Consider the following 53,347-nt stretch of genomic DNA (forward strand, 5'->3'; position numbering starts at 1 on the left):
GAGGGCGTCGATCCAGGCGTCGAGCAGCAGCCGCTGGCGGATGGCCCCGTAGGCGATCTCGGTGGCCAGGGCGCGGTCGGCGGGCGAAAGGCCACCGCCGGCGCGGGCCAGGGAGGCCAGCTCCCGCTCCAGGGCGGCATCGGCGTAGGCCCCTGCCGCGACGGCCTGCAGCACCTGCCAGGCCAGCTGCCGGGAGGCCAGGCCGGGGACGACGTCGCTGGCGTGAATCGGCGGACTCCCGGGACGGATCAGTCCTTTGTACAGGACCGCTGGGCTGGGCCTGGGGGCTCAGGGGTCCAGGCGTCGCCGGCCTCCGGCAGGAGCGCGGCCGGCGGATGCCAGCGGTGCCGGGCCAGGGGCAGGCGCCCGTCGGGGGCCACGGCGATCCCCTCGGCCAGCAGCAGCTCCCGCTGCATCCAGTCGCTGCCCTCCCGGCCGGGACTCATGGCGATGCGCCCCTGGGCATTCACCACCCGGTGCCAGGGCACCTCGGAGGGCAGGGGCAGGCGCCGCAGGGCCCAGCCCACCTGGCGGGCGCAGCCCCAGGCCCCGATCAGCTCGGCGACCTGGCCGTAGGTGGCCAGCTGGCCAGGGGGGATGTGGGCCACCATCGCATAGACGCGACGGTCGAAGGGGCGTCCGGAGTCGGCGGCAACCGGGCTGGCCATGGCGGACGCGGCGCGGGGGACAGGGAGGGCAACGCCGATGATGGCGTTTTGCCACGCCGATGCCGCTGCTGCCCCGCCGCTTCGAGCGCCTGCGCGCGGTGCTCGATCGCCGCATGGGGGATCTGACGCTGCTGCTGGAGCAGGTGGACAAGCCCCACAACCTCTCGGCGATCCTGCGCAGCTGCGATGCGGTGGGGGTGCTCGAAGCCCATTCCGTCAGCCTTCCGGGGCGCACGCCCACCTTCAACAGCACGGCCCTGGGCAGCCAGAAGTGGGTGGCGCTGCACCGGCACCGGAGCAGCAGCGACGCCATCGCCCAGCTCAAGGCCGGCGGCTTCCGGCTCTACGGCACCCATCTGGGGGCGCAGGCGGTCGACTACCGCGACTGTGACTTCACCGGCCCCACGGCCTTCGTGCTGGGGGCGGAGAAGTGGGGCCTGAGCGAGGAGACGGCCGCGGCGATCGACCAGGCGATCGTGATTCCGATGGTGGGCATGGTGCAGTCGCTCAACGTGTCGGTGGCGACCGCGATCCTGCTGTTCGAGGCGCTGCGGCAGCGGCAGGCGAAGGGCGGCCTGCCGACCCGGGGCGAAGGGCTGGCGCCGGAGCAGTACTCCCGGCTGCTGTTCGAGTGGGCCTATCCGCAGGTGGCGGACTGGTGCCGCCGCGAGGGGCGCCCCTATCCGGCCCTCAGCCCGGAAGGCGCCATCCTCGAGGAGCTTCCCCGGACCGTGCGGCTTCGCTGTTGAGGGGGCCGCCGTCGAAGCGGGCGGCGCTCGGCAGCCAGAAGGTGAGACCCAGGGCCAGGATCTCGAGCAGCAGCTGGCGGCCGCCGAGCAGCACCACCAGCACGGCCACGAAGGCCAGGAACTTCTGGAAGACGCTCCAGACGTCATCGGGCGTGTTGCCCGCCTTCTGCCAGAGGGCCACGGCCAGGGCCAGCAGGGCCAGATCCAACCACCAGGGCATCGCCGCAGCCGCCGTTCACTGGAACGCTACCCCAGGCATTTGGGGGCGGCCCGGAGACATTCAGCCGCGCTCACCGGCCGGAACGCCGCTCAGCCAGTTCTCCAGGCCCTCGCCCAGGAAGGACAGGCCGAGCACCAGGACGAACATGGCCAGCCCCGGAAACAGGGCTGTCCACCAGATGCCGGTGGGCAACGCCGTCAACGCCTGCTGCAGATCGCTGCCCCACTCCGGGATCGTCTCCGGCAGGCCGAGACCAAGAAAACCCAGCCCCCCCAGCACCAGCACCGCATCGGCCGCATTGAGGGTGAGCAGCACCGGCACGGAGGTGATCACATTGCGGAACAGGTAGCGGCGCATGATCCAGGCGGGGCCGGCCCCCAGGGAGCGGGCCGCCTCGATGAACAGCTCCGCCTTCACCTGGGCCGACTGGTTGCGCACCACCCGGAAGTACTGGGGCACGTAGACCACGCAGAGGGCGGCGGCGGCGTTGGGCAGGCCCCGGCCCAGCAGGAAGGCGAGCACAACAGAGAGGAGCAGCACCGGCAGGGTGTAGAGGGTGTCCATCACCAGCACCAGCAGACGATCGACCCCGCCGCCGAGGTAGCCGCTCACCATGCCGAGGGGAACGCCGATGGCGAGGGCGAGCACCAGGGCGGTCAGCACCACCTGCAGGGCGACGCTGCTGCCGGAGAGCGTGCGTACGCAGACGTCGCGGCCGAGGCGATCGGTGCCGCACCAATGGCCGAAGGAGGGCGGTGCGTAGATGGGGTTCTCCAGGCCCGCGTTGGGATCGCTCAGCAGGCCCCCGTGCACCAGCAGCGGGGTGGCCAGGGCGATCAGCCCGTAGACGACCACGATCGCCAGGCCCCAGCGCGCCATCCGTTCCGCGAGGGTGGAGCCTGCGACCCGGGGGGCCTCCATCTCGGCATCACCAGTGGACTTTGGTATCACGAGTTGACGGTCATGGCCCGGAGTCGTGCGCATCTGCGCTCAAACGGGCGCAGATCAGGAACGCCGGAAGCTGTGGAGGATCGCCAGAAGAGTAACCTTGCCCATTGCCACTGTGGCGGCCGGCCGATCAGCGGAGTCACGGATAACTCCGGCAGCCGTGAAGTGCGGCGGAATTTATGCCTCTGACGGCGCCGACGTCAAGCCAGGCCATGGGGATCGACACCGGGCCGTACTCACCGGGCCTACAGGAAGGTGGCAGCGATGCAATGGGATTTCTACCGCGTTGCAAGAGTGCCTGCAGGTGAGCTTGCAGGTGAATTCTCACGCTGGTATAATGTGCATCATATGCGTCACTCAACTCCAGAGTGCTGATTTCCATCGTGGCCGAGCGTCGTTCAGCCTTCCCGATCAGATGACCAGCGCCCGCCTCCTGATCGTCGACGACGACCCTGAAATGCGCGGCTTCCTCACCTCCGAACTGGCGGTCGAGGGCTACGAGTGTGAAGAAGCCTCCTGCGGCCAGCAGGCCCTGGGCCGGATCCGCAGCCAGACCTGGGATCTGGTGCTCCTCGACTGGAACCTGCCCGATTTCAGCGGCGTCGAGGTGTGCCGGCGCATGCGCAAAGGGGGCATCTCCACTCCTGTGCTGATGCTCACCGCCCGGGATGAGGTGCAGCAAAGGGTGGAGGCGCTCGATTCCGGCGCCGACGACTATCTGATCAAGCCGTTCTCGATCGAGGAACTGCTGGCCCGGGTGCGGGCCCGCCTGCGTCGCAGCGGCATCGATGAACAGGAAGGCGGCCTGCTGCGGATGGCCGATCTGGAGGTGAATCCCGCCAGCCGGGAAGTGGCGCGGGGCGGAGAGTCGATTCACCTCACGGCCAAGGAGTTCGATCTGCTGATGCATCTGCTGCGGCACCCCAATCAGGTGCAGGAGCGGCGGGCGATCCTCGATGCGCTCTGGGGTGAGAACTGGCTGGGCGACGACAATCTCCTCGATGTCTACGTCCGCTACCTGCGCCGCAAGCTTGAGCCGGCCGGCCAGCCCACCCTGATCCAGACGGTGCGCGGCGTCGGCTTCATGCTGAAGGAAGGGCCGCCCCGCTGAGGATGGCGGAGGCCACCTCCCAGTCGCGTCTGCTGATCGTCGAAGACGACCAGCGGATGCGCTCGTTCCTGGCCGGGGAACTCAACTGCGAGGGCTACGACGTCACCGAAGCCGAAGACGGCCAAGGGGCACTGATGCACCTGAGGGATGCCAGCACCGATCTGGTGCTGCTCGACTGGACGCTGCCCGATTTCAGCGGCGTCGAGATCTGTCGGCGACTGCGCTCCAGCGGTGACATCACCCCCGTGCTGATGCTCACCTGCCACGACGACATCCGCGACCGCGTCGAAGCGCTCGATTCCGGGGCCGACGATTACATCCTCAAACCCTTCTCCATCGAGGAGCTGCTGGCCCGCATCCGCGCCCAGCTGCGGCGCACCGCCTACTGGCGCGGGGTGGCCGAATCCGATCTGCTGCGTTGCGCCGACCTCACGGTGAACACCGCCACCCGGGAGGTGATCCGGGCGGGCCAGGCGATTTCCCTCTCCGTGCGCGAATACGACCTGCTCCTCTGCCTGCTGCGCGGCACCGGACGGGTGGTGGAGCGGGAGGAGATCCTGCGCGAGGTGTGGGGTGAAAACCACTTCGGCGACGAGAACCTGCTGGGCGTCTACATCCGTTACCTGCGCCGCAAGATCGAGCCGGAAGGGCTGCCCACCCTGATCCAGACGGTGCGCGGCGTGGGCTTCATGCTGCGTGAAGGGGAGCCGCGCCCTTGAGGCGCAGCTGGAAATCGGCGCCCCCCTCCGGCAAATCCGCCACCGAGACGCTCCCCCCCATCGCCTCCATCAGCGCCTTGACCACCGCCAGGCCCACCCCACTGCCGGGGATGGCAGCGGTGTTGCGCCCCCGGCCGAAACGCTCGAAGATCAGCGTCTTCTCGCGGTCGGGAACGCCCGGGCCGGCATCGATCACATGCACCACCACCCGATCAAGGCTGGCATCGAGCCGTAGCTGAATCGGGCCGCCACTGGGATCGTATTTCTGGGCGTTTTCGATCAGATTCGCCAGGCACTGCTCGAAGCGGTCGGCATCCCCGAGCGCGAAGGTGCGTGAGCCCTGGGTGGCGCCGGGGCAGATCCGCAGGCGGCCGTGGCAGCGGGAACGCAGCCGCTCCGCCACCCGCTCAATCGCCTGGGCCACATCGAACGGCTCGAAGGGCATCAAGGTGCGGTTGGCATCGATGCGGGTGAGGGCGAGCAGATCCGTCACCAGCTTCCCCATCCGGCCCGCCTCCTCCTCGATCAGCCCCAGCTGGGCGGCATCCTCCTCCGAGAGCCCATGGGAGCGACGCCTGAGGCGGCCGGCGTAGTTGCGGATCAGGCTGATCGGGGTGCGCAGCTCGTGGCTGACGCCGTTGGCGAAACCCCTCTGGCGCTCCCAGGAGGCCGAGAGACGATCGAGCAGGTCATTAAAGGCCTCGGCGATGGGGGCCAGCTCCCGGGGCTGGGCCGCCACCGACACCCGCTGGCTGTCGAGGGTGTCGGAACTGATCGCCTGCATGCGCAGCCCCAGATCATGCAGGGGAGCCAGGCCCCGCACCAGCACCGGCCGCAGCAGCAGACCCGTGAATAAGGTGGCCAGGCCGGCGGCCACCATCAGAACGGTGAGCAGCAGCCGCTGCTGGGCGATCTTCTGGGTGATGTCCTCGAGGAAGCGGAGGCGCACCGTGCTTGCCCCAAGGTAGATCTGCTCCGAGCTGGTGAGATAGGTGAGCTCCCCGAAGTGCAGCACGGCCACCTGGCCGGGGCGGTTCCCCTGGGCCGGCAGTCGCGTCAGCGGCACGCCGGTGGGGATGGAGAACAGGCGGATCTGGTCGGCCGCCCCATAGGGGACCCCCTGGTCGGTCTCGACCCAGCCGAGGAAGTTGGGGCTGATCAGCCGGGCCAGGGCGTCACTGATCTCGTCGAGGGTGCGTGGCACGGGCCGCCGCGAGAGGAGCACCTGCCGCACACTCGCAGCGGTGGCACGGTGCTGGTCGCGTCGCTCATGCCTGGCCAGCAGGGCGGTGGCGCCGATCAGGAGGGCATAGCCCCCCAGAACGGCCAACAGACTGAGCCCCAGCAGACGCCGGCGCATCGAAAACGCTTTGGAAGGCCAGCGGAACAAACCCGGCAACCGAGAAAAGCCCATCAGTTTCATTAGAAGGACATTAGACCTCGGCGAGATCCGGCTCCAATTGGATCGTAGTGGACAATGAAAAGGCCGCCACTCCGCCACAGAAGAACGGGGTAGAAGACCGGCAGAACCCCGTCCCTTAAAGGGTTCCAAAGCTTAGGGAATACAACAATGCCCCTCAGCCCACTGCAAGGGGTGCCGCATGGACGGAAGTGCCTTCGGTGCATAAAGTGGGCTGTGCTAGGAGCTTCGCAGCTTTTCCAATGAACATCTCCCCCAAGACCAAACTGGCGCTGATGCGCAGCCTGCGCGAAAAGAAGTCGAAGGTGGCCCAAGGCTTCACCCTCATCGAGCTGATGATCGTGGTGGCTATCGTGGGCATCCTTTCCGCCGTGGCGCTTCCGAACTTCCTTGGTGCCCGTAACGCCGCTGCTGCAGGTGCTGCCATCGGCGAAATCGTTGGCATTGCCAAGGAATGCGCCACCTTCAAAGCATCTGGTGGAGTCGGAGTTGCTCCTACCACCGGTGGTGTCACCTGTAACACCACTGCTTCGCAGACTTACTCGGCCACTTGGGGCGGAACCGTCTCCGGCCTCAGGTGCCTCGCCGCGACTTCCGCTGGAGCATCCAAAGCCGTCATCACTGTGGCTACCGATGGTGGCCTCAGCTGTGCCCTGTCCTGATACTCAGTTTTCGAGGCAAGGTCTTTAGCCCCTAACTGGGGCTTTTTTATTTTTTTCCTGTCATCAGACTCGCCTTGGGGCTCCATATATCATTACGATAGTCTGCATCCGACTCAATTACCGTCTCGAGTCATTTACATATCCACTTAGAGTCAATAAGCCTAGGTCATTTCCAATGAACATCTCCGCCAAGACCAAACTGGCCTTGATGAGCAGCCTGCGTGAGAGGAATTTGAAGGTGCCCCAAGGCTTCACTCTTATCGAGCTGATGATCGTAGTGGCTATCGTAGGCATTCTCTCCGCCGTGGCCCTGCCCAATTTCCTAGGTGCGCGTAATGCCGCTGCTGCAGGCGCTGCGATCGGTGAGATAATTGGCCTCGCTAAGGAATGCTCTGCCTTCAAGGGATCCGGTGGGGTTGGGATTGCACCTACTGGTGGTGGTTTCACCTGTAACGCCACTGCGTCGCAGACCTATTCAGGTACCTGGGGTGGAACCGTCTCAGGACTTCGATGCCTTGCCGCGACATCGGCTGGAGCTTCAAAAGCGGTCATCACTGTGGCGACCAATGGGAACCTCAGTTGCGCCCTGTCATAAACAGCATCAATTCTCATTCCATAGACTTTAGCCTATTGAACGGAATTGGCAGCACGAGAGCGAGTGGGCGGACCCGATTTTCCTTCAGGCTCGAAAGGCAATGAATGAGGGCGGATCGCTTGCAGATCAGGCTTGCCATGGAGATGGCTACTCTGACGTTGCTGTGATCGAAGTCCGAATTTCGAGTGAAAGATCTCCAGTAGATTGACCCTACCTCCGGAATCGAACTGAACAACTAGACCCCTACAGCAGAAGCCGAGCGGAAGAAGCAAGGATCAAACAGCTGTAGGGGCAAATCTGGCGAAGCAACTCCGCTCGGCTAATTGTTGCTAGCACCGTTCAGCATCCAACATAGAGCCAGACTGTCTAGATTACTCCATTTGTCTGACATCTTTGCTCTCCACAGGCTCATGATGACGAAGAGAAAACAAATTCAACGACGACATTTTGGGCCCTCATGCGGCCTTAGCCTCCATTCCGTGACCTAGTCCTTCATCAACGCGTGACGCGGGAGCCTGCCCAGCGAGAGCAGCAACCAATCGGGGAAGCGCATGCACTTCAGGAAGTGGCGATGAAATCGTATCAGCAGTGCCTGAGCGTCTGCTCATCCATCCGAGGGAGGAGAAAGCAGCTAAATCTCTGTCAGGAAGGTCTTTGCTAAGATTAGATTAGATTAGATTTTCTTCTTGCTCATGAATGCCAGCAGCCCAGGCAGCCAAGAGGAACAGATGCAGGAGGAAGAGAAGAGAGCATGCCTTTTCTGCAGAGTTGGAGAGTATCGCAAGGCGGCACTACTTGCCTTATGCCATCGAAAGGCAATCGGAAGACAGACAAGAGAGTTTGATCTGGTTCTCCCAACCGCGTTGGGAAAGAGTGGCCATTACCGTGCCTCCATCTTATCAGCACTAAAGCTGCTACACAGTAGTGGCTCGTTTCGTGGCGACTTGATCGTCGTCATATCCAATTCGGTGAAGAGCCTATCCCTAAAGTCGTCAGACATCGTCAGTGCCTTGGATTACATCGACAATATTCGGCTGACTCCCACTGAAGCTGCAGTCATTGCCTCTGAATTTGAAGACGAAGCGATGCAGTCATTTTTTCTTGATGAAGTTAAGAACAGATATGGGTATGCAGAGGAAGAGCTAAGTTTCATATCTGCCTACATCAGCTTCAGAAAAGATGATTTACCAGCAGCCATGCGCCTAATACAGGCTGATCAAGCTACTGGGAGGTGCTCCTCTGCTTCCACCAAACTGGCTGCTCGAATACTCCTTAACACCGGTTACCTTTACCCAGCCAGACGATATGCCTGCCATCTCCTGAAATCCGACAGGAAGGATGTGGAGGCACTGGACATTCTTGGTCAAGCCCTGAACGCGGAGGCAAACTGGAAGGCCGCACGAAAGGCTTATTCGCTTATTCATGAGATCACCAGTGATGAAGTGAGCAAGTTGAATATGCTATTCACTATGCCGCAGGTAGCCAGTTCGGCGAATGAATTGTCGGATTCTCTTGAGTCATTCACTGCTAATCTTAACACTTACTCTACCGAGACGAAATCAGTTGGGCTGATCGCTTCCCTAGCTTATTCTACACCTATCTGCCACACATTTTATCTGGCCTATCAGGGCAGTATCGATCTTAGGTGGCTCTTGGAAACCTACTATCGCCTTATCAGATCAGTCGCCCATCAGGTCATCCAAGAAAACTATTCTTTCCACTCACCAAAGAACAAGTTTGGTTCGTCTACTCCAATTCTTCGAAACGCATCAGGTCGAACAAGAATCGGCTTCACTTCCAGGAATTTCTTTCAGCATAGCAATCTTCAAGCCCATACAGGGTTAATCCAAAAGCTAAGCCGGAACCTTTTTGAGGTTGTTTTAATCCACAGGCATGGCGTTAAGAAAGACATGGCGCATCTTGAATTTAATGAGTATGCCGATCGCGTCATATACCTTGCTTCTGATTTTGGAAGTGCATGTAAGCAGATCGCGGATCTAGACCTTGACATCAACTATATTACGGATATTGGCATGAATCCTCTTGACGGGATCCTACCCATGGTTCGACTTGCGCCGTATCAAGTGACAGGATGGGGGCTTCCCCACACAACAGGACTTTCCGAAATTGATTACTACCTGCGATCCAGTATCTTCCATGACTGCGAGGGGCAGAACGGATACACAGAGACCCTCGCATCCATAGACGGCTATCTCGGTTACTTTGACGTTGACAGGTCTTCACTCATCGAGAAGAGCACGGATTACTTCTTGCTCCCTCCAGACCGCTTCCTTGTAGGGTGCTTGCAAACACTCCACAAGATTCATCCAGACTTTGACTCCTACCTGGAGGAGATTGCAAGAATTGATGAGTCGATTCTCATCATTATCGCGGCATCCGAAAGTGATACATTGAACCAACGCTTCGTTCAACGAATAAAGAGATCTGCTCCGACAGCACACAAGCAAATCTGTTTTGTGCAGAGAATGGCAATGAGTGACTATCACAGCCTCAACCACCTTCTCGATCTAAATTTAGATCCGATCCATTATGGTGCTGGAATAACATTTATTGAGACGGCCTGGTGCGGCCCACCCTGCATCACCTTGCGCGGCAACACCTTAAGATCTGCTGTTGTATCACGCTCGTACGAGTACGCAAAAATCAATGATGCGCCTATCGCAAACAGCAAGAGCGAATACATATCACTCTTCGAAAGACTCATGAAAGACGGTCAGTATAGGCTTAGGCTTAGGGAGGAAATTCAATCAAAGAGCATGGGAACAATTTACAATGATTATTCCCATATCAAATCCTGCGAGGAGTTCCTTCATCAGCTAGCCAAAGCAACGTAGACCTGTTGACTTATTCATGCTGGCATTATCGGTATCAGCCAGCATGCAATGCAATGGAGTCGTCGAGCTACTAGCTCCAAACTCCCTTGCCCTACCCTATCCTCCACGTCGCTCCTACCTCACCCATGTACAATTATTCCGCAAGAAGGATTAATTCGCTTCTAGATGCCATCAATACACCTTCAAGATATCTTGAAATAGGGGTAGAGAGTGGGCACACATTCTTTGAAGTTACCGCCTCATCAAAGACGGCAGTCGATCCCGCATTTACTTTCAATGTAGAGGAAGGGAAACAAGCTGAACCCACGTCTCATTTTCTTCAGATCACCAGTGATGAATACTTCCAGAATCATTGGAACGGTGAAGCATTTGACTTTATTTTTCTAGATGGTCTCCACACTTGGGATCAAACCTACAGGGATTTCTGCAACAGCCTGCTTGCTACTCACGAACGATCCGTGATTCTGCTGGATGACATTTTTCCAAGTGATGTTTTCTCCTGCAATCGCGATCAGGTCGAGGCTGTCATGATGCGTCAGTTCATGGCCAATGATCCAAGCAATGCCTGGCACGGTGACACCTATAAAATTATACCCCTAATCCGGACATTCCACCCGCTCCTCAGCTACTGCACCATCATCACCGATGGGAACCCACAAGCCCTTGTCTGGCGCTCCAAAAAGGCGTCTCAAGCCTCACCCATCCTCTCGGACGTTGGCGCACTGAACATGCCTGCCCTTGATTATCTGTGGTTTCTTCGAAACCAGGAGACCTACAACTTGATGAATGAGGAGGACGCTCTGACTCTCGTCATCAACTCCATGAGCAGAGATTGACGACCAGGTGCGTGATGGATCAATCCCAACGCCGATAAAAGACATTCAACGGGCTTATCAGAGCCCTCCCACCCGCACCTCCGTCTGGATCCTTTGGGTTCCACCCCCTGAAGGCTCGAACTCCTGCCGTAGTCGTAGGTGCAGCAGGCCGTCGGGTTCCACGGTGGCGTCCAGCCCCGGCTGGGTGAGCCCATCCAGCAGCACCCGGTTCTGGGCCGCTCCGGTGCTCGGTTCCCCATCCAGCCCGAAGGCCGGACCACAACGCATCAGCACCAGCCGGCGCCAGATGGCGCTCGGTGGGCTGCCCACCGTGTAGGTGATCGGGCCGGCCGGTGTCTGCAGCTGCAGCACCGGATCCCGGCCCCCCAGGGCGCAGGCGGCACCGGTCCCCAGGGCCAGGTCCACCCGGGTGGCCCGCTGCAGATCCCCACGCAGCAGGGCCAGCACCCGCCGCTGCTGGCCCCGCTCCCGCACCTGGCGCACCATCCGCTCCACCTGCCGGCCATCCGCCACCAGGGCCTGCAGCACCACCCCCCAGAGCAGCAACCCGAGGCTCATCGCCACCAGCAGCTCCGCCAGCGAGAAGCCCGCAAGTCCCGTTTTGGGACTCCTGCTCGAACGCACCCATGCCATGGCACAACCTCGGGGTAGGGAATCGGGGGGCTCAGCTTTGGGGATCCGGCAGGCAGCCGCCCGGCCCCTGCCGTCCCAGCCGGGTGACCCCGAGGGGCAGGGCCACCACCACGCAGCGCACCAGATCGGTGCCCTCGGTGCTCAGCAGCACGGTGCCGCCGTCGATGATCAGCCCGTTGCTGGTGAAGCGCACCGCCGCCGGCAGGTTGTGGCTGACCGTCACATCCGGCCCACCGATCCCCTCCCCCAGCTCCAGGGCCGCGCCCTCGCAGGCCGGAAGGCCGCCCGCCTGGGGCTCCCGCCAGCCCGTGGCCTCCAGGCTCAGGGCACAGGGGCGGCCGCTGCGCAGGGCGGCATCCCGGCCCCGCTCCAGCCCCACCATCACCCGGCGGCTGGCCCCCTCCAGCCGAGCCAGGGCCAGCTCCCGGCTGGCGGAGCTGAACCCAAGCTGGGCCAGCAGTCCCACCAGCACCAGCGTCAGCAGGGCTTCCGGCAGGGTGAAGCCCCCCGGCTCAGGGTGTGCCACCGCCCCCTCCCTGCGGGATCCCGCAACGCCCGAAGGCCGCCGGCGCGTACAGCCGCTGGCGCGGTTCGGCCTCGCCGGCCACCGCCATCCGCAGCACCACCCCGTCTCCGCTGGGGGACACCTCCAGCTGGCGCGCCAGCCCCGGGGCCAGGGGCTGGGCCGCCAGGGCTTGCAGCAGCTGGGCCGTCGCCGTGGTGCAGTCGCCTGCCGAAGGGGCCAGTGCACGCAGGGAGGTTTCAGCCCGCGACAGGGCGGCTTCCGCCTGCTCGAGCCGCTCCTGCTGGCGTTGCTCGGCCACGGCCGCGGCGCTCGCCAGGGCCCAGAGCTGCAGGGAGGATCCCGCCGCGGCGGTGAACAGCACCGATCCGGTCAGCAGTTCGATCAGGCTCATGGCGCCACCCTCCACGACCGTGGGGGGTGATCAAAACAAAGCCAACAAACACGTCTGGGCATGGCGATGGCAGCAACGACTTCTCCAGAGTTCCCAGCCGAGGACAGCAGCGGAAGCCGTCGACAGGAGGACCCTGCGGGCATGTCGGTGCTCGTCAATGGATCGGCAGCGGCTGCCGCGGATCCACCCCCTTCAGGAAATCCCCGCAGGGGAGGCAGAGGATCCCATCGATCCGCAGCGGCTCCGCGCCCAGGTGGAGCAGGGCCACCGTGGCTTCCGGGTAGTCAGCCTGGAAAGCCTTCAGACCCTGCAGATCCCTGGAGTGAATCTGGCGGCTGCGCTTCACCTCCAGGGCCGTGAAGCTGTCGGGTCCGTACAGCACGAAATCCACCTCCCGACCCGCCTTGGTGCGCCAGTAGAAGAGTTGATCGCCGCTGCAGCGGTAGGCAATCCAGGCCCGCAGATGCTGGGCGACCAGACCCTCCAGGGCCATGCCCTCGATCTCAGCAGGGGAATCCAGCGGGCCGGCCGGCCGCAGGGATCGGAACACACCGGCATCGAAGTAAAAAAACTTCTCATGGGCCACCACCTGGCGCCTTGCCCGCCGGCTGAAGACCGGCAACCGGAAGGCCAGCAGCAGGTCCTCCAGGATCGCCAGATAGTTCTCGACGGATTTGCGGCCCACCTGGCACTCCCGCGCGACGGCGGACAGGTTGAGGGTGGAGCCATGGGAGAAGCTGATCGCTTCGAGGAACCGGGCAAAGCCGCCAAGATCGCGCACCAGCGCCTCGGCCTGCACCTCTTCCCGGAGGTACAGCGAGGCGTAGGCCCGCAGGGTCTGCTCCGGATCCTTCGCTTCCCAGACCAGGGGCACCAGCCCGAAGCGCAGAGCCCGTTCCAGACTGAAATCACCCCCCAGCTCCGCCGCCAGAAAGGGGTGCATTGACGCCGACACGAGGCGCCCGGCCAGCAGATTCCAGCTGCCGCAGCGCAGCTTTCGCGCACTGGATCCGGTCAACACGAAACGAAGACCGGGATGCTCCTCCACCAGAGCATGGACCACATCCAGCAACGCCGGAACCTTCTGCACCTCATGGATCACCACCATGGCGATGCCGGGTTCGGCGGCCACCCTCTCGCGCAAGCGTTCCGGCCTGGCCTGGTGGAGGCGCTGAGCTTCGGGATCGAGCAGGTCGAGCCGGTAGGCGCTGCCGTGGGCCTGGCGCAACCAGGTCGACTTGCCGGTGCCACGGGGACCGAACAGGAAAAAGCTTCCGGCAGGTTCCTGCAGAAATCGCCCTACCACCACCAAATCCGCCGCCTTTCTGGAGGTATCAGCTCCAATTCTGCCTTGCCGATCCGGTCAGCAGTTCGATCAGGCTCATGGCGCCACCCCCCGCAGGCCCACCAGCCGCACGTCGGTGATCTGCGGCTGGGGCTGGGTCGGTGGCTGGGCCGGCGCCAGCTGCACCGTGAAGGCCCCCTGCCGCGCCGGCTGGCCCCCGCCGGCGGCCAGCTCCAGCAGCAGTTCGGCCGGCTGCAGTTCCGGGCGCCAGGCCACCAGGCGGTAGGAGCCCCCCAGCACCTGGCCCTGCCGCAGGGCCGCGATCGCCTGGGCCGGAGCGCAGGCCAGACCCTGGACATCCCATTGCGGCAGCGGCAGCGCCAGCAGACAGGGATGGCTGCGGTGCAGCTCCGCCAGCAGTTGCTGGCCCGCCGAGGCCAGCCGGTCCTCCGCCCGGCGCTGCTGCTGCTCCCGGATCCCCTGCAGACGCAGCTGCAGGCTGGCGGTGTGGGCCGAGAGGCTCCCCAGCAGCAGCACCAGGGACGCCCCCATGGCCAGGGGCAAGGCGAATCCCCGCTCCCCGGATCGGTGGCGGTGCAACGAGCGCATGGCGATGACAGCGAACGCCTTTTCAGGGTTCCCCCGAGGGGTCACGGGCTGCCGCCGGCCGAAAGTAAGGAATCCTTGATTCCGGACAAAGCCGGCGGCGTTCATGGTCCTGGCCAAGCGCACCAGCAAGAACCAGCTCACCTTGCCCAAGGCCGTGGTGGAGGCCGTGGGGATCGCTGACTACTACGACGTGGCGACCGAGAACGGTCGCATCGTGCTCACCCCTGTCCACCCGAATGCGGCCTCACAGGTTCGATCCCGCCTGGAGGAGCTGGGAATCACGGAAGAGGATGTGGCCGCCGCGGTGGCATGGTCCCGCCAGGCGTGACGATCCGCGTTGTTCACAACACGAATGTGCTGGTCTCGGCGCTGTTGTTTGAGAACGGCCGCCTGGCCTGGCTGCGCCGGACCTGGCAGACAGCCGCCATCACGCCTGTGCTGAGCGAATCCTCAGCCCGCGAACTGATCCGTGTGCTCGCCTGCCCCAAGTTTCGGCTCACGCGGGCCGACGTTGATCGGCTGCTGGCGGATGTGCTGCCGTGGTGTGAAACCCATGCCGGCTCCCTCAAGCCTTGTCAGATCCAGGTTCGCGACCCGAAAGGTCAGGTGTTTCTCGACCTGGCCCTGGCGGCTGACGTGCCGGTCCTCGTCAGCGGCGATGCCGATCTCCTCGCCCTGAGGAACCCCTTGCTCCCCTTGTTGATCCTGACGCCGGCAGAGTTTCAGATCTGGCTTGAAAATCCCTGATCCGGGCTTCGCCTGTCAGTGTTGCCATGGGAATGACGCACCAGCGCCCCATGAACGATCGCCGGCACAGGGACACCCGCGATGAGGTCGACAGCATCGTCAATCGCCACCAGCTGGACTATTCCCTGGGCCAGCTGCGGCTGGTGGGGCTGCTGCTGCTGGTGCTGGAGCTGAGCACCCTGCTGCTGGCGGGCAGCTTCGCCAGCGTCGAGGCTCCCGCCGGCCGGCTCAACGGCCTGATCGGCCTCTCCCCCGCCCTGCCGCTGCTGCCGGTGGGCTTCGGCCTCTATCTCATCGGCGGCGGCCATCGGCGCCACCCCCGCGAACAACCCTGGACCGGAGCGCTGCACCGCACCCTGCTGCCCCTGGGGCTGATCCTGCTGCTGCTGCTGCCGGCGGTCACCATCCATGACGCCGCCACCCTGTTCAGCCAGCGGCAGCTCGCCCCCGTCACACCGCTGCAGCAGCACCTGCTCAACCCCGTGCGCCTGATCACCACCCTGTTGCTGCAGGGGGTCACCGGCGCCGGGCTGGTGGTAATGCAGCTCCGCGGCCGGCGCCAGATGCGGCGGGTGGGCCTCACCCCGAACCTGTTCTTCCGCACCGACGCCACCGGGCCCGTCCATCACCACCGGCGCCGCTCGACGGATTAGGTGCGGATGGTTGCGGGCAGGGCGGAATCGCGCGATCGGCTGGGGGACATTGAGGCGCGGCCAGCATGATGTCCAGATCTGTACATCCTGTACAGAATCTGATTGGCGCTGCAAAAGGGTGAGACCAACCGCTGCACGAAAGGGCGCGGAGCCTTCCGATTCAGGCCCGGCCCGCCGCTTCAGAGCCGGCTCACTGATTCAGCTTCAGCACCGCCATGAAGGCCTCCTGGGGCACCTCCACCCGGCCCATGGCCTTCATGCGCTTCTTGCCCTTGGCCTGCTTCTTGAGCAGCTTCTTCTTACGGGAGATGTCACCGCCGTAGCACTTCGCCAGCACGTCCTTGCGGATGGCGCTGATGCTCTCGCTGGCGATGATGCGGCTGCCGATCGAGGCCTGGATCGGAATTTTGAACTGCTGCCGAGGGATCAGTTCCTTGAGCTTCTCCACCAGGCTCTTGCCCACGTTGTAGGCCTTGTCACGGTGCACGATGGTGGTGAGGGGATCGGCCTTCTCGCCGTTGATCAGCACGTCAAGGCGCACCAGCTCATTTTTGCGATAGCCGATCAGGCTGTACTCCATCGAGGCGTAGCCCTTGGTGCGACTCTTCATCTGATCGAAGAAGTCGGTCACCACTTCCGCCAGCGGCATCTCGTAGTGCAGCGTCACCCGGTCGGTGGTGATGTATTTCATGTCGATGAACTCGCCGCGGCGCTCCTGGCACAGCTCCATCAGGGCGCCGTTGTACACATTGGGGGTGTAGATCTCCAGCTTCACATAGGGCTCCTCGATCGATTCCCGCTTCTGGGGATCGGGGAGGGTGGCGGGATTGTCCACCATCATGGTGCTGCCGTCGATCATGTTCACCTGGTAGATCACCGAGGGCGCGGTGACGATCAGGTCGAGGTCGTATTCACGCTCCAGCCGCTCCTGCACGATCTCCATGTGCAGCAGGCCCAGGAAGCCGCAGCGGAAGCCGAAGCCCATGGCGCTGCTGGTCTCCGGCTCGTACTGCAGCGCCGCATCGGAGAGCTGCAGCTTGTCGAGGGCCTCCCGCAGGTCGGGGTACTGGTCGGCATCGGTGGGGAACAGGCCGCAGAACACCATCGGCGTGGCCTCGGCGTAGCCGGGCAGCGGTTCACTCGCCGGGTTAGCCGCCAGGGTGATGGTGTCGCCGACGCGGGCATCGGCCACCGCCTTGATCGAGGCGGCCAGGTAGCCCACCTCACCGGCGTGGAGGCTGTCCACCTGGCGCTGGTCCGGCGCCATCACCCCCACCTCGTCGAGTTCCACCACCTTGCCGCTGGCCATCAGCAGCACCTTGTCCTTGCGGGCGATCACGCCGCTGATCACCCGGAAGTAGACGATCACGCCCCGGTAGGGGTCGTAGTAGGAGTCGAAGATCAGGGCCCGCAGCGGTTCATCGGCCTGGTCCGGCGGCGCCGGCACCCGATCCACCACCGCCTGCAGGATCTCCGGCACCCCCAGGCCGGTCTTGGCGGAGCAGTTGATGGCCGTGGAGGTATCGAGGCCGATGATCGCTTCGATCTCCGCCTTGATCCGATCGGGATCGGCCCCGGGCAGGTCGATCTTGTTGAGCACCGGGATGATCTCCAGATCGTTCTCCAGCGCCAGGTACACGTTGGCCAGGGTCTGGGCCTCCACCCCCTGGCTGGCATCCACCACCAGCAGGGCGCCCTCGCAGGCCAGCAGGCTGCGGCTCACCTCGTAGGAGAAATCGACGTGGCCCGGCGTGTCGATCAGGTTGAGGATGTAGGTCTGGCCGTCGGCGGCCTTGTACTCCATGCGGGCGGCCTGGAGCTTGATCGTGATGCCCCGCTCCCGCTCCAGCTCCATGTTGTCGAGGAACTGGGCCTGCATGTCCCGGGCGGCCACGGTGCCGGTGTCCTGCAGCAGGCGGTCGGCCAGGGTCGATTTCCCGTGGTCGATGTGGGCGATGATGCAGAAGTTACGGATCCGCTGGGCGGGAACGTCGGTCATGGGCGCCCGGAGGCTCAGCCGCGAAGGGAACAAGGGTCCGATCCTAGGCAGAGCCCCCGGGGGCCCTCGGCGGCGATCAGGCGCCGATGCCGAGGCGCCGCAGCACCGGCAGGCGCCCTGAGGCGAAGGAGTCCCAGAACTCCTGGAGCTGGCCCAGGGCCACGTCAGGGTCCTCGATCGGTTGCCCCTCGGGATCCTTCACACTGCCCCCCGCCATGGTGATGCCCATCCACACCATCTGGGCCACCCCTTCCGGAGGCAGGCCCGAATCGGCGACCTGCAGGAAGAACGACTCCAGCGGGCTGATGGTGACCGGCTGGTGCAGGACAGGCGAGAGCAGGGCACCGATCTCCTCGCCCGCCGTGATCTGGTCGAGGCAGCGCTGATTGAACCCATCGATGGAGCGCTTCAGCCCATCAGCCCCGTTTTCACGGCGGAAGCTCGCGCCGATCACGCCCGCACCGATCAGCACCGCGAGCCGCATCAGGAGGTCCTTTGGCTCCAGTGCGGATTGATCCAGGATCCACCCCACGCTCTGGGGACCATCAGCGAGGGCGCCCTTCAAGGCCTGCATGAACTCGGGCTCGATGGCCATCAGACCGAGGCTCGTGGGGAACGCATCGGCGTCATCGTCCGCTGCGGCACCCAGATGGAGCAGCAGATCTGTCATGGCCTGGCGGCGCCATTGCCGAGCGGGGGGGCAGGGGCCCTTGGCGAACAGATCGCGCCGGAACGTCTGATTGATGGCCAGATCCTGCAGAACCTCACGCATCGGCAGATCGACCGCCTCCATCACCTGGGAGCCCCTCTGGGGATCCAGCAGCTCCGGAAACATCTCCGGCAAGGTGGCCGAACCGATGTAGGTGAGGCCATGGGCGCCGCAGAGCCGGTGCATCGGGCCCACATACAGCGGTTGGTGGGCCGCTTGGAATTCCCCCACCAGATAGCCCTCCGGCATCGGCTCCAGCCGGGCGGCCAGGGTCCTGAGTCCCGGCAGTTCCTGGCCGAGGGGCCAGTCCTGGTCCTCCGTGCCGGTGAGTCGGCTCAGCGTCGCCGCCGCCTTCTGAATACCGGACAGGGTGGTGCTGCCCCCCGCCCGCAGCGATTCCTCCACGCTCAGCATCTGCAGAGTGCTGCGCGACAGCCAGCCCGGGTAGGTGTTGTAGGAGCAGTAGAAGATCCCACCGGGCCGCAGCAGTTCGCTCGCCGCGGCGATCAGAGCCGTTCTCACCTCCGCCCCCACCCAGCTCGCCACCCCGTGGGCGACCACGACGTCGTAGGACTCGGGCCAGCTCCGGCAGGGGCCTCTGCCGGGCAGGCCGCCCACGAAGGCCGTCAGATCCGCCAGGGCGAAATGCACGTTGCCGAGGCCCAGCTGCTCGGCCCGGGTGGTGGCAGCGGCGATGTGGGTCGGATTCATATCCACCCCGTAGAAGCTGGCCTCGGGGTGGGCGGCGGCGTTGAACAGAAGGTTCAGCCCGTGGCCGCAACCGAAATCGAGGTACTGGAAGCCTCTGCCGATCAGGCCGGGGTCAAGCCGGTGGCGACCGCCCATCAGCGTGGCCAGCACGAGCCAGGTCACTGAAAGCTCCCGGTGCAGGAAAGCCTCGTAGGTCTTCTCGGTGGGATAGGCGGGGGTGGGGTCCATCCCGGCGATGCGATGCAGTGAGCGCAGGATGCCTCAGGAACCGGGGCCTGCCATCTCGCGCAGGGTTCGTCGGCCCCACAGAGACGGCGCCTAAGCTCGTTTCAGTGCGTAACCGAGCCATGACCACCGACACCGCAAGCCCCGAGACCGCCGACGCCGGCACCATGGCGCCCGCCGTGGAGAGCGACCCCCGCGCCCTGACGATCGAGAACGTGGAACGGGTGCTCGACGAGCTGCGCCCCTACCTGATGGCCGATGGCGGCAACGTGGAGATCGTCGAGATCGACGGCCCGGTGGTGAAGGTGCGGCTGCAGGGCGCCTGCGGTTCCTGCCCCAGCAGCACCATGACCCTGAAGATGGGCATCGAGCGCAAGCTGCGCGAGGCGATCCCCGAAGTGAACGAGGTGGTGCAGGTGCTCTGAACCCTGCCGGAATGAACCCGGAACCGCCCCCCATCCGGGGGGCTTTTTTCATGGCCGATTGTCAGCGTTCTCTTCCGATGCCCCCAGCCGATTACGTCACGGTTCTCAATCCCTCCGGGTGATCCGGGGGTACGTTGAAGGGGCAGCAGAAGTGCTGCGGCGAATGGGGTTCCTGTCCACGTCGAAGGAGGCCTGGAGCGATGACTGGCCGGCTGCTGCTGCTGACGCTGGCGGACTCCCGCAGGCCCCGCGATGCCAGGGGCTTCATGGTCGCCTGCTTCCTGATCATCATGGCCGTGCTCCTGGGGGGGCTGGCCGTGGCGAAGCGTTCCTCTATGGCGGAGCTGGCCTCGGCCTACCAGAGCCAGGCCCGGGATGCCCGGGCCGCGGCCGACATCGGCATGACGGCGGTGGTGAGTGAGCTGAACCGCCACCGCAACCGCCAGCTGCTGGTCAACGCCTGCCTGCTCGAGACATCCACGCCCGCCGCCATCGCCGTCAACAACGCCGTCAAGGTGCCGGATGGCCGGGCCTTCGCCAACGTGGGCGCCACCTTCCCCACCGCCGGCGCCCTCCCCACCGCCCAGACGATCAACGTCGGCGACGGCTCCCAGCAGCGCTGGCGGCTGGTGGATGTGGACTGCTCCGCCGCCACCGCCGCCAGCGTGCGCCAGGGCACCCTGGCCAACCCCATGACCGGGCTCGCCGCCGTGCCCCCCACCGCCGGCGAGCTCACCCTCACCGTGCGCGGCTTCGCCCTGCGCGGCGGCTCCGTCGTGGCCGCCAGCACCCTGCAGCAGACCCTGGAGGTGGTGCCCAAGTGCCTCGACCGCAGCCTGCGCGGCCTGGGGAACAGCTTCGGCAACGACATCCGCCGCTGCAGCCTGGCCCCGGGCTTCGGCTTCGTGGCCGGTGCCGCCGACGACAACACCGGCGATCTGGTGATCTCCGGCGGCGCCTACAACCTCAACGTTGATCCGGTCACCTGCATTGCCTCCTTTGCCGGGGGCTGCGTGGACGGCCTGGCCCACACCAGCGTCAACGTGGTCGACGTCAACCTGCCGCCACCGCTGCCCACCGCCAACGCCACCTGCCGCAGCACCTCGCCCCCGGCCAGCTGCAACGTGAGCGTGACCAGCGACCTGACCCTGGCCAGCCGCAACTTCGCCAGCTGGCCCGCCCCCTGGAACACGCTCTGCACCCGCGAGGACGAGAACGGCGGCGCCTCACCCCCCGGCACGTTCCAGACCATCTCCTGCAGCCTCAACCGCCTCAGCACCGGCAACAACGTCGAACTGTTCTTCGACACCAGCGGCAGCACCGCCGCCAGCACGATCCCGGTGCGGCTGCACTTCCCCAACGCCTCCACCAGTGGCCAGAAGAGCGTCACCCGGGGGAACGGCTCCTCCGGCATCTTCCAGTGCGACTCCGATGCCGGCGCCATCACCTGCTCCACCAGCACCCAGGGCGCCCCCCGCGCCGCCGACCTGGCCCTGTTCGGCTGCCGCCCCGGGGCGCCCGCCCCCTGCGGGGCCCAATACCTGGATCTCGGCAACGGCAACGGCGCCTCCCAGAGCATGTTCCTGTACTTCCCCCTCGGCAACATCGAGATGGGCGGCACCCCGGACTTCAAGGGGGTGATCTGGACCAACGACTTCCGGGCCAACGGCAACATCAGCGTCACGATCTCCCCGAGCGATCTGGAGAGCGTCTGCGGGCTGATGAAGTTCTGCGGCGGCGACGATTCCCTCTATGAGTCCTTTGCAATCGATTACGTCACCAGGGCCGTCAGACGTCTCACCTACTCCTGAGCCACCGTGAAAGCTTTCCATCCCACTGCCTTCCATCCACCCCCCCTTCCCCCGCCCCGCCGCAGCCGCGGCGCCGGTGGCTTCTCCCTGGTGGAACTGATGGTGTCGTCGGTGCTGCTGGTGCTGGCCCTCACCGGCACTTCGGTGCTGTTCGTGGAGTCCAACCGCTCCTCGGCGGCGGCGGAGACGCGCTACCGCCAGCAGGCCCTGGTGGACACCGATCTGGCCCGGGTGCGGCGGCTCAACGATCGCTACACCTGCAGCACCGGCACCTGCACCAGCCTGGGCACTGTGGAGCTCGCCAAGAACGATTTCTTCCCGCCGCCCACCTCCACGGCCGCCAACGGCAACAGCAGCGCCGGCCAGCTCTTCGAGGCCCTGTGCAACTCCACCAGCCTGATCACCCAGCTGGTGGCCGACATCGGCGCCACTCCCTCGACCCTCACGGCGGCCGGCATCACCTACAGCATCGACGCCGCCAACCAGGGGCAGCAGACCGTCACGGAATTCGGCACCAACGTGGTGCGCAACCTTCACCGCTACACGATCACCTACACGAACAGCAGCAGCGGCGAACTGCTGCGCCGGGTCACGCTCGTGCCCACCACCGTCGCCTGGTGCCCCTGATGAAAAAACACCCCTCCAACGCCGGCTTCACCATGATCGAAACCACCGTGGTGGTGGTGATCGTGGGCATCCTCGCCGCCGTCGGCCTCGCCGCCTCCGGCAATGAATGGCGGCGCGAGCGGGTCAATGCGGTGGCCACCGAACTGGCGGGCTGGCTGGAGGGGGTGCGGCGCACCTCCCTGAAGGGCAATGCCTGCCAGGTGACCATCAGCGGCGGCAACCTCACAGGCGGCGCCATCCTCGCCAGCGCCTCGGAGCTGATCGCCGGCACGGCCATCGCCAACCCGACCATCGCCAACAACTGCCTCACCGGCCAGCCGATGCAGATCAGCGAAACCCTCGGCTCCTCCACCTACACGATCGCCCCGGGCGGCGCCACCAGCTTCAAGTTCACGCCCCGCGGCACGGTCAATGGCGCGGCCGCCGACGCCCAGCTCAACGCCCCGGTGGTGATCCAGATCTCCCTGGCGGGCAGCGGCGGGCCGATGCGCTGTGTGCGCATCTCCGAAGGCCTCGGCCTGATCAGTGTGGGCGCCAGCAATTCCAGCGGCGGCACCTGCCCGGACAGCAGCTACGGAGGCACCCTCTGACGCCATGAACCACCCCAGCTCCCACCTTCAGCACCAACGGCGGCGCCCCCGGCACCGGGGCTTCACCATGGTCGAACTGCTGATCACCTCCGTGATCATGGGCGTGATCTTCGCCACCGGCAGCAACGTGATGGTGACCCAGATCCGGGTGTCCTCCCAGCAGGAATCGCTGCGGCGGCTGCAGGACCACTGGGGCCGCATCAACCACCTGCTGGACAGCGAGATCACCGAATCGGCCTCGGCCACGGCCGTCCCCGGCACGTCCCTCACCCTCACCCTGGCGGGGGGACAGACGATCACCTACGCCTACAACGGCGGCACCCGGACCATGACCCGGACGGGCCCGCCCATCAACGACAACGGCACCCTCAACCTCACCGGTGGCACGGCCAACGTCTCCTCGGTGCTGCTCACCAACGTCGACGCCTTCGCGCCCACCCTCAACAACAGCCGCGAACCGGCCTACACCCTGGCCCTCAGCGACGGGCTGGGGGCGTCGTTCACTGGACTGTCGAGCTCCAGTCGCTCCCGCACCTCCAGCTTCCCCTGACCGCCGCCCCCATGCGTGCCCGCCCCCCGGCCCCGCGGCCGGCGCTCCTGCTGCCGTTCCTGCTGCTGCCGCTGCTGCTGCTGCTGCCGGGGTGCCGGCGGCCCACGGTGGAGGTGAGCGAGAGCCAGCGGGCCGCCTGCCGCGGTGAGGCCGAGAGCGCCGCCACCCCCGAGGAGGCCCTGCGTCGCAACGCCGACTGCCTGGCCGCCGCGCTCCGGGACCACGACAAACCACCGGCTCCTTCCGTACAGCCGCCGGCGGTGGTGGCGCCGCCGGCCCCGGCGCCCATCGATCGCTACCGCTACTGCCGGGTGCACCAGGAGGATGTGCAGGCCGCTTCGGCCCGGCTGACCAACGCCGCCAAGCCCTGGATGGTGGCCCAGAAGCACCACGCCCCCGGCAGCGAGGAGTACCGCGAAGCCCAGCAGGCCTACGACGCGGCGGTGGCGGAGCTGGAACGGCTGCTGCCCCCGGAGATCCGCAACGGCATGGATCTGCTGCCCACCGCCGCCAAGGCCTACAGCCGCTGCGATCGCCAGGTGATCGAAGGAACCTCCGGTCCGTAGAGCTAAGGGTCAGGGCTGATCGCGTGGTGGCTCAGGCCCAGGGCGGCGGCGACCCTGATCAGCGCCTGGTCGGCTGTGGCGAGGACCAACACCTCCCGGCTGGCGATGGCCAGGTGGAGGGCATCCCCGCCGCGCAGCGGCAGGCTCCCCAGCTCCTGCAACCACTGCCTGGCCTGCAGGAAATCGGTTCCCCGCGGTTCCAGCAATCGCAGGCGCTCGCGGCGGAAACACTCGAATTCGGCGTGAACGGCCCCGGCACGGTCTTCGGTGAGGTCACCCCGGCGTACGCAGAGGGCCACGACGGCGGCGAACTCCACCAGCACCCAGTGGCTGATCCAGAGGGGCGCATTGCCCTGGCTGAGAAACCACTGCTCCGCCGCAGGGAAACCGGTGTCGTTCAGGAAAAGCGACAGCAACACGCAGGTGTCGACATAGGTCCCCACCATCGGGTCCCGGCGTCGGGGCGTCATCCCCGATCCCGCCGCAGCTCATCGACGAGGGCCACCGCGTTCCCCGCAAAGGGGGGCTGGTGGTCGTGGAACCGCCGCAGCCGCTCCGGCCAAGACAGCGGACCTTCCTCCTCTGGGGCAGGACTTTCCCGCACCAGCCGGGCCACAGGCTGGCCGCGGCGGGTGATCACCACCTCGTCGCCCATCTCGACCGCATCCAGAAGGGCGGAGAGCTGCGCTTTCGCTTCAGCCAGACCAACAGATCGCATGGTCAGGTGGTCAGAAGGTCCGCCAACTGTAGGGCCGGTGTCCACCTGGGACGCCGGTCCGTAGGCTGCCCCCAAGACGATTGGCCCTCCCGTGCTGGATCAGCGCCTGCTGCGCAACGACCCGACGCTGATCACCGGCCCCCTGGCGCGGCGCGGCATGGCCACCGACCTCTCAGGCCTGCGCCAGCTGGCCCTGGAGGCCCGCGACCTGGAGCAGCGGCGCAGTGAGCTGCAGGCGGAGGGCAACCGCATCGGCAAGGAGGTGGGCGAGCGGATCCGGGCCGGCGCCGCCCCGGGCGGGGAGGAGGTGAAGGAGCTGCGGGAGCAGGGCAACCGCATCAAGCGCCAGGTGGGGGAGCTGGAGGAGCAGGAGAAGGGGATTGAGACGCAGCTGCTGGAGCAGCTGATGGTGCTGCCCAACCTACCCTCGCCCCTCTGCCCCAGCGGCCGCAGCGAGGCCGACAACGTGGAGGTGAAGCGCTGGGGCTCGCCGCGCGTCGCCGCCGGGGGCGAGGAGCTGCAGGAGCACTGGCAGATCGCCGAACGGCTCGGCATCGTCGACACCGAGCGCTCGGTGCGCATCGCCCAGAGCCGTTTCGTCACCCTGCTGGGCCAGGGCGCCCGGCTGGAGCGGGCGTTGATCAGCTTCATGCTCGATCGCCACGGCCAGCGGGGCTACACCGAGGTGCTGCCGCCGGTGCTGGTGAACACCGCCAGCCTCACCGGCTCCGGCCAGCTGCCCAAGTTCGCCGAGGAGAGCTTCCGCTGCGCCGACGACGACCTCTGGCTCACCCCCACCGCCGAGGTGCCGGTCACGTCCCTGCATCGCGGCGAGGTGCTGGGCGCCGAGCAGCTGCCGCTGAAGTACGCCGCCTACACCCCCTGTTTCCGCCGCGAGGCCGGCTCCTACGGCCGCGACACCCGAGGCCTGATCCGCCTGCACCAGTTCAACAAGGTGGAGCTCTACTGGTTCGTGGCCCCGGAGGACTCCGAGGCGGCCCATGAGCAGCTCACCTTGGATGCCGAAGCGATTCTGGAGGCCCTGGAGCTGCCCTACCGGCGCCTGGAGCTGTGCACCGGCGATCTGGGCTTCTCCGCCGCCCGCACCTACGACCTGGAGGTGTGGCTGGCGGGCGCCGGCACCTACCGGGAGATCTCCAGTTGCAGCACCTGCGGTGATTTCCAGGCCCGGCGGGCCTCGATCCGCTTCCGCGACGGCAAGACCACCCGCCTGCTCCACACCCTCAACGGCAGCGGCCTGGCCGTGGGCCGCACCATGGCCGCCCTGCTGGAGGCGGGCCAGCAGCCGGACGGCAGCGTCAGGCTGCCCGGGGCGCTGGTGCCCTACTTCGGGGCCGAGGCCCTCACGCCGGCAGGGCCCCCAGCCGCCGCAGCTGGGGCAGCCGCAGGGCGATGAAGTCGGCGGTGATGCGTTCGATCGAGCGCATCTGGGCCTGGGGGTCCTCGACGACCGTCTTGTCGGCCTCCAGCAGCTGCACGCCCATCTGCTGCAGACCCAGCAACACGCAGGTTCCCAGCATCGGCCCCTCCAGGCCGTCCGAGAGGGCCCGGTGGATCAGCACCTCCACCGGGGAGATGGAGGTCACCGCCCCCAGGCGGGGCAGCAGCAGGGAGCCGTAGGAGCGGCCCTGTTCGATCAGCTGGAACAGGGCGGCGTTGACGCGCTGGGCCTCGGGGGCCGCCGCCTCCCCGGCGTCGCCGCGATCGAGGCCGATCCGGCTGACGTGGAGCAGCATGGCCGCGATCAGCAACACCCCCTCGGGTGTCTTGTCGCTGAGGGCCACCAGCTCGGCCAGGGTGCGCGGCCCGTCGTGAACCGCGGCTTCGATCGGTCCGTAGACCTTGGGATCGCCGACCACCTGCCCGAAGGTGGTGGTGAACAGATAGGGGTCGTCGTCCTTGTCCTCGGCGGCAGCCGCCGGCGGACCCTCCAGCCTCTGCACCGCCAGCGCCGCCAGCCGCTCCTCGGCCTGAAGACGGGTGAGGGGGAGGGCCCCCTTGACGAACAGGTCGCGGCGGAAGGCCTTGTTGGTCGCCAGATCGATCAGGGTCTGGCGGATCAGGGGGTTCTCCTCCTCGAGCACCGCCTCCTTCAGGGAGGGGGCCAGCAGCTCGTCGAACAGTTCCGGCAGGGTGGCGCTGCCGAGATGGCGCAGCTTGTGGCGGCTGCAGCGCCGGTGCATGTCGGCCACATAGAGGGGCTGCCAGCCTTCGCAGCCGTACTCACCGCAGAGGTAGTCGGGATTGTCCTGGCTGATCCAGGCCAGCTCCCCATCCAGGGAAGGGAAGGCGCTGCCCAGGGGCGTGGGCGCGTCCGCCGTTCCGATCAGCCGCCGCAGGCTGGCGACGGTTCGGTGGATCGTCGCCAGCGGTTGGCTGGGGTCGCTGCGGCCCGATTCGAGGGCGTAGAGCTTCTGGAAGGCCGAGCGGGCCAGCCAGCCCGGATGGGTGTTGTAGGAGCAGTAGAACAGCCCCCCGGGCCTCAGGGCCAGGGACGCCAGCTTCAGCAGGGCCTCCTGCACCGACTCGCCGATCCAGGTGGCGATGCCGTGGGCGGTGACGTAGTGGTACGGGCCGGTGTGCCCGGGCAGCCAGCCGAGCGGCGAGGGATCCCGCTGCAGGGCCACGAAATCGGCCTCGAGAAAGTGGATGTTGGTGAGGCCCAGCTGGGCCACGAGCCACTCGGAATGGCTGATGTGCTCGGGGTGGAAATCGACGCCGACGAACGATCCTTCGGGGTAGTTGGCCGCCAGCAGGGCGAGGCCGAAACCCATGCCGCTGCCGAGCTCGAGGTAGGAGAACGGGCTGCCGTCCTGCGGCCGCGGCGGCGTGTGGCCCTTGACGAGGGAGGCGAAATCCAGCCAGTTGGGGGCCAGTTCCCGGTAGGTGCCGCAGGTGTAGGTGGATTGCGAGTAGTAGCCGCGATCCCAGTGCATGGAGGCGTGGGTCAGCGGATGTAGTGCGCGGCGCCGGCGGCCACGCTGATCGTCTGGTTCCGGGTGATGGCGTAGGTGGGCACCGCCAGGGTGACGGCGATCGTCGCCGAGCGGCAGTCGGCCGACACGGTGGGGGTGAAGGCGGTGACGCCATCGAGCACCACGGCGTTGTTCTGGTTGCTGGCGACGGTGGGGTCGAGCCGGCCGCTGGTGAGGATGCGCGGACCATCCCTGAGCACCCGGCCGGTGCCGGCATCGAAGCGGTAGGTGATCACCCGCTCCACCGGGTCGGCGTTGGCCACATCCAGGGGCACCAGCAGGCTGAAGCTGGTGGCAGGCCCGGTGACCGTGGCACAGCTGAGCGGGGTGGCGAAGGTGCCCGGCACACAGGCGGTGTCGTTGGCGGGAGGCGTGCCGGCCTGCATCCGGCAAGCCTCGACGGCCTCGGAATTGAGCAGGTAGTTGAACTTGCTCAGATCCCGCTGCAGCTGCACCGACCAGATCGTGGCGTTGGTGGAATTGAGGTGCGAGACGATCACCGAGGCGGCGGCGGCCACCGCGATTCCCCCCAGGACCGTGCCGATCAGCAGCTCCACCAGGGTGAAGCCCGAGGGGCGCACGGGGCGTAGGCGGGTTCGGTTCATGTCAACGGACGCTCCAGTCGGTGCAGTCGGTGTTGGGGTTGCCGGTGGCGTTGTTGCGGCCCATGCGCTGCAGGCCGAGGGTGCCGGAGAGCCGCACGCAGCGCACCGGCACCTGGCCGGCCACGCTGATGCGAACGCTGATGTCGGTGGCGGCACTGCCGGCATTGACGGCAGGTGCGGTGGTGCTGATCGCCCCGCGGGGGGTGAACCACCACTGCAGGGTGCCCGTGGAGGTCAGCGTCGTCGCCACCGACGCAGCCACCTGGAAGTTCTGGTTGATGTTGATGCCCGGCAGTCGCACGTCAGCCTCGGTGGCGCAGTTGGTGGGGTTGACGGAGGCCAGCACCGCCCCGGGCGCCAGGGTGCCGGTGTTCACGGTCACCTGGCAGCTGACGCCGTTCTGCTCCGGGGAGCGGGAAATCTGATCCAGCCAGGCGGCGAGCTCCACCGTGGCGGCGTTGGCGCGCTCGCGGCGCCAGCTGTCCTGGGAGACGGTGAACAGCACCGAACTGACCACACCGATGATGGCCACCGTCACCATCAGCTCCACCACCGTGAACCCACGGGCAAGGCCAGCGACGGGTGCCTTCGGCAGGAGCGCTCTCATGGGCACCAGCGGGCCATCGGCGGGGTGATGTTGGCCACCCGGGTCACCCGGGCATTGACCGTGTCGGTGTAGATGACACGGATGGTTCTGTTGGCCTGGGCGGCGGCGGTCCGGGTCACCCCTGCGGGCTGGGCCAGGGCATTCACCGCCGTCACCAGGGGGTTCAGGAAGGCCCCGCTGGCGCAGAGCTGGTCGACGGCGGCCCGCTCATCGGAGGTGGCCGGGCTGGTGCCGGCGATGGTGGCGGTGGTGGCGGGGTCGTCCCGCTGGGGATAGAAGTAACGGGAATCGAGCGGATTCGCCGTGGCACAGTTCGCAGTGGCGCCGACAACGGTGGGAGGCGTCACGGTGCAGACGGAGGAACAGCAGGTGAGCCGACCGCTGAGCTGCTTGATCTCGGCGAGCTGGGAATCGATGTCCTCATCCATCGTCACCACCCGGCGGGCTTCCGCCGACGACCGGTTGACGCTGGTGAGCACCACCGCCGTTCCGGAAACGACAATCGCGAGCAGGATCACCAGCACCAGGGGTTCGACGATCGTGAAACCCCCGGCCCTCCAGACCCGGGGCTGGCGGGCCCACACCCTGGAGGTTCCGTGGCGCGCCGGGGCGGCCATCACTGGTAGTTGCGGGAGGAGGAGACGGCCCGCGCCACCCAGTCAACGCCGGTCCACTGGACGTAGTCGGGGTTGAAACCGGTGGAGAACGCCGCCGACAGGCCCACCGAGGAAGACGGCGGAATCCGGAAGTGGAAGGCGCCGCAGGGCCGGAAGCTGCTCACCCAGATCCTGCCGTTGATGCTCCAGTTGTTGGGGTTGGTGGCGAAGCCCGGCGGATCAACACCGGTTTGACAGCCATCGGACCTCAGCCGCAGGTTGCCCCAGGGTAAGTAGAACCAGGCACGGGAGATCTTGCCTGTGGCCGTTCCGGTGGCGGCCATGGTGATGAATTGCTGGCCGGGCGTTCCGGTCAGGGAGCCGTTATCACGTCCGAAGAAGTTGAGGCGATCGGGAACCCCCACATCCGAATAGGGATCGGAATCGGGGATCTCTGTGGTGCAGTTATCGGAAAGGGTGGCGCAGCGGAAATGCTGGATCGTGGCCGTGTCGCTGGTGGAGATCAGCGGATTTCCGAACGTGGAACCGCGGATATCATTGGTCTGGCTGTAATAGAAGGAGATCGGCCCACCGGTGGTGTCCATCCTCACGCCGCCACCGCTGTTGAGGTTGATGAGCGGTCCGACGCAGTGGAACCCTGGCAGGACCGTCTGGGGGGAGGTGGCGGTGTACTCGCAGAAGCTGTTCACACCGCCCCGGGGGGCCAGCTGCAGGTTATCGATGGTGACTGTTTCATCGGCCGCCAGTTCCGTGGTGTTCACGAAGCGGATGCGGGTATTGGCACCCACTTGGGCCGTCGCAATCGGATCCGTGATGTAGGTCCGGGCCGTGTTGGCGCTGGCGGTGGTGATGGTGCCGATCGTGACCCAGGTGGAACCGTTGCTGGAGGCCTGAACGCTGACAATGTCAGCCGCATCGAAGTTGAAGGCTCTGGCCTGGAACTTCAGCCGCGGACCGGAGGTCTCGAAACCGGTGAGGTTGATGCCGCGCCGGACGCTCACGGTGTTGATCGTCGACTTGGTGCCGTCGGCGCTGCCGAAGCGCAGCGCGTTGCTGGAGTCGCCGAAATCGGTGGCCGCGGCGATGCGCACCTTGCCGGCGGTGGTGCTCTGGGTTGTGTCGGATTCCACCCAGGGCCCCAGCACGGCGCCGGTGTCAGGGTGCAGCCACTGGGCGGTGGCGGGAGTCACATTGGTGTTGCCGGTGTTGCCGGAATAGGTGCCGCCGTTGAAATCATCGGCGATGCGATCATCCGACACATTCTCCCAGGACGTGCTGGTGCACGTGGCGAGGGTGCAGACCTCCACCCTGGGGCGATTGACAGCCGTGGGGGCGGTAGGGGTGTTGGTGCGGAAGGTGAATCGCCATGCCGCCCCCGAGCTCTGCAGCTGCATGAGCGGGTTGGGGTTGAAGGCATTCGCCGTGACGCTTGCCGTCGAGGTTGACGTGTTGGTCAGAGCACTGGCAGGGAAGTTGTACGTGCTGGCGATCGTGGCGGCCGCCCAGCCGTTGGGACTCCAGGTGTAGTAGTAGTTGCCGGCGGTGGTCTCACTGCCGATCGTCGGCAGGGCGATGGTGCCGGGGATGATGGGAATGCCGGAGATGCTGCGGCCCAGCTTGTCGCTGGCGGTGCCGCACTGGGGGCAGTTGATGTTGCCCCACCAGCTGGCATCGTCGGGAGTACCGAGCGCGGCGCTGTTCACCGATTTGCTGTTCGGCGCTACCCGCCAGTTGGCGCGGTCGAAGGTGGTGTCGCCCTTGTTGACGATGCCGATCATGCTGGTGATGTTCACCACCTGGTTGGCCTTGTTCACCGTGGTGAACCGGTCGTTGGCCCAGTAGGAGAAATGGGTGCCGCCGTTGATGCCGGTGATCAGGCCGAACTCGACGCCGCAGGCCCGCTTGTCGGAGCCCAGGTTGGTGGCCGCATTCGAGCCGAAGGAGGCCCCGCAGCACTTGGGCAGCACCTCGAATTCACGGGTCACCGTGGCGGTGGCCACGGCTGTGCCCCCCCGCATCACACGCCCCTGGACCTCGACGGTGATGAAGCCCCCGTTGGACCCCGGCAGTGCTGCGCCGGTGCCGTCGGGGTCGTCAAGGTTGATCAGGTCGCTGAAGTTGCCGGTGAAGCTTGGTCCCACCGTGGTCACCCCGCCGGTCTTGGTGGAGGCCACCGAAATCGCCCGGCGGTTCGTATTGCCGGAGGGACCGGCCGAGTAGGTGACGCGCACCAGGGCGAACTGGCGGTCGCCGCTGTTGGTCTTGCTCGGATCGGCCAGATCGCGGAACTCACCGTCGCCGAAACTCTTGGCCTGGGCCGTGGGCTGGCCGGTGCCCCCTGGCCTGGTGGCGGTGCCGTCGGTGGTGACGCAGGGGCTCTGGAGGGTGGTGGTCGAGCCGGCCCAGGTGTTCATTGCCTGGCCCGACACCAGCAGCTTGCGGTTCTGGGGCTGGTTCCAGGTGGCGATGATCTCGTCGATGCCGGCTTCGGCGGCACTGCGCGCCTCACTGCTGGAGCCCTGCTCGCGGCTGCCCAGCAGGTTGCTGGCCACCAGGCTGGAGAGCCCCACGGTGCCGACCACCAGGGCCAGCAGCACCAGGATGCCGGCCATCATCGAAAAACCCGCCTGACCTTGGCGCCGCTTCGGCGCGGTGGTCAGGAGGTGGAGCAGAAATCTGGCGTTCACGGCAGGACCGACGGTGGGCTGAACATCCATGCAGCCGATCCGGAAATCCTAAGCACGGAGGGCGCAGGCAGCACGGGGCTGCGGAAGGGTCGGCAACGATTTCGCCCTCCGGGCTCAGCCGTCGACGCTGCCGCGCGTCTGCAGGGTCTGGTCGAAGTACTGGTCAAGCATGGTGCCGGGCAGCAGGGGGCCATCGCTGAACGCCAGCCCGACCAGGGTGTTGTAGCTGCGGCTGTTCACCCACTGGACCCGCGCCGGCAGGGAGACGCTCTGGTGCTGCTCGTAGTCACTGATGTCGAGCAGCACCTCCTCATCGGCCGTCACCTCCAGGGATCCCCGGCGCACCACGCAGGCGCCCGTGCGGCTGACGTCGCCCACCGTCACGTAGACCGTGCGGCCCGTGGACAGCCGGATGCTGGCCGAGACACCCCCGGGCAGGGCGTGGCGCAGGGAGGTGCGCAGTTCTTCAGGCTCTTCACCGGTCGGTTGCTCACCGGCTGGTTGCCCACCGGTCTGTTGCTCGGCCATGCAGGCAGACCCGCCCATCGACAAAGGCATGCTATCCCTCCCCTCCGGCAGCGCCAGCGTCCCGGTGCCGCGGCGGTTCCCGCAGAATGGGGCCAATAGAGCCGGAAAACTGAATGGGTGTACTGACGGCGCTGGCGATCCTGGCGGGCCTGATCGTGGTGCACGAGGCCGGCCACTTCTTCGCCGCCACCTGGCAGGGCATCCGGGTCAGCGGGTTCTCGATCGGCTTCGGGCCCGCCCTGATCCAGCGAAAACGGCGCGGCGTCCTGTTCGCCCTGCGGGCCATCCCCCTGGGTGGTTTCGTGGCCTTCCCCGACGACGAGGACGACAGCAGCATCGCCGCCGACGATCCCGATCTGATGGGCAACCGGCCCCTGCCCCAGCGGGCCCTGGTGATCGCCGCCGGCGTGATCGCCAACCTGCTGCTGGCCTGGAGCGTGCTGCTGGCCCAGGGGCTGGTGCTCGGCATCCCCTCCGGCTTCAGCACCACCCCCGGTGTGGTGGTGGCCGCCGTGCAGCCCGGCCAGGCGGCGGCCGGCTCCGGCCTCCAGCCCGGCGATCGCATCGTGGCGGTCGACGGCACCCCCCTGGCCGGCGGCCAGGACGCGGTGATGGCCATGGTGGAGCGCATCAAGGACGCCCCCGGCCGCACCCTGCGCCTGCAGGCCGACCGCAACGGCACCCTCCTGCAACTGCCCCTCACCCCCACCGACAGCAGCGGCATCGGCCGCATCGGCGCCCAGCTGCAGCCGAACGGCACCGAATCCTTCCGGGCACCCACCAGCCCGCTGGAGCCGATCCTGCAGGCCAACCACGACTTCATGGCGCTCACCCGCCGCACGGTTGAGGGCTTCGGCACCCTGCTCACCCACTTCGGCGAAACCGCGCCCCAGGTGTCGGGGCCGGTGAAGATCGTCGAGATGGGGGCCTCCCTGGCCAGCCAGGGGGGCAGCAGCCTGTTCCTGTTCACCGCCCTGATCTCGATCAACCTGGCGGTGCTCAACGCCCTGCCCCTGCCCCTGCTGGACGGCGGCCAGTTCGCCCTGCTGCTGCTGGAGGGGGTGCGGGGCCGGCCCCTGGCCGACCGCTACCAGATGGCCTTCATGCAATCGGGCTTCGTCTTCCTGGTGGGCCTCTCCCTGGTGCTGATCGTCAAGGACACCAGCCAGCTGCCCGCCATCCAGCAGCTGCTCAGCCGCTGAGGTGCCCCGCTTCCCCAGCCCCCGCACCCGGGCGCCCCTGATCCTCGAGCGGCTCGGCGTCCTCTACCCGGAGGCCACCTGCTCCCTCGACTGGCGCACCCCCTGGGAGCTGCTGGTGGCCACCATGCTCTCGGCCCAGTGCACCGATGAGCGGGTCAACAAGGTGACCCCGGCCCTGTTCGCGCGCTTTCCGGATGCGGCCGCCGCCGCCGCCGTCGAGAGCGACGCCGTGGAGCCCTACGTGCAGTCGACCGGCTTCTACCGCAACAAGGCGAAGCACATCGTGGCCGCCTCCCGCCTGCTGATGGAACGCCACGGCGGGGACGTGCCGGCATCGATGGAGGAGCTGCTGCCCCTGCCGGGGGTGGCCCGCAAGACCGCCAACGTGGTGCTGGCCCACGCCTTCGGCATCAACGCCGGCGTCACCGTCGACACCCACGTGAAACGGCTGGCCAACCGGCTCGGCCTCACCCGCCACAGCGACCCGAAGAAGATCGAACCCGACCTGATGAAGCTGGTGCCGCGGCCGGAGTGGGAGACCCTCTCGATCCGGCTGATCTTCCATGGCCGGGCCGTCTGCGTGGCCCGCAAGCCCCGCTGCGCCGGCTGCGGCCTGGCCGATCTCTGCCCCAGCCACCCGGGCCCCTGACCCGGGTCGGCCTGGGTGAACGGGGCGGGCCAGACGGTACGATGGCGGGCTGAAGTTTCCCCCTCCTCCGGCCGCATGGCGAAGAAGTCGATGATCGCGCGTGACGTGAAGCGCCGCAAGATCGTGGAGCGCTTCGCAGCGCGCCGTGCCGCCCTCAAGGAGGCCTTCGATGCGGCCGGCGATCCGATGGAGCGCCTGGAGATCCACCGCAAGCTGCAGTCGCTGCCCCGCAACAGCGCCCCCAACCGCATCCGCAACCGCTGCTGGGCCACCGGCAAGCCCCGCGGCTACTACCGCGATTTCGGCCTGTGCCGCAACCAGCTGCGCGAGCGCGCCCACAAGGGTGAGCTTCCCGGCGTGGTCAAGTCCAGCTGGTGAGCCGGGGGCTCCAGCCCAGCCGCCGCAACGGCTTTCGGTCGCATCAGGCGCCCCGCGAGGGCGCCTTCTTCATGGCCTGGAACGGCGGATGCGAGAATGGTCGGCGACAACAAAACGGACATAACGCCCAGTGCAAGGACACACTCAGTCGATCTCCTTCGATGGTCGGGAGATCCGGCTGACCAGCGGCCGATTTGCGCCCCAGGCCGGGGGCTCGGTGATGGTGGAATGCGGCGATACAGCGATTCTGGTCACCGCCACCCGCTCGAAAGGCCGGGAAGGCATCGATTTCCTGCCGCTGATCTGCGATTACGAGGAGCGTCTCTACGCCGCCGGGCGCATCCCGGGCAGCTTCTTTCGCCGTGAGGCCCGCCCCCCCGAGCGGGCCATCCTCACCTGCCGCCTGATCGACCGGCCGATGCGGCCCCTGTTCCCGGGCTGGCTGCGGGACGACCTGCAGATCGTCGCCACCTGCATGTCTCTCGATGAGCGGGTTCCGCCCGACGTGCTCGCCGTGACCGGCGCTTCGATGGCCACCCTGCTGGCGAAGATCCCCTTCATGGGCCCCATGGCCGCCGTGCGCGTCGGCCTGCTGGGTGACGACTTCGTGCTCAACCCCAGCTTCCGCGAGATCGAGCGCAGCGAACTGGATCTGGTGGTGGCCGGCACCCCCTCCGGCGTGGTGATGGTGGAAGCGGGCGCCAACCAGCTGCCCGAACAGGACGTGATCGAGGCCATCGACTTCGGCTACGAAGCCGTGGGCGAACTGATCCGTGCCCAGCTGGCCCTGCTCAAGGAGCTCGGCATCGAGCAGGTGCTGCCCGAGGAGCGCAGCGAAGACCCCGCCCTGCCCGAGTTCCTGGAGAAGGAATGCGCCAAGGGCATCGGTGAGGTGCTCAAGCAGTTCGGCCAGACCAAGGCCGAACGGGACGAGAAACTCGACGCCATCAAGGCCGAGGTGGGCGAGAAGATCGCCGCCCTCGGCGGCGAGGACCCGATCAAGGTGGCCGTGAGCAGCAACGGCAAGCTGCTGGGCAACACCTACAAGGGCCTCACCAAGAAACTGATGCGCCAGCAGATCATCGTCGAGGGCAAGCGGGTCGATGGCCGCAGCCTCGACGAGGTGCGTCCCATCCAGGCGGCCGTCGGCGTGCTGCCCAAGCGGGTGCACGGGACGGGCCTGTTCCAGCGGGGACTCACCCAGGTGCTCTCCTGCGCCACCCTCGGCACCCCGAGCGACGCCCAGGAGATGGACGACCTCAACCCCATCAGCGAGAAGACCTACCTGCACCACTACAACTTCCCCCCCTATTCGGTCGGTGAGACGCGGCCGATGCGCTCCCCCGGTCGGCGCGAGATCGGCCACGGCGCCCTCGCCGAGCGGGCCCTGATCCCCGTGCTGCCCTCCAAGGAGAGCTTCCCCTACGTGCTGCGGGTGGTGTCGGAGTGCCTCAGCTCCAACGGCTCCACCTCGATGGGCTCGGTCTGCGGCAGCACCCTGGCCCTGATGGACGCCGGCGTGCCCCTGGCGGCCCCGGTGAGCGGCGCGGCCATGGGTCTGATCAAGGAGGGCGAGGAGGTGCGCATCCTCACCGACATCCAGGGCATCGAGGACTTCCTCGGCGACATGGACTTCAAGGTGGCCGGCACCGAGAAGGGCATCACCGCCCTGCAGATGGACATGAAGATCTCCGGCCTGGCCGTCAAGACCATCGCCGACGCGATCAACCAGGCCCGTCCGGCCCGGCTGCACATCCTCGGCAAGATGCTCGAGGCCATCGACAAGCCCCGCGACGTCCTCTCCCCCCACGCCCCGCGCCTGCTCAGCTTCCGCATCGATCCGGAACTGATCGGCACGGTGATCGGCCCCGGCGGCCGCACCATCAAGGGCATCACCGAGCGCACCAACACCAAGATCGACATCGAGGACGGCGGCATCGTCACGATCGCCAGCCATGACGGCGCCGCCGCCGAGGAGGCCCAGCGCATCATCGAGGGCCTCACCCGTCGCGTCAGCGAAGGTGAGGTGTTCAACGGTTCGGTCACCCGGGTGATCCCGATCGGTGCCTTCGTCGAGATCCTGCCCGGCAAGGAGGGGATGATCCACATCTCCCAGCTCTCCGAAGCCCGGGTCGAGAAGGTGGAGGACGTGGTCAACGTCGGCGACCAGGTGACGGTGCGGGTGCGGGAGATCGACAACCGCGGCCGCATCAACCTCACCCTGCGGGGCGTTCCCCAGCAGGAGCCGGCGGCGGTCTGATCGCTGCGGGGGCCTGGCCGTGCGGCCGGGCCCCCGCTCAGACGGCGAAACCCGGATCGATCAGCGCCATCGCCGCCGCCGCCCGGCGGCAGAGATCGGCGTGGGCCGGGCCGTGGCTGGCGATCAGGCAGCCCGCCTGGCGCACGTCGCCGCTGTTGTAGGTGAGGGGCCGGCCATCGGCATGGCTGAAGGCGCCGCCGGCGGCGACCAGCACCGCCTCCGGGGCGGCCATGTCCCAGTCCTTGGGGGCACTGCGGCCCGACAGGGAGATGTAGAGGTCGGCCTCCCCCCGCAGGATCGTGGCCACCTTGCCGCCGACGCTGCCGATCGCCGTGCTGCGGGCCGGCCGCAGCTGGGCCAGCAGCTGCTCCAGGCGGTCGTCGCGGTGGTTGCGGCTGGCCACCAGCACCAGTTCCTCGCCGCGGCCGCTGAGGGTGGCGGGGGTGCGCTCACCAGCCCGGTTCTCGCGCCAGGCCTCACCGCCCGTGCCGGCGTCGCCCGCCCCCACCAGGCCGAACCAGAGCTCCTCCGGCTCCGGCAGCAGCACCACCCCCAGCACGGGCCGCTGGCCGCGCACCAAAGCCAGGTGGACGGCGTACTCGCCGGTGCCCTGCAGGAAGTCCTTGGTGCCATCGAGGGGATCGAGGATCCACAGCCACTCGGCGTCCAGGGGCTGGCCCGGCACCAGCATCTCGGCGGCGGTCTCCTCGCTCAGCAGGGTCCAGCCCGCGGCCGGGAAGGCCGCCGCCAGGCCGTCGAGCAGCCAGCGGTTGACCGCCAGATCCGCCGCCGAGACCGGCCCCTCGCCGCCGTGGTCGACGCTCATGGCCGGCGGGAACCCGTAGGGGGGCTGCTCGCCGCGGGCATAGGCCCGCAGGATGTCGGCCGCCCCCCAGGCCAGCCGGCGCAGTTCCGCCAGCAGGGGCTCACGGCCGATGCCGTCGGGCAGGGCGAAGGAAGACGGCATCATGGAGACCGGAAAACGGCATTGTGCAGGAATCGGTGCAGGAGCACGAACCCGCCGCCGGCGTTCTCTATCTGGTGGGCACCCCCATCGGCAACCTCGACGACCTTTCCCCCCGGGCCCGGCGGGTGCTGGCGGGGGCCGACCGGGTCGCCTGCGAGGACACCCGCCGCAGCGGCCTGCTGCTGCACCACCTCGGCATCAAGGCGCCGCTGCTGAGCTTCCACCAGCACAACCAGACGGCCCGCATCCCCCAGCTGCTGGCGGCCCTGGAGGCGGGCGAAGCGATCGCCGTGATCAGTGATGCCGGCCTGCCGGGGGTGTCGGATCCCGGCCAGGAGCTGGCGGCCGCCGCCCGGGCCGCTGGCCGCCAGGTGATCTGTGTTCCCGGCCCCAGCGCCATCACCACCGCCCTGGTGAGCAGCGGCCTGCCCACAGGCCGTTTCTGCTTCGAGGGCTTCCTGCCGCCGAAGGGCGGCCCCCGGCGCCAGCGGCTGGAGGCCCTGGCGGGGGAGGAGCGCACGATGGTGCTGTTCGAGGCGCCCCACCGGCTGCTGGCCCTGCTCGAGGACCTGCTGGCGGTGCTCGGCGACCGGCCCCTGCAGGTGGCGCGGGAGCTCACCAAGCGCCACGAGGAGCAGGTGGGCCCCACGGTGGCGGCGGCCCTGGCGCACTTCCAACGCACCCCGCCCCAGGGGGAATGCACCCTGGTGCTGGGCGGCGCCCCCCCGGCGGCGGCCCCCGTCTGGGACGAGGCCGACCTGCGCCGCGCCCTTGGGGAGCTGGTGGCGGGCGGCCTCAGCAACCGGGAGGCCGCCCGCACCCTGGCCGAGCGCAGCGGCCACAGCCGCCGGGACCTCTATGCCCTGCTGCACCGCGAGCCGTCAGACTGAGGCAGCCGGTCCTGCGACCCCCCGATGCTTCTGCGCCTGCGCCTCCTGTGCGGCAGCCTGCTGGGCGGCACCCTGCTGCTGACCCTGCTCTGCCTCGGGGCCCAGAACCTGGAGGTGCGGCCCCAGCTGCGCTTCGGCTTCGCCCGCAGCGCCCCGCTGCCGGCGGGCTTCATCGTGGGGGTGGCCCTGGTGCTGGGGGTGATCAGCGGCGGTGCCAGCGCCGCCCTGCTGCTGCCAGGCAACGGCCCGGCCGACGAGGGCTGAGGCCTCAGCTGCCGGGAAGGGCGTAGAGGGAACCCTCGATCACCACCCGGCTGATGCCCTGGGCCAGCAGGTAGGGGGCGGTGAGCTCGAACACCTTGAGGTCGGGCACCTTGATCACCCGCTGGGTGCGGCCACACTGGCGCTTGGCCTGGCGGGGGTTGAGGAACACCACCAGGGCCTGGCGCTCCAGCTCGGCGTCCGGCAGCCGGCCCAGCTCCGGGAACTCGCTCAGGGGCCGGGCCTGCAGTTCCACGGTCTTGTCGACCAGCATGTAGGCGCTGGAGGGCAGGGCGGCGCTGGCCAGGGGCTGGAGCCGGCCGTCGGCCCCCGCCGGGGCGCCGTCATCGAGCAGCACGACGGGGATCGGCTGGAACGGGTTGATCTCCCCCTCGGCCCCGTCGTCGGAGCCCTCGTCGTCGCCGTCGTCGCTGGTGAGCAGATCGTCGTCATCGGCGCCGAAGTCGTCGGCATCCTCGATGGCCAGCACGGCGGGACCGTCCTCCGCCACCGCCTCGGCACGCGCCGGGGCCGCCACCGTCAGGCGGCGGGGCGGGGCTGGCAGGGTCCTGCGGGCCGTGGTGGTCGCCTCGGGGGCGGGCTCCAGGGCGGGCTCCGGCTCAGCCAGCGCTTCCGGCTCGGGATCCGGCTCGTGCGCCGCCTCCGGCTCGGGGGCGGGCTCCGGCTCGGGGGTGCTGATGGCGAGGGCCGTCTGCAGGGTGTCCGGGGCAGCGGCCGGGTCGGCATCGCCTGTGGCTGTCCGGCTGCGCCGGCGGGAGCGCTCCGCCTTCAGGCGCTCGTACTCCTCGTCGCCGAGTTCCGTGCGAACGACGCGGATGACCGTGTTGGCGCTGCAGCCGTAGCTGTCCGCCAGCTGCTGGCTGCTGGAACCCTCCCGGAATCGCCCAACCAGCTCGGTTTTCTGGCTGTCGCTGAGCCGGGTGGCGGCCATGGAACGGTTCAAGCGCGGTCGTCCACTGTAGGGGGGGCTACCGGAGTGGCCTGGCCACCGAACGCTGGCACAATGCGCACCGTGCTCCCTTAGCTCAGCTGGATAGAGCAGCTGCCTTCTAAGCAGCCGGTCGATGGTTCGAATCCATCAGGGGGCGTTGGTGGACTCGGGCGGATCCGGGGCTCGAAGCCCGAGCAAGCCATGTAGAGTCGTGTATCTACATCCCGCCGGCACCGGCCGTGCTGGACGCCTTGGCACCATCCCAGCCCAGTCAACGAGCCGAGGAACCTGGCCGGCGCGCCCAGCAGGCGATCCGCCGCTGGGGCAACAGCCTGGCTGTCCGGATCCCGGCCGAGTGCCTGCGTCAGGCCGGGCTGCGGGAAGGCGACCCGATCGAGATCGTCGTCGGAGCCGACGGCCGACTGAGCCTGGAGCCCCTGCAACGACTCGATCGCCGCGCCCTGGCCGCCGACCTGCGCCAGCTGCAGGCCACCATGCCGATCACCCCATCGGTGATCGAAGCGTGCCGGGACCAGGAGCGCTGGTGAGGTCGCCCCAGCCGTGATCTACCTGGACACCAGCGTCGTGGTTGCCCTGCTGACCCCGGAAGCGTCCAGCCCGGGGGCATTGGAATGGCTGGAGCAGTGCCGCGACACCCTGATCAGCAGCGACTGGCTGATCACCGAAACCCACAGCGCCCTCGGCCTCAAGCAGCGCCACCACGGGCTCAGCCCGGAAGCCCGCAGAATCGCCGGAGAGCATTTCGAACGTCTGTTGCAGGGCGGGGTGGAACTGCGCGCCCTCGACCGGGACCGATTCCGCCAGGCCGCTGAGCTGCTGCAGGATCCCTCGCTCAGACTGCGCGCCGGTGATGCCCTGCACCTGGCGGTGGCCCTGCACAGCCGTTGCTCCCAGCTGGCCAGCTTCGACGGGCGGATGCGGCAGGCCGCCGCCGCCCTTGGCCTGGCTCCAGCTCTGGACTAGCGACTCACCGGCACCACCTGCAGGCCAGGCGGAAGACGCTCGCGAAGTCCCAGGCGTCGTAGTCCCTGAGGGCGATTCGTGTTGTCTGGTTTGCCCCTTGGGGTGAACGCGCCATCCTGAGTGACCGGCGCGAACGCCAAAACCATCCGCTGGCGCCCCCCCTTTGCCGTTCAACTAGCGGAGCAGCCGGCCGGCTCCTTCAGAGACGACGGCATCTTCCCCCTTTCGGCTGGGGCGGTCAATCTGCTGGCTGGGAAAGCCAGAACAGGGTTCCATGCACCGATCGAAGCTCAGAGCTCAGAAACAGCTTGGCCTCCGATGAAGCCAGAAGCAGATCAAGGGAGCCGGCCAGGAGGGCCTCGTTGAGCAGCCAGTTGCGGTTGATGGAGGCCGCGGCCGGGTGCCACACAGGAGCATCGGGATTGAGCCAGACAAACGAGCTGCGCAGCAGGTCGCCATCGGCCTGTACTTACGACTTAAGAGAAGCCTTCGTCTACAACATGCGCTCGAAGTAAATGCCGTGATCGCTTGCAGCATTAGGGCCAGCGGCAGCGCCTCTAGTTGAAGATGCCGGAGAGAAATTAGTGCCGATTCGCTCCTGCTGGCCGCGCACACTCTCTGTACCGGAAGAACACTTCGCCGAGACTGGGGTGGTTTTTGTCTGCGGCCTCCACTACAAAACGATCGAGACACAGCACAGGAAGAGGAGCGCTGCCGGGAGCAGCCCAAAACGGCTCATTAATCCGTTACAACTCACAACAACGATAGAAAGGCCACAGAAGTTCACAGCATAGTTGTCATGATTTATCCAATAGGCGTCCATGACAACAGGTCCTGCGCAAGGTCAGTCCCAAGCGGACGATGGCTACTTCCCTGCTGGCAAAGTTTATCAACAATATCGCCATGCCATACGCGACTACAAGGCGGAACCCGAAAAACTCGACATCCCAGACGTTGATATATCAAAACACGGCACGTATGAATCCTATCCATACTACGCCTTCATTGAAGACAATGGCAAGAAGTTTATCGTCTCAGATGGGCGCCTATTGGGTCAACTTACTCTCATTCCAGGTCCGCGCTTTCGCGATGGCAAGGATGGCACTAAAGGTAAATGGCTGACTGCCAAGTACAAGGTTGACATCCTCCGCAGCGACAGCGGAGTCAAGCCGAGCCCAGGCACGACCATTCTGTCGTTCAATGACCCGGCCTGCGGCGAAGTGCTAGGCTTTTTGATCACCAAGACTGACTCCAGCGGAACGGACATCAGCGAAACTGACCATTACCCAGATCTTCCCTCAGGCAACAACCCCCTCACCTGTTATCGCTTGAAGGTTCCGACTCCGGACGAACTTCACGATCCTGACATTACACCTTGGGGCAGCTCCTTCACAGCTCAGGAACATTTCGAACCGCTCTACTATCTGACCGGAAGCTGGAATGTCAAGAAGCTGCCCTATCTTGACTATCAGCATCAATATACTGACAGGCCTGACATATTTGCTTTGCCATCCAGGTCCTCCAGAAATTGGTGGAAAGCAACAGGAGCGCTGTCCCTACCTTGGGGCTGGTATTTCGACCTCACAGATTACAGCAATGATGACACTGTGACAACCATGATCAGCACGAGTCGCGATCTCATGAACGCGATGAAGCGATCCACTGGCTTTAACGTCTCAGGCTCTGTTGACGTCAGCTACGGTTTTGTTGATGTTGAAGCGTCATTCAGCTACAACAGCTCCAACTCGGATATGACGAAGTTCAACAGCATGCAGGCGAATAAGACCGCGTTCACCCAGAGTCAATATAGTCACATTGAATACGCTGTAGTGGTTAACAAGATCGACCTACCTTTATCCGGCAATTTCAAGGAAGCGATTGGATTTTTACTGGATGGCTTGGAGGCCGGCACGCTGTCAGACCAAATGCTGACTGATTTTATTGAAACTTGGGGCACGCATTATGCGTATGCACTTACTTACGGTAGCCAAGGTTCGGGCACATACCGCTTTTCCGAGGATCAGATGAGCCAGATGGTGGAGAAAGGTGTGAATTATTCCCAAGCCTGGGAAGCGAATGCAAAAGTCAAGGTCATGGGGTCAGGTGGCTCCATCGGTGGTGGCTCCTCCAACGAGACCGACAATCAAATGCAAAGCAGCTTCGCAAGCATTGTGCAAGACAGCGATGAACACTACATCTGTAGTGGGGGCGCCAGTTGTGAAGGCGGAGAACCAAAGGGCGACCCCAAGGTTCCCATCTACCTGGACCTGCGGCCCATCTCGCAACTTATGGGCCCACCATTTTACCATGACCCGAAGATTGTGTTGCAGATTCGCGATCGTGTCCATGATGCTATCCAGAGTTACGCGTTTGTCCAGCTACAGGATCGTCCAGCCGCTTATATGACATTTGAACTCACTTTCCAGCCACCAGGGTATAGCTTAGTAGAGGGGCACCCCCAGGCCGGAGTTGAAGTGACTTGGGGAGAAATATGCATTTCCGTGGATTCGGGCTCCCTTATCCCAAAAGCCAACATGCAACCCTCAGCTGCTAATCCTTCCGTCTTCACGCTCAATTTCAATGGAGGTCTGCCCAAGGCCGTTCTCTTGACCCACAGCAACAACATCACATTCACTGGAACCTACAGTACCATCTCCTACAAGATAATCCCTACAGACCCTCATATTCCAGGGGGAGGAGAAGAGTGGAAGCCACAATCACCGAGCCTAGATTTTGAGACGATTACTATCCCGACCCAGGCCACCCCTTTATCCGTCACGCTAACGGGGAAGCCGAATCAATTTTATCTATCAATTTCTCCAACGCTTCAATTTACAGTTGAGCCTGTGAGTCTCAGTTCAGTAATCGGCGCCTCGAAATAACCCTGAGAAAACCCATCCCGACGAGTATCATCCATCATGATCAGCTCAGAACGTTTCCTCGCTGAGATCAGGCACGCGTTTTCTGACAATGTCACAATCTACCTATCTCCTCCCGATACAACATCCGAGAATGCTGAAGGCATCCAGCTTGTACCTGCATCTGAGCAAAACAACAACAACGACACCGACATCCTCACGCTAACCGCACAAGACGGGCTCATCTCAAACGATGACCTTGGTAGAGCTATTGAATGGCTCAATAGATATGCGAACCCAGACGCAGATTCTTCGGAGCAGGCAGCTATCGGGACTTTGAGCACCTTTTTAGATGAGCGGCGCGATCTATCTAATCTTTTTAATGATCTTGATCTCATAGAGGAACCTCTCGACGAGCAACTTAGTGGAATTTTTACAGCAGGAGGTTTACGGGTAGGGGAGATCGAGGGAGGCAAAAATGCTTCACAAGGTGAAGTGTTCGACAGCGTGATGGATGCCGTGTCTGAGCAGTGGATCGCCGACGGAAGGCCTGCGGCTGTTCCTGCCAGCTTCGCCAGACAATCCTCATTGATCTCTGACGCCAGAATGGAAAGCATGATTGGCGCCTTGGGGAAGACTATTGGGGATGACCAGAAGCTATCCAGTGACATCAAAAAAGAACTGAATCAAGACACCGTTGGCAAACTGTATACTGCCGTCCTGGAACGTACCCCTAGTTCCGGCAAGCCATCATTTCCCGTCACAGATCTTCCCTCCATGCTTAAGCAAGCGGGCATTCCAGATCCGGATGTAACCGTCAATGATGGGAAATTTGATAAAGCGAAGAGTGCTTTTGGCTTTGGCACGCTCACTGTTCGTTCTGGAAAAGAAGTTTTAGCTGTCATTCCGTATAATTCAAGAACCCAGAGTATTGAAGGCAGAGGAGCCGCTGCATTGCTAGATCAACTAGGGAAACGCGTTGACACACTCACGAAAACCCAAGCGGTCTTTCAAGAGGCTGCTAAGCAACTTGCTGCTGTCGAGTCATTCGTGGATATCCGATGGGCGGACCCATGGAAAGACCCCACATCGACCGAATCGACCGATCCTCCACCGACCGATCCAGAACAACCAGGAACGGCGGATCCAGAGCATTCAGAATCGGGGGGAGGAACCAGCAACCCCCAGAACGAGCAGGGGGGGTAACCCTCGATCCGACCAAGGGCTCCGTGGCCTTGACCCTCCCTTAGCGCCGCACAGGCACCACCTGCATGCCGATCGGGGCCAGGGCGATCAGGGCCAGCTTGATGTGCTGGATGCCGAAGGGGATGCCCACGATCGTGACGAAACAGGCCACCGCGGCGCTGAGGTGGCCGATGGCCAGCCACCAGCCGGCCAGCAGGAACCAGATCACGTTGCCGACCAGCCCCAGCGGACCGGTGCCGAAGTCCATGCGGCCGGTGAGCTCCCGGCGGCTGACGGCCTCGTAGCCGAACGGCCAGAAGGAGAAATTGCCGATCACGAAGCAGGCCCGGGCCCAGGGAATCCCCACGATCGTGATCGCCGCCACCAGGCCGGCCAGCCACCAGCCCAGGCCCATCACGAAGCCCCCCAGCACGAACCAGAGGACGTTGAGCAGGAAGCGCAGCATGGGGAGCACCGGTGCTGCGCTCCAGCATGACGCCGTTCGGCCCCTCAGCCGCAGGGTTCGGCCGGGGCGGTGCAGCTGGCCGCCAGGGCGGCGAGCCAGCCCCGCAGGCGCTCCAGGGCTTCCGGCTGCAGGCGGTAGTACACCCAGCGGCCACTCTGGCGGTCGGTCAGCAGGCCTGTTTCCTTCAGCACCTTGAGGTGGAACGACAGCTTCGACTGAGCCAGGCCCAGGTCGGTGGTGAGGTCGCAGACGCAGCGCTCGCCGCTGCCCAGGGCCTCGATCACCTGCAGGCGGATCGGGTCGGACAGGGCCCGCAGCAGCAGGCGCGCCTCCTCGGCTTCCAGGGGGGCAGGCGCGCTGGCGATCGGCCCAGAAGCGCCGGGACTCGGCGGAGCGGCGGCAGTCCTTAACCCGGCCATAAATCGATCAACTCTGCTTGATGCGAGGTTAGGGGCCTGTCGCGGCAGGCGCTGTGAGGATCGGCATCAACGGGTTCGGGCGGATCGGTCGCCTGGTGTTCCGCGCCCTCTGGGGGCGGCCGGGCCTGGAGCTGGTTCACGTTAATGACAGCGCCGGGGACGCCGCCGGCGCCGCCCACCTGCTGGAATTCGACTCGGTGCACGGCCGCTGGAGCCACGCGGTGGCGGCCGAGGCCGACGGCGGGGGCTTCACGGTGGAGGGGCGCCGGGTTGGCTGGTCGCGGGGCAGCGATCCGGCGCTGGTGCCCTGGCAGGAAGCGGGGGTGGAGCTGGTGCTCGAGTGCAGCGGCAAGGTGAAGACGCCAGAGGCCCTCGCCCCCTACCTGCACCAGGGCGGCGTGAAGCGGGTGATCGTGGCCTGCCCGGTGAAAGGCAAGCTGGATGGCATCGAAATCCCCAACATCGTCTTCGGCATCAACCACGGCACCTACGTGCCGGAACGGCACCGGATTCTCACCGCCGCCTCCTGCACCACCAACTGCCTGGCGCCGGTGGTGAAGGTGGTGCACGAGAGCTTCGGCATCCGCCACGGCTCGATCACCACCCTGCACAACATCACCAACACCCAGGTGGTGATCGACAGCTTCAAGAGCGATCTGCGCCGGGCCCGCTCCTGCAGCCAGAGCCTGATCCCCACCACCACCGGCTCGGCCAAGGCGATCGGCATGATCTTCCCCGAGCTGCAGGGCAAGCTCAACGGCCACGCCGTACGGGTGCCCCTGCTCAATGCCTCGCTCACCGATGCGGTGTTCGAGCTGGAGCGCCCGGTGACGGTGGAGGAGGTGAACGGCGCCTTCGCGGCGGCGGCGGCGGGCCCCCTGCTGGGCATCCTGGGCTACGAGGAGCGGCCCCTGGTGTCGGTGGATTATCTCAACGACAGCCGCAGTTCGATCGTCGATGCCCTCTCGACGATGGTGATCAACGGCACCCAGCTGAAGGTGTACGCCTGGTACGACAACGAGTGGGGCTACAGCTGCCGGATGGCCGATCTGGCCTGCCATGTGGTCGCCCTGGACGCCGCCCGGGCGGAGTGAGCGGCCCATGCTTCCGACCCTTTCCGGCCGGCCGCTCACGGCCCTGCAGCAGTACGCCATCGTCACGGCCAACTACTGGTGCTTCACCCTCACCGACGGCGCCCTGCGGATGCTGGTGGTGTTCCACTTCCGCTCGCTGGGCTACAGCACGCTGGAGATCGCCTTCCTGTTTCTCTTCTACGAGTTCTTCGGCATCGTCACCAACCTCTGCGGCGGCTGGCTGGGGGCCCGCTTCGGCCTGCGCCTCACCCTCTGGGCCGGCACCCTGATGCAGGTGGCGGCCCTGATGATGCTGGTGCCCGTCGCCGACAGCTGGCCGAAATGGTGGAGCGTGGCCTACGTGATGGTGGCCCAGGCGCTCAGCGGCATCGCCAAGGATCTCAACAAGATGAGCGCCAAAAGCGCCATCAAGTCCGTGGTTCCGGAAACCCCCGACGACCACGACAAGGGCGAGAGCCAGCTGTTCCAGTGGGTGGCGGTCCTCACCGGCTCCAAGAACGCCCTCAAGGGGGTGGGCTTCTTCCTCGGCGGCCTGCTGCTGGCCACGATCGGCTTCAACGCCGCCGTCGGCGCCATGGCGGCGGGACTGTTCCTGGCCTTCCTGCTGACCCTGGTGCTGCCCGGGGAGATCGGCCAGATGAAGCAGAAGCCCGCCTTCCGCTCCCTGTTCTCCAAGTCCCCCGGCATCAATCGCATCTCCCTGGCCCGGTTCTTCCTCTTCGGCGCCAGGGATGTCTGGTTCGTGGTGGCCCTGCCGGTGTTCCTGCAGACCACCCTCGGCTGGCGCTACTGGGAGGTGGGCGGCTTCATGGGCCTGTGGGTGATCGGCTACGGCATCGTGCAGGGATCGGCCCCGGCCCTGCGGCGCCGCTGGGGCCAGACCGCGCCGCCGGGCGTCTCCGCCGTGACCTTCTGGAGCGGACTGCTCACCGCCATTCCGGCCCTGATCGCCATCGCCCTCTGGCGCGAGGTGGGGAATCCCGGTGTGGCCGTGGTGGTGGGACTGGCGGCCTTCGGGGTGGTGTTCGCCATGAATTCCTCGATCCACAGCTACATGATCCTGGCCTACACCGATGCCGAATCGGTGAGCCTGAACGTGGGCTTCTATTACATGGCCAACGCCGGCGGCCGCCTGCTCGGCACGGTGCTCTCGGGTGCCCTGTTCCTGGTGGGCGGCCTGCAGGCCTGCCTGTGGAGCTCGGCCCTGCTGGTGGGTCTGGCCTGGCTGGTGAGCACCCGGCTGCCGGCGCCGCCACGGCAGGCCCAGAGCCGACCCCTGGCCGTCGGCTGAGCGCCGACCCTCGGCTGAGCGCTGACCCCTCGAGCGCAGCCCGCGCCGGCGGGGCTGTTGTCGCCATGCTGGATCCCGTTGTCCCGTCGGCCATGCCCTTGAGCGCCCCGCCCCGCCAGAGGTTGCTGGAGGCGAACGGCGGCTGCTGGGAGGGCCTGTTCCACCGGCTCGACCCCGACGGCCGCGAGATCGAGCGCTTCCCCACCCGGCTGCGGGTGAGCGATGAGGACGGCACGATCGAAGCCGCCCTCACCTACCTGAACACCGGCCGCGTCGTGCCGATGCGCTTCAGCGAGCCGCCGGCGGCGATGCAGATCAGCGCAGCCGGCCACTGGAGCCTGGGCATGGACCGGATGGGTCCCTGGCCCTGGATCGCCGAGCTCTGCGTCGTCCACGGCGAGCGGCGCCGGCGCATCGTGCTGCGCCATGGCGTGGAGAGCCTCGGATCCGAGAGGATCGAATCGGGGGACGCCGGCGGCCCCCTCTGCCGGATCGAGCGCCGCTACACCCCCTACGGTCTGCTGGAGCCGCTGTCGCCGGACTGATGGGGCCTCCGCTGGTTTACCACCCGGCCTACGCGGTCCCCCTGCCCAGCGGCCATCGTTTCCCGATGCAGAAGTTCCGGCTGCTGAAGGAGCGGCTGGAGCAGCTGGAGCTGGCCCGCCCGGGGCAGATCCACCAGCCCCTGCCGGCGCCGCGCCGCTGGCTGGAGCAGGTGCATGGCCGCCAGTACCACGAGGCCTTTTCCCGGGGGCTGCTGACCCCCCAGGAGGTGCGCCGCATCGGCCTGCCCGTGTCGGAGCCCCTGGTGCGGCGCAGCTGGCTGGCGGTGGGGGGCACCGTGCTCACGGCCCGGCTGGCCCTGCGCCACGGTCTGGCCTGCCACCTGGCGGGCGGCACCCACCACGCCTTCCCCCTGCACGGCAGCGGCTTCTGCATCTTCAACGACTGCGCCGTGGCGGCCCGGGTGCTGCTGGCCGAGGGTCTGGTGCGGCAGGTGCTGGTGGTGGATCTGGACGTGCACCAGGGCGACGGCACGGCGGCGATCTTCTCAGGCGACCCCCGGGTGTTCACCTTCTCGATGCACGCCGCCAGCAACTTCCCCCTGCACAAGCAGAAGGGCGACCTCGACCTGGCCCTGGAGGACGGCGTCGGAGATGACGCCTACCTGCGGACCCTGGAGCGGACCCTGCCGGATCTGCTGGATCAGGTGCGTCCGGATCTGGTGCTCTACAACGCCGGCGTCGATCCCCACCGGGACGACCGCCTCGGCCGGCTGGAGCTGAGCGACGACGGCCTGTACCGGCGCGACCGACTGGTGATCGATGCCGCCCTGCGGCGCCGCCTGCCGGTGGCCACCGTCATCGGCGGGGGCTACGACGACCTGCCGGCCCTGGTGGAGCGCCACACCCTGGTGGTGCGGGCCGCCGCTGGGCTCTCCCGGATCCACGCCACCGGCATGGAGCTGTCACGTCCGGTCACAGATGGCCCCCGCCCCGGTCAGGGCTGAGTCATACGGGGGCGTTTTCCTGGTGGGGCCACGGAGCTTCGACCATGATCAGCCGTTCCTCCCGCCTGCTCCACGCCGCCCTGGTGGTGGTCTGCGGCGCCGGAATCGTCTACGCCCCGGTCCAGGCCCAGACCTCCCTGACCGTGCCCCTGGGGCAGTCCGGGTACTACGGCCGGATCAGCATCGGCAACCAGGCCCCACCGCCGGTGCTCGGCTACGGCCCGGTGATCGGCTGGCAGCCCTTGGGCAGCGACCGCTGGAACCCGTCCTCGATCGAGCCCATCTATCTGAGGGTGCCCCCCCAGCAGGCCCGCGACTGGGGCCGCTACTGCGCGCTGTACCAGGCCTGCAACGTGCCGGTCCTGTTCGTCCAGGACGACTGGTACCGCAACACCTATGCGCCGAAGGTGCGGGCGGCCCAGGCCAGGCAGGCCCGGCAGGCGGCCCGGCAGGCCCGGCGCGCCGCGGAGGCACGCGATCGCTGGCGTGCCTCCCGTGAGGAGGGGAAACGGCTGGTGACGCCCGACGGCCGCGTCTACGTGCTGGAGAAGCGGCGCGACCGTGATGACGACGACGATTGAGTCAGCGCCGGCCGAGCAGGTCCTCCCAGGTGAGGGGATGCTGGGCCGGGTCGTGGCGGTGCGGCCTGGCCGCCAGGGGGCAGCAGGGGTAGGCATGGGGACCGCGGCCGGAGGCGGCGGCGCCGGGGATGGGGCGGGTCGCGCCGGACGGGCGCCTGGAGAGGGTGTTCATCGGAAAAGTGGACAGGGGGATATGGATCTCGCACCGGGAGACTGCCGATACCCCGCGGGGAATCGCACACGGCAGTCGATGTTGGACCTTATGGACCGACGTTGGACCTGGTGGACCGACCCCAGGAAGCGCGGGGCGGCTCGGTGCTGGCTCCGACGAAGGCGAACAACAGGTTCGCCGGCTTCTGCCGGATCGCTTCACCCTAGCCGATGCTCTGGCGGCCCCATCGCGGCAGATCGCAGAAACCAGGCGAAGAGGTGGTGACGCAGACAACAACCGGACCTAGAATTGGCACTCCCCCTGTTCTCGCTTCATGGCAGGGGCGTGCCGTGCCCTTTTCATGTCACAGGATCAGCATCCCGAAGGGAAGCGTGCCAGCACACGTCACCACGTCCCTGTCGGCGTCTCGGTGAGCCTCACCCTGGCCACGAAGCAATCGGTGTTCGTCAATCTCCGCGATGTCAGCGAACAGGGGGCCTGCGTGCTGCGTCAGGGCAGCCTGGACGTTCAGGAGGACGACACCGTCATCTTCGAAGCCCGCAACTACGACGCCGGCTCGAAGGTGACCCTGCGCTCCAAGGTTCGCTGGGTGCGAAACACCGGCTTCAACACCTACGTGGGCCTGTCCTTCCTCAACGCCTCGCTCCCCCAGGACGCGCTCACCAGGCTGGTCGCCTGAACCAGGATCAGCCCTCCTCGGCGCCCGCTGCAGCCTCCTGACCCGGTAGCGGACCGTCCGTGAGCGTCCGGCTGAGCTGGGCGCCCCGAAACTCCGCGCCATCGACCCTGGCGCCCCGCAGATCCGTCCGGCTCAGATCGGCCCCGGTGAAGTTGGCCCCGCGCAGATCGGCGCCACGAAAATTGGCCCCGCTCAGATCGGCGCGGCTGAAATCCGCCTCGGCCAGATCAGCGCCGTGGCAATCGGCGTTGCGCAGCACCGTGCCGGAGAAGTTGGCACCGCGCCAACGGCTGAACGGGATCCTCAGACCTTCGAGATCCACGCCCCCCAGATCGAAGCCGTCCTGCCAGAGGCCATCGGCGGAGAGCATCTCCAGGGCCCGCAGGCGGCCCAGGCTGTTGGAGGCCCCGGCCTGACGCTGGGCCAGCAGCAGCTCGAACATCTCCTGGTGCTCTTTCTCCTTGCGCTGCCCGGCTTCGAGCAGATAGAAGATCGCCGCCGTGACGATGCTGAACGATTCGACCGTGCCGACGCTGATGATCTCCAGGAAATTGCTGGTCAGGCAATCGGCCTGGCCGGCCTTGGCATAGCAGTTCTCAAAACGGTTGACCACGGCCAGCAACGCAAAGGACAGCGCGGCGGCCATCAGGACCCGGAAACCGAAGGAGCGGTCCAGCAGCCGGAAGAACGGCGATTCACGCCGCCGCTTCTGGCGTGCGTACCAGGTGGAGGAGGGCCTGCGCATCCGGGTCAGTCCTGGGTTGGAGGTGAGGGGAAGATCCGGTCCCAGTCACGCCGCAGGCTGACCAGGCTCCAGTCGTGGCGCCCGGCCAGCTCCAGGCCCTGATCCAGGCGGCCGAAGGGGGAGGCGCGGTCGTAGGCCACCTCCCGCTCGCCGTCATCGTGGTGCAGCAGCAACCCCAGCCGCTGGCCGGGACCGGCGGTGGTCCAGCGCAGCATCGCCAGGTCGCCGTCGGAGTTGCCGAAGGCCGCGATCGGGCGCCGGCCGATGGCCCGTGCGATCCCCACCGGCTTGGCCTCCCCGTCGTTGATGGAATCGACCATGGCTTCGCGCCAGACCGTCGGCTGGCCGTTCTCCTCGCCGTAGCGCAGCTGCAGCGTCGAGCCGATCACCCGCTCCGGAGGGATGCCGTAGGTCTCCTCGGCGAACACCCGCACGAACTCGACACCGCCACCGGTCACGATCCAGCTGCGGAACCCCCGGGCCCGCAGGAGCGCCAGCAGTTCCAGCATCGGCTGGTAGACGAGCCCGGTGTAGGGCACCCCCAGCCGGGGATGGCGGGCCTGCCGCAGCCAGGCGCGGGCCAGGTCGCTGAAGGCCGCGTCGGTCATGCCGGCGTGGGTGATCGCCGCCAGCTCCAGCAGCCCTTCCAGGCCGTGGCCCATCAGGGCCTTGATGTCGTCGTCCAGGGCCGCCGCCACCAGGGGATGGCGGGCCAGCTCGGGGCGGTCCGCCACCAGAGTCCGTACGCGCTGGAGGGCGAAGGCCAGCTGCACGTACATCGGCTGCTCCGACCAGAGCGTGCCGTCGTTGTCGAACACGGCGATCCTCTCCTGGGGCGCCACCCAGGCGGGGTCCCCGGGGGTGCTGACCGCCAGGGCGAACGCGAGCAGGCGTCGCTTGACGCTGCCCTCGCGCCAGGAGGGCAGGGGATCGGGGCCAGCGTCAGCGGTCATGGGGCGAAGGCTGGGGCTGGAGGGAAACCGCCGGCAGCGGAGTTCCGCCGGCCCACGCTGGCACAGCGACGGAGAAGCCCAGCCTCGCGCAGCCGGATCGCGTCGCCATGAAAAAACCCCCTGCTTACGCAGAGGGTTCGCCGTATCCGGAAAACCGGAGGGGCTGGATCAGCCGATCGCCGGGGCGGTCAGGGCCACGGGGGTGGCGCTGGCAGCAGCCAGGTCGAGGGGGAAGTTGTGAGCGTTGCGCTCG

The 53,347-nt window shown here is 66.3% G+C and carries 60 protein-coding genes and 1 tRNA gene; 34 read left to right on the forward strand and 27 right to left on the reverse strand.

Annotation, left to right across the window (positions count from 1 at the left end; genetic code table 11):
* Both CJZ86_RS11705 and CJZ86_RS11710 read right to left on the reverse strand, forming a co-directional pair.
* Nucleotides 1–264 (reverse strand): transcription antitermination factor NusB (locus tag CJZ86_RS11705; protein WP_502690432.1); only part of this gene is annotated, 264 nt, incomplete at its 3' end.
* Entirely contained in the window at nucleotides 249–668 is a 420-nt protein-coding gene (locus tag CJZ86_RS11710; protein ID WP_094586119.1) for an MGMT family protein, read from the reverse strand. The genes CJZ86_RS11705 and CJZ86_RS11710, both read right to left, overlap by 16 nt.
* Nucleotides 669–727: 59 nt before the next feature.
* Here CJZ86_RS11710 and trmH point away from each other — a divergent pair, with 59 nt between their 5' ends.
* Nucleotides 728–1,417, forward strand: coding sequence for a tRNA (guanosine(18)-2'-O)-methyltransferase TrmH (gene trmH / locus CJZ86_RS11715; protein WP_094586120.1), 690 nt, complete (start codon nucleotides 728–730; stop codon nucleotides 1,415–1,417).
* On the opposite strand, the gene CJZ86_RS11720 is transcribed toward trmH, so the two are convergent.
* Both CJZ86_RS11720 and CJZ86_RS11725 read right to left on the reverse strand, forming a co-directional pair.
* Nucleotides 1,359–1,637 carry a hypothetical protein gene (locus tag CJZ86_RS11720; protein ID WP_143594141.1) on the reverse strand — a complete coding sequence of 93 codons (279 nt, stop codon included), beginning with the start codon at nucleotides 1,635–1,637 and terminating at the stop codon, nucleotides 1,359–1,361. The two genes, trmH and CJZ86_RS11720, sit on opposite strands and share 59 nt — an antisense overlap.
* 60 nt (nucleotides 1,638–1,697) lie before the next feature.
* On the reverse strand, nucleotides 1,698–2,558 hold the full coding sequence (locus CJZ86_RS11725; protein WP_094586122.1) for an ABC transporter permease: 861 nt from the start codon (nucleotides 2,556–2,558) through the stop codon (nucleotides 1,698–1,700).
* A gap of 442 nt (nucleotides 2,559–3,000) precedes the next feature.
* Between CJZ86_RS11725 and CJZ86_RS11730 the strand changes: the two genes are divergently transcribed.
* Nucleotides 3,001–3,696, forward strand: a complete 696-nt coding sequence (locus tag CJZ86_RS11730) for a response regulator transcription factor (RefSeq protein WP_094586123.1) — start codon at nucleotides 3,001–3,003, stop codon at nucleotides 3,694–3,696.
* 2 nt (nucleotides 3,697–3,698) lie between these two features.
* Nucleotides 3,699–4,415 (forward strand): response regulator transcription factor, encoded by a 717-nt coding sequence (locus tag CJZ86_RS11735; protein WP_094586124.1) that lies wholly within the window; start codon nucleotides 3,699–3,701, stop codon nucleotides 4,413–4,415.
* Here the strand turns inward: CJZ86_RS11735 and CJZ86_RS11740 are convergent.
* The gene (locus tag CJZ86_RS11740; RefSeq protein WP_158219554.1) at nucleotides 4,384–5,775 is read right to left on the reverse strand and encodes a sensor histidine kinase; all 1,392 of its coding nucleotides are present in this window, start codon (nucleotides 5,773–5,775) and stop codon (nucleotides 4,384–4,386) included. The genes CJZ86_RS11735 and CJZ86_RS11740 overlap by 32 nt on opposite strands.
* 302 nt (nucleotides 5,776–6,077) lie before the next feature.
* Here CJZ86_RS11740 and CJZ86_RS17535 point away from each other — a divergent pair, with 302 nt between their 5' ends.
* From CJZ86_RS17535 to CJZ86_RS11760, 4 genes are all read left to right on the forward strand, one after another.
* Nucleotides 6,078–6,497 (forward strand): type II secretion system protein, encoded by a 420-nt coding sequence (locus CJZ86_RS17535; RefSeq protein ID WP_286145724.1) that lies wholly within the window; start codon nucleotides 6,078–6,080, stop codon nucleotides 6,495–6,497.
* Between the two features lie 175 nt (nucleotides 6,498–6,672).
* On the forward strand, nucleotides 6,673–7,092 hold the full coding sequence (locus CJZ86_RS17540; protein WP_286145725.1) for a type II secretion system protein: 420 nt from the start codon (nucleotides 6,673–6,675) through the stop codon (nucleotides 7,090–7,092).
* Between the two features lie 728 nt (nucleotides 7,093–7,820).
* Nucleotides 7,821–9,947, forward strand: a complete 2,127-nt coding sequence (locus CJZ86_RS11755) for an O-linked N-acetylglucosamine transferase family protein (RefSeq protein WP_233133989.1) — start codon at nucleotides 7,821–7,823, stop codon at nucleotides 9,945–9,947.
* Nucleotides 9,948–10,072: 125 nt separating this feature from the next.
* The gene (locus tag CJZ86_RS11760) at nucleotides 10,073–10,783 is read left to right on the forward strand and encodes a class I SAM-dependent methyltransferase (protein WP_094586127.1); all 711 of its coding nucleotides are present in this window, start codon (nucleotides 10,073–10,075) and stop codon (nucleotides 10,781–10,783) included.
* 57 nt (nucleotides 10,784–10,840) lie between these two features.
* Here the strand turns inward: CJZ86_RS11760 and CJZ86_RS11765 are convergent, their stop codons facing one another.
* From CJZ86_RS11765 to CJZ86_RS11785, 5 genes are all read right to left on the reverse strand, one after another.
* Complete coding sequence (locus tag CJZ86_RS11765; RefSeq protein ID WP_094586128.1) at nucleotides 10,841–11,416, reverse strand: PulJ/GspJ family protein; 576 nt, start codon at nucleotides 11,414–11,416, stop codon at nucleotides 10,841–10,843.
* Between the two features lie 31 nt (nucleotides 11,417–11,447).
* A complete protein-coding gene (locus CJZ86_RS11770) occupies nucleotides 11,448–11,942 on the reverse strand; it encodes a GspH/FimT family protein (protein WP_094586129.1) in 495 nt (164 codons plus the stop codon).
* Nucleotides 11,929–12,333: a hypothetical protein gene (locus CJZ86_RS11775; protein WP_094586130.1), complete on the reverse strand. Its 405-nt coding sequence runs from the start codon at nucleotides 12,331–12,333 to the stop codon at nucleotides 11,929–11,931. The genes CJZ86_RS11770 and CJZ86_RS11775 overlap by 14 nt, the downstream gene beginning before the upstream one ends.
* Before the next feature lie 154 nt (nucleotides 12,334–12,487).
* A complete protein-coding gene (locus CJZ86_RS11780; RefSeq protein ID WP_233133990.1) occupies nucleotides 12,488–13,639 on the reverse strand; it encodes an ATP-binding protein in 1,152 nt (383 codons plus the stop codon).
* 75 nt (nucleotides 13,640–13,714) lie between these two features.
* On the reverse strand, nucleotides 13,715–14,227 hold the full coding sequence (locus CJZ86_RS11785; protein ID WP_143594143.1) for a hypothetical protein: 513 nt from the start codon (nucleotides 14,225–14,227) through the stop codon (nucleotides 13,715–13,717).
* Nucleotides 14,228–14,330: 103 nt separating this feature from the next.
* On the opposite strand from CJZ86_RS11785, the gene CJZ86_RS11790 reads away from it, so the two are divergent.
* The 3 genes from CJZ86_RS11790 to CJZ86_RS16990 are packed head-to-tail and all read left to right on the forward strand — an operon-like array spanning nucleotide 14,331 to nucleotide 15,627.
* Nucleotides 14,331–14,555: an AbrB/MazE/SpoVT family DNA-binding domain-containing protein gene (locus CJZ86_RS11790; protein WP_094586133.1), complete on the forward strand. Its 225-nt coding sequence runs from the start codon at nucleotides 14,331–14,333 to the stop codon at nucleotides 14,553–14,555.
* Nucleotides 14,552–14,974, forward strand: a complete 423-nt coding sequence (locus CJZ86_RS11795) for a putative toxin-antitoxin system toxin component, PIN family (protein ID WP_198960129.1) — start codon at nucleotides 14,552–14,554, stop codon at nucleotides 14,972–14,974. The genes CJZ86_RS11790 and CJZ86_RS11795 overlap by 4 nt, the downstream gene beginning before the upstream one ends.
* Before the next feature lie 50 nt (nucleotides 14,975–15,024).
* Nucleotides 15,025–15,627, forward strand: coding sequence for a hypothetical protein (locus CJZ86_RS16990; RefSeq protein ID WP_158219555.1), 603 nt, complete (start codon nucleotides 15,025–15,027; stop codon nucleotides 15,625–15,627).
* Nucleotides 15,628–15,817: 190 nt separating this feature from the next.
* Here CJZ86_RS16990 and lepA read toward each other — a convergent pair whose 3' ends face one another.
* Nucleotides 15,818–17,626: a translation elongation factor 4 gene (gene lepA / locus CJZ86_RS11805; protein WP_094586135.1), complete on the reverse strand. Its 1,809-nt coding sequence runs from the start codon at nucleotides 17,624–17,626 to the stop codon at nucleotides 15,818–15,820.
* A gap of 76 nt (nucleotides 17,627–17,702) precedes the next feature.
* Entirely contained in the window at nucleotides 17,703–19,274 is a 1,572-nt protein-coding gene (locus tag CJZ86_RS11810) for a class I SAM-dependent methyltransferase (RefSeq protein WP_094586136.1), read from the reverse strand.
* A 164-nt stretch (nucleotides 19,275–19,438) separates the two neighbouring features.
* Between CJZ86_RS11810 and CJZ86_RS11815 the strand changes: the two genes are divergently transcribed.
* From CJZ86_RS11815 to CJZ86_RS11840, 6 genes are all read left to right on the forward strand, one after another.
* Entirely contained in the window at nucleotides 19,439–19,696 is a 258-nt protein-coding gene (locus tag CJZ86_RS11815) for a NifU family protein (RefSeq protein WP_261351723.1), read from the forward strand.
* A gap of 200 nt (nucleotides 19,697–19,896) precedes the next feature.
* Nucleotides 19,897–21,507, forward strand: coding sequence for a hypothetical protein (locus CJZ86_RS11820; RefSeq protein ID WP_094586137.1), 1,611 nt, complete (start codon nucleotides 19,897–19,899; stop codon nucleotides 21,505–21,507).
* A gap of 6 nt (nucleotides 21,508–21,513) precedes the next feature.
* A complete protein-coding gene (locus CJZ86_RS11825; protein WP_094586138.1) occupies nucleotides 21,514–22,134 on the forward strand; it encodes a type IV pilus modification PilV family protein in 621 nt (206 codons plus the stop codon).
* Nucleotides 22,134–22,724 carry a pilus assembly FimT family protein gene (locus CJZ86_RS11830; protein WP_143594144.1) on the forward strand — a complete coding sequence of 197 codons (591 nt, stop codon included), beginning with the start codon at nucleotides 22,134–22,136 and terminating at the stop codon, nucleotides 22,722–22,724. Before CJZ86_RS11825 ends, CJZ86_RS11830 begins: the two co-directional genes overlap by 1 nt.
* A gap of 4 nt (nucleotides 22,725–22,728) precedes the next feature.
* A complete protein-coding gene (locus tag CJZ86_RS11835) occupies nucleotides 22,729–23,274 on the forward strand; it encodes a PulJ/GspJ family protein (RefSeq protein ID WP_094586140.1) in 546 nt (181 codons plus the stop codon).
* An 11-nt stretch (nucleotides 23,275–23,285) separates the two neighbouring features.
* Nucleotides 23,286–23,840, forward strand: a complete 555-nt coding sequence (locus CJZ86_RS11840; protein WP_094586141.1) for a hypothetical protein — start codon at nucleotides 23,286–23,288, stop codon at nucleotides 23,838–23,840.
* 2 nt (nucleotides 23,841–23,842) lie between these two features.
* Here CJZ86_RS11840 and CJZ86_RS11845 read toward each other — a convergent pair whose 3' ends face one another.
* Both CJZ86_RS11845 and CJZ86_RS11850 read right to left on the reverse strand, forming a co-directional pair.
* A complete protein-coding gene (locus CJZ86_RS11845) occupies nucleotides 23,843–24,310 on the reverse strand; it encodes a type II toxin-antitoxin system VapC family toxin (RefSeq protein WP_094586142.1) in 468 nt (155 codons plus the stop codon).
* Nucleotides 24,307–24,558 (reverse strand): type II toxin-antitoxin system Phd/YefM family antitoxin, encoded by a 252-nt coding sequence (locus CJZ86_RS11850; protein WP_094586143.1) that lies wholly within the window; start codon nucleotides 24,556–24,558, stop codon nucleotides 24,307–24,309. Before CJZ86_RS11850 ends, CJZ86_RS11845 begins: the two co-directional genes overlap by 4 nt.
* Before the next feature lie 91 nt (nucleotides 24,559–24,649).
* Between CJZ86_RS11850 and serS the strand changes: the two genes are divergently transcribed.
* A complete protein-coding gene (gene serS / locus CJZ86_RS11855; protein ID WP_094586144.1) occupies nucleotides 24,650–25,975 on the forward strand; it encodes a serine--tRNA ligase in 1,326 nt (441 codons plus the stop codon).
* Here serS and CJZ86_RS11860 read toward each other — a convergent pair.
* From CJZ86_RS11860 to CJZ86_RS11885, 6 genes are all read right to left on the reverse strand, one after another.
* Nucleotides 25,923–27,515 carry a class I SAM-dependent methyltransferase gene (locus tag CJZ86_RS11860; protein ID WP_094586145.1) on the reverse strand — a complete coding sequence of 531 codons (1,593 nt, stop codon included), beginning with the start codon at nucleotides 27,513–27,515 and terminating at the stop codon, nucleotides 25,923–25,925. The genes serS and CJZ86_RS11860 overlap by 53 nt on opposite strands.
* An 11-nt stretch (nucleotides 27,516–27,526) precedes the next feature.
* Nucleotides 27,527–28,135: a prepilin-type N-terminal cleavage/methylation domain-containing protein gene (locus tag CJZ86_RS11865; RefSeq protein WP_233133991.1), complete on the reverse strand. Its 609-nt coding sequence runs from the start codon at nucleotides 28,133–28,135 to the stop codon at nucleotides 27,527–27,529.
* A gap of 25 nt (nucleotides 28,136–28,160) precedes the next feature.
* Nucleotides 28,161–28,766: a prepilin-type N-terminal cleavage/methylation domain-containing protein gene (locus CJZ86_RS11870; protein ID WP_094586147.1), complete on the reverse strand. Its 606-nt coding sequence runs from the start codon at nucleotides 28,764–28,766 to the stop codon at nucleotides 28,161–28,163.
* On the reverse strand, nucleotides 28,763–29,383 hold the full coding sequence (locus CJZ86_RS11875) for a hypothetical protein (protein WP_094586148.1): 621 nt from the start codon (nucleotides 29,381–29,383) through the stop codon (nucleotides 28,763–28,765). The genes CJZ86_RS11870 and CJZ86_RS11875 overlap by 4 nt, the downstream gene beginning before the upstream one ends.
* On the reverse strand, nucleotides 29,383–32,070 hold the full coding sequence (locus CJZ86_RS11880; RefSeq protein WP_143594145.1) for a type IV pilus modification PilV family protein: 2,688 nt from the start codon (nucleotides 32,068–32,070) through the stop codon (nucleotides 29,383–29,385). The genes CJZ86_RS11875 and CJZ86_RS11880 overlap by 1 nt, the downstream gene beginning before the upstream one ends.
* Nucleotides 32,071–32,184: 114 nt before the next feature.
* Nucleotides 32,185–32,598, reverse strand: coding sequence for a PilZ domain-containing protein (locus CJZ86_RS11885; protein ID WP_158219557.1), 414 nt, complete (start codon nucleotides 32,596–32,598; stop codon nucleotides 32,185–32,187).
* Nucleotides 32,599–32,711: 113 nt separating this feature from the next.
* Between CJZ86_RS11885 and rseP the strand changes: the two genes are divergently transcribed.
* From rseP to CJZ86_RS11905, 4 genes are all read left to right on the forward strand, one after another.
* On the forward strand, nucleotides 32,712–33,800 hold the full coding sequence (rseP, locus tag CJZ86_RS11890) for an RIP metalloprotease RseP (protein WP_094586151.1): 1,089 nt from the start codon (nucleotides 32,712–32,714) through the stop codon (nucleotides 33,798–33,800).
* A 1-nt stretch (nucleotide 33,801) separates the two neighbouring features.
* Nucleotides 33,802–34,449, forward strand: coding sequence for an endonuclease III (nth, locus tag CJZ86_RS11895; protein WP_094586152.1), 648 nt, complete (start codon nucleotides 33,802–33,804; stop codon nucleotides 34,447–34,449).
* A 75-nt stretch (nucleotides 34,450–34,524) separates the two neighbouring features.
* A complete protein-coding gene (gene rpsN / locus CJZ86_RS11900; RefSeq protein WP_043325519.1) occupies nucleotides 34,525–34,827 on the forward strand; it encodes a 30S ribosomal protein S14 in 303 nt (100 codons plus the stop codon).
* A 130-nt stretch (nucleotides 34,828–34,957) separates the two neighbouring features.
* Nucleotides 34,958–37,087, forward strand: coding sequence for a polyribonucleotide nucleotidyltransferase (locus tag CJZ86_RS11905; RefSeq protein ID WP_094586153.1), 2,130 nt, complete (start codon nucleotides 34,958–34,960; stop codon nucleotides 37,085–37,087).
* A 37-nt stretch (nucleotides 37,088–37,124) separates the two neighbouring features.
* On the opposite strand, the gene CJZ86_RS11910 is transcribed toward CJZ86_RS11905, so the two are convergent.
* Nucleotides 37,125–38,057 (reverse strand): 3'(2'),5'-bisphosphate nucleotidase CysQ, encoded by a 933-nt coding sequence (locus CJZ86_RS11910; protein ID WP_094586154.1) that lies wholly within the window; start codon nucleotides 38,055–38,057, stop codon nucleotides 37,125–37,127.
* Between the two features lie 32 nt (nucleotides 38,058–38,089).
* Here CJZ86_RS11910 and rsmI point away from each other — a divergent pair, with 32 nt between their 5' ends.
* Together rsmI and CJZ86_RS11920 are read left to right on the forward strand one after the other, a co-directional pair.
* Complete coding sequence (gene rsmI, locus CJZ86_RS11915) at nucleotides 38,090–38,944, forward strand: 16S rRNA (cytidine(1402)-2'-O)-methyltransferase (protein WP_233133992.1); 855 nt, start codon at nucleotides 38,090–38,092, stop codon at nucleotides 38,942–38,944.
* A 24-nt stretch (nucleotides 38,945–38,968) separates the two neighbouring features.
* Nucleotides 38,969–39,208, forward strand: coding sequence for a hypothetical protein (locus CJZ86_RS11920; RefSeq protein ID WP_094586156.1), 240 nt, complete (start codon nucleotides 38,969–38,971; stop codon nucleotides 39,206–39,208).
* 4 nt (nucleotides 39,209–39,212) lie between these two features.
* Here CJZ86_RS11920 and CJZ86_RS17130 read toward each other — a convergent pair whose 3' ends face one another.
* Nucleotides 39,213–40,157: a hypothetical protein gene (locus CJZ86_RS17130; RefSeq protein ID WP_198960130.1), complete on the reverse strand. Its 945-nt coding sequence runs from the start codon at nucleotides 40,155–40,157 to the stop codon at nucleotides 39,213–39,215.
* An 83-nt stretch (nucleotides 40,158–40,240) separates the two neighbouring features.
* On the opposite strand from CJZ86_RS17130, the gene CJZ86_RS11935 reads away from it, so the two are divergent.
* The 5 genes from CJZ86_RS11935 (at nucleotide 40,241) to CJZ86_RS16800 (ending at nucleotide 45,205) form a co-directional block, all read left to right on the forward strand.
* Nucleotides 40,241–40,314 (forward strand) — tRNA-Arg (locus CJZ86_RS11935).
* A gap of 94 nt (nucleotides 40,315–40,408) precedes the next feature.
* Nucleotides 40,409–40,705: an AbrB/MazE/SpoVT family DNA-binding domain-containing protein gene (locus CJZ86_RS11940; RefSeq protein WP_094586174.1), complete on the forward strand. Its 297-nt coding sequence runs from the start codon at nucleotides 40,409–40,411 to the stop codon at nucleotides 40,703–40,705.
* 13 nt (nucleotides 40,706–40,718) lie between these two features.
* The gene (locus CJZ86_RS11945) at nucleotides 40,719–41,141 is read left to right on the forward strand and encodes a type II toxin-antitoxin system VapC family toxin (RefSeq protein ID WP_094586158.1); all 423 of its coding nucleotides are present in this window, start codon (nucleotides 40,719–40,721) and stop codon (nucleotides 41,139–41,141) included.
* An 821-nt stretch (nucleotides 41,142–41,962) separates the two neighbouring features.
* Nucleotides 41,963–44,023 (forward strand): MAC/perforin domain-containing protein, encoded by a 2,061-nt coding sequence (locus CJZ86_RS11950; RefSeq protein WP_094586159.1) that lies wholly within the window; start codon nucleotides 41,963–41,965, stop codon nucleotides 44,021–44,023.
* A 36-nt stretch (nucleotides 44,024–44,059) separates the two neighbouring features.
* Nucleotides 44,060–45,205, forward strand: a complete 1,146-nt coding sequence (locus CJZ86_RS16800; protein WP_143594146.1) for a hypothetical protein — start codon at nucleotides 44,060–44,062, stop codon at nucleotides 45,203–45,205.
* Nucleotides 45,206–45,245: 40 nt separating this feature from the next.
* Here CJZ86_RS16800 and CJZ86_RS11955 read toward each other — a convergent pair whose 3' ends face one another.
* Both CJZ86_RS11955 and CJZ86_RS11960 read right to left on the reverse strand, forming a co-directional pair.
* Nucleotides 45,246–45,650: a YccF domain-containing protein gene (locus CJZ86_RS11955; protein ID WP_094586160.1), complete on the reverse strand. Its 405-nt coding sequence runs from the start codon at nucleotides 45,648–45,650 to the stop codon at nucleotides 45,246–45,248.
* 44 nt (nucleotides 45,651–45,694) lie between these two features.
* The gene (locus CJZ86_RS11960; protein ID WP_094586161.1) at nucleotides 45,695–46,069 is read right to left on the reverse strand and encodes an ArsR/SmtB family transcription factor; all 375 of its coding nucleotides are present in this window, start codon (nucleotides 46,067–46,069) and stop codon (nucleotides 45,695–45,697) included.
* Between the two features lie 53 nt (nucleotides 46,070–46,122).
* On the opposite strand from CJZ86_RS11960, the gene CJZ86_RS11965 reads away from it, so the two are divergent.
* From CJZ86_RS11965 to CJZ86_RS11985, 5 genes are all read left to right on the forward strand, one after another.
* The gene (locus tag CJZ86_RS11965) at nucleotides 46,123–47,163 is read left to right on the forward strand and encodes an ArsJ-associated glyceraldehyde-3-phosphate dehydrogenase (protein WP_094586162.1); all 1,041 of its coding nucleotides are present in this window, start codon (nucleotides 46,123–46,125) and stop codon (nucleotides 47,161–47,163) included.
* 7 nt (nucleotides 47,164–47,170) lie between these two features.
* On the forward strand, nucleotides 47,171–48,454 hold the full coding sequence (arsJ, locus tag CJZ86_RS11970) for an organoarsenical effux MFS transporter ArsJ (RefSeq protein WP_094586163.1): 1,284 nt from the start codon (nucleotides 47,171–47,173) through the stop codon (nucleotides 48,452–48,454).
* A gap of 92 nt (nucleotides 48,455–48,546) precedes the next feature.
* Nucleotides 48,547–48,999 carry a DUF3598 family protein gene (locus tag CJZ86_RS11975; RefSeq protein WP_233133993.1) on the forward strand — a complete coding sequence of 151 codons (453 nt, stop codon included), beginning with the start codon at nucleotides 48,547–48,549 and terminating at the stop codon, nucleotides 48,997–48,999.
* Nucleotides 48,999–49,964 (forward strand): histone deacetylase family protein, encoded by a 966-nt coding sequence (locus tag CJZ86_RS11980; protein ID WP_094586165.1) that lies wholly within the window; start codon nucleotides 48,999–49,001, stop codon nucleotides 49,962–49,964. Before CJZ86_RS11975 ends, CJZ86_RS11980 begins: the two co-directional genes overlap by 1 nt.
* A gap of 44 nt (nucleotides 49,965–50,008) precedes the next feature.
* Nucleotides 50,009–50,545 (forward strand): hypothetical protein, encoded by a 537-nt coding sequence (locus CJZ86_RS11985; protein WP_094586166.1) that lies wholly within the window; start codon nucleotides 50,009–50,011, stop codon nucleotides 50,543–50,545.
* Between the two features lies 1 nt (nucleotide 50,546).
* Here CJZ86_RS11985 and CJZ86_RS16995 read toward each other — a convergent pair whose 3' ends face one another.
* A complete protein-coding gene (locus CJZ86_RS16995) occupies nucleotides 50,547–50,717 on the reverse strand; it encodes a hypothetical protein (RefSeq protein WP_158219558.1) in 171 nt (56 codons plus the stop codon).
* 340 nt (nucleotides 50,718–51,057) lie between these two features.
* Between CJZ86_RS16995 and CJZ86_RS11990 the strand changes: the two genes are divergently transcribed.
* Complete coding sequence (locus CJZ86_RS11990; RefSeq protein ID WP_158219559.1) at nucleotides 51,058–51,396, forward strand: PilZ domain-containing protein; 339 nt, start codon at nucleotides 51,058–51,060, stop codon at nucleotides 51,394–51,396.
* Between the two features lie 7 nt (nucleotides 51,397–51,403).
* Here the strand turns inward: CJZ86_RS11990 and CJZ86_RS11995 are convergent, their stop codons facing one another.
* Nucleotides 51,404–52,141 (reverse strand): pentapeptide repeat-containing protein, encoded by a 738-nt coding sequence (locus CJZ86_RS11995; RefSeq protein WP_094586168.1) that lies wholly within the window; start codon nucleotides 52,139–52,141, stop codon nucleotides 51,404–51,406.
* Nucleotides 52,142–52,146: 5 nt separating this feature from the next.
* Nucleotides 52,147–53,094, reverse strand: a complete 948-nt coding sequence (locus tag CJZ86_RS12000) for an HAD family hydrolase (RefSeq protein WP_094586169.1) — start codon at nucleotides 53,092–53,094, stop codon at nucleotides 52,147–52,149.
* Nucleotides 53,095–53,347: the final 253 nt, after the last annotated feature.

It is taken from the genome of Synechococcus sp. BO 8801 (assembly GCF_002252675.1).
In the GTDB taxonomy this organism is placed as follows: domain Bacteria; phylum Cyanobacteriota; class Cyanobacteriia; order PCC-6307; family Cyanobiaceae; genus Cyanobium.

Excerpts from the sequence above, each read along its gene's own strand:
- CJZ86_RS16800 (WP_143594146.1), top strand. The coding sequence starts at position 44,060 with ATGATCAGCTCAGAACGTTTCCTCGCTGAGATCAGGCACGCGTTTTCT.
- lepA (WP_094586135.1), bottom strand. The coding sequence starts at position 17,626 with ATGACCGACGTTCCCGCCCAGCGGATCCGTAACTTCTGCATCATCGCC.
- trmH (WP_094586120.1), top strand. The coding sequence starts at position 728 with ATGCCGCTGCTGCCCCGCCGCTTCGAGCGCCTGCGCGCGGTGCTCGAT.
- CJZ86_RS11995 (WP_094586168.1), bottom strand. The coding sequence starts at position 52,141 with ATGCGCAGGCCCTCCTCCACCTGGTACGCACGCCAGAAGCGGCGGCGT.
- CJZ86_RS11950 (WP_094586159.1), top strand. The coding sequence starts at position 41,963 with ATGACAACAGGTCCTGCGCAAGGTCAGTCCCAAGCGGACGATGGCTAC.
- CJZ86_RS11885 (WP_158219557.1), bottom strand. The coding sequence starts at position 32,598 with ATGGCCGAGCAACAGACCGGTGGGCAACCAGCCGGTGAGCAACCGACC.
- CJZ86_RS11975 (WP_233133993.1), top strand. The coding sequence starts at position 48,547 with ATGCCCTTGAGCGCCCCGCCCCGCCAGAGGTTGCTGGAGGCGAACGGC.
- CJZ86_RS11790 (WP_094586133.1), top strand. The coding sequence starts at position 14,331 with ATGGTCCTGGCCAAGCGCACCAGCAAGAACCAGCTCACCTTGCCCAAG.
- rseP (WP_094586151.1), top strand. The coding sequence starts at position 32,712 with ATGGGTGTACTGACGGCGCTGGCGATCCTGGCGGGCCTGATCGTGGTG.
- CJZ86_RS11960 (WP_094586161.1), bottom strand. The coding sequence starts at position 46,069 with ATGGCCGGGTTAAGGACTGCCGCCGCTCCGCCGAGTCCCGGCGCTTCT.
- CJZ86_RS11830 (WP_143594144.1), top strand. The coding sequence starts at position 22,134 with ATGAAAAAACACCCCTCCAACGCCGGCTTCACCATGATCGAAACCACC.
- CJZ86_RS11875 (WP_094586148.1), bottom strand. The coding sequence starts at position 29,383 with ATGGCCGCCCCGGCGCGCCACGGAACCTCCAGGGTGTGGGCCCGCCAG.
- CJZ86_RS11785 (WP_143594143.1), bottom strand. The coding sequence starts at position 14,227 with ATGCGCTCGTTGCACCGCCACCGATCCGGGGAGCGGGGATTCGCCTTG.
- CJZ86_RS11710 (WP_094586119.1), bottom strand. The coding sequence starts at position 668 with ATGGCCAGCCCGGTTGCCGCCGACTCCGGACGCCCCTTCGACCGTCGC.
- CJZ86_RS11720 (WP_143594141.1), bottom strand. The coding sequence starts at position 1,637 with ATGCCCTGGTGGTTGGATCTGGCCCTGCTGGCCCTGGCCGTGGCCCTC.
- CJZ86_RS11775 (WP_094586130.1), bottom strand. The coding sequence starts at position 12,333 with ATGAGCCTGATCGAACTGCTGACCGGATCGGTGCTGTTCACCGCCGCG.
- CJZ86_RS11755 (WP_233133989.1), top strand. The coding sequence starts at position 7,821 with ATGCAGGAGGAAGAGAAGAGAGCATGCCTTTTCTGCAGAGTTGGAGAG.
- CJZ86_RS11955 (WP_094586160.1), bottom strand. The coding sequence starts at position 45,650 with ATGCTGCGCTTCCTGCTCAACGTCCTCTGGTTCGTGCTGGGGGGCTTC.
- CJZ86_RS11730 (WP_094586123.1), top strand. The coding sequence starts at position 3,001 with ATGACCAGCGCCCGCCTCCTGATCGTCGACGACGACCCTGAAATGCGC.
- CJZ86_RS11840 (WP_094586141.1), top strand. The coding sequence starts at position 23,286 with ATGCGTGCCCGCCCCCCGGCCCCGCGGCCGGCGCTCCTGCTGCCGTTC.
- CJZ86_RS11735 (WP_094586124.1), top strand. The coding sequence starts at position 3,699 with ATGGCGGAGGCCACCTCCCAGTCGCGTCTGCTGATCGTCGAAGACGAC.
- CJZ86_RS11725 (WP_094586122.1), bottom strand. The coding sequence starts at position 2,558 with ATGGAGGCCCCCCGGGTCGCAGGCTCCACCCTCGCGGAACGGATGGCG.
- CJZ86_RS11835 (WP_094586140.1), top strand. The coding sequence starts at position 22,729 with ATGAACCACCCCAGCTCCCACCTTCAGCACCAACGGCGGCGCCCCCGG.
- CJZ86_RS11820 (WP_094586137.1), top strand. The coding sequence starts at position 19,897 with ATGACTGGCCGGCTGCTGCTGCTGACGCTGGCGGACTCCCGCAGGCCC.
- rpsN (WP_043325519.1), top strand. The coding sequence starts at position 34,525 with ATGGCGAAGAAGTCGATGATCGCGCGTGACGTGAAGCGCCGCAAGATC.
- CJZ86_RS11870 (WP_094586147.1), bottom strand. The coding sequence starts at position 28,766 with ATGAGAGCGCTCCTGCCGAAGGCACCCGTCGCTGGCCTTGCCCGTGGG.
- CJZ86_RS11910 (WP_094586154.1), bottom strand. The coding sequence starts at position 38,057 with ATGATGCCGTCTTCCTTCGCCCTGCCCGACGGCATCGGCCGTGAGCCC.
- CJZ86_RS11860 (WP_094586145.1), bottom strand. The coding sequence starts at position 27,515 with ATGCACTGGGATCGCGGCTACTACTCGCAATCCACCTACACCTGCGGC.
- arsJ (WP_094586163.1), top strand. The coding sequence starts at position 47,171 with ATGCTTCCGACCCTTTCCGGCCGGCCGCTCACGGCCCTGCAGCAGTAC.
- CJZ86_RS11985 (WP_094586166.1), top strand. The coding sequence starts at position 50,009 with ATGATCAGCCGTTCCTCCCGCCTGCTCCACGCCGCCCTGGTGGTGGTC.
- CJZ86_RS11815 (WP_261351723.1), top strand. The coding sequence starts at position 19,439 with ATGGCGCCCGCCGTGGAGAGCGACCCCCGCGCCCTGACGATCGAGAAC.
- CJZ86_RS17540 (WP_286145725.1), top strand. The coding sequence starts at position 6,673 with ATGAACATCTCCGCCAAGACCAAACTGGCCTTGATGAGCAGCCTGCGT.
- CJZ86_RS11980 (WP_094586165.1), top strand. The coding sequence starts at position 48,999 with ATGGGGCCTCCGCTGGTTTACCACCCGGCCTACGCGGTCCCCCTGCCC.
- CJZ86_RS11765 (WP_094586128.1), bottom strand. The coding sequence starts at position 11,416 with ATGGCATGGGTGCGTTCGAGCAGGAGTCCCAAAACGGGACTTGCGGGC.
- CJZ86_RS11990 (WP_158219559.1), top strand. The coding sequence starts at position 51,058 with ATGTCACAGGATCAGCATCCCGAAGGGAAGCGTGCCAGCACACGTCAC.
- CJZ86_RS16990 (WP_158219555.1), top strand. The coding sequence starts at position 15,025 with ATGAACGATCGCCGGCACAGGGACACCCGCGATGAGGTCGACAGCATC.
- CJZ86_RS11760 (WP_094586127.1), top strand. The coding sequence starts at position 10,073 with ATGTACAATTATTCCGCAAGAAGGATTAATTCGCTTCTAGATGCCATC.
- CJZ86_RS11740 (WP_158219554.1), bottom strand. The coding sequence starts at position 5,775 with ATGCGCCGGCGTCTGCTGGGGCTCAGTCTGTTGGCCGTTCTGGGGGGC.
- CJZ86_RS11845 (WP_094586142.1), bottom strand. The coding sequence starts at position 24,310 with ATGACGCCCCGACGCCGGGACCCGATGGTGGGGACCTATGTCGACACC.
- CJZ86_RS17535 (WP_286145724.1), top strand. The coding sequence starts at position 6,078 with ATGAACATCTCCCCCAAGACCAAACTGGCGCTGATGCGCAGCCTGCGC.
- CJZ86_RS11810 (WP_094586136.1), bottom strand. The coding sequence starts at position 19,274 with ATGGACCCCACCCCCGCCTATCCCACCGAGAAGACCTACGAGGCTTTC.
- CJZ86_RS12000 (WP_094586169.1), bottom strand. The coding sequence starts at position 53,094 with ATGACCGCTGACGCTGGCCCCGATCCCCTGCCCTCCTGGCGCGAGGGC.
- CJZ86_RS11850 (WP_094586143.1), bottom strand. The coding sequence starts at position 24,558 with ATGCGATCTGTTGGTCTGGCTGAAGCGAAAGCGCAGCTCTCCGCCCTT.
- CJZ86_RS16995 (WP_158219558.1), bottom strand. The coding sequence starts at position 50,717 with ATGAACACCCTCTCCAGGCGCCCGTCCGGCGCGACCCGCCCCATCCCC.
- CJZ86_RS11920 (WP_094586156.1), top strand. The coding sequence starts at position 38,969 with ATGCTTCTGCGCCTGCGCCTCCTGTGCGGCAGCCTGCTGGGCGGCACC.
- CJZ86_RS17130 (WP_198960130.1), bottom strand. The coding sequence starts at position 40,157 with ATGGCCGCCACCCGGCTCAGCGACAGCCAGAAAACCGAGCTGGTTGGG.